Raw genomic sequence first — 56,595 nt, 5'->3', positions numbered from 1 at the left:
AGGTGATCACGTCACCGGCGCTGAATGTCACCGCAAAGGACCGCATCACCGTGAACGGCCAGCCGCTGGCCGAACGCGAACCGGCCCGGCTCTGGCTGTATTACAAGCCCGACGGGCTGGTCACCACCAATGCCGATGAAAAGGGCCGCGACACGATCTTTGATCATCTGCCGGAAGACCTGCCCCGGGTGATGACGATCGGGCGGCTTGACCTCAATTCCGAAGGCCTGTTGCTGCTGACCAACGACGGCGCGCTGAAGCGGCGGCTGGAACTGCCCTCGACCGGCTGGCTGCGCAAGTACCGCGTGCGCATCCATGGCAACCCGACCGACCCGGATTTCGAACCGCTGCGCCGCGGGATCGAGGTGGATGGCGAAAGGTTCCAGCCCATGCAGGTGGTGCTGGACCGGATTCAGGGGTCGAATGCCTGGGCCACGGTCGGCCTGCGCGAAGGCAAGAACCGCGAAATCCGCCGGGCCATGTCGGCCATCGGGCTGATCGTGAACCGGCTGATCCGGGTGTCTTATGGCCCCTTCCGGCTGAACGATCTGGAACCGGGCGAGGTGGTCGAGGTGAAGGGCCGCATCCTGCGCGATCAGCTTGGATTTGATCCAGACAGCGACGAAGTGCCCGCCCCGCGCAGCGAGGCCAAACCCACCCGCAGCCGAGCGCCGCGCACGCCCAAGACCGGCAGCGCCAGTGCGGGTGCCGCCCTTGCCCGCTCGGCCGACCGGTTTCTGGAAAGCATCGAAAAGGGGCGCCCGGCGCGCAAGGCCGATGCGGCAGACGGGGCCGAGCGTCCACGCAGCAAGACCGCCCCGCGCCCTGCGGCCCCCAAAGCCGATGCTGCGCGCAAGACGACACCGCGCCCCGCCGCTCCGGCAAGGGATGGGGAGGCCGCGCGCAGCGGCAAGACCTTTGGCACCGCGCGCCGCATCGCCTCGGCACGGGATGAAGATGCGGCCAAACCCGGCGGGCGCAGTGCAACATCTGCCCGCCGCAGCGCCCCCGCCCGCGACGAGGACGCACCGCGCAGCAGCAAACCCGCCAGCCCAACACGGCGCAGCGCGGCGCGCGATCCCGATGCGCCCCGCGCGCCCTCGCGGGCGGCAAAGCCCGCACCGCGCAAACCGGCCCCCGACAGCGCAGGCGGCCCGCGCCCGAAACCGCCCGCCAAGCCCGGCCCGCGCAAACGCTGATCTGGCCGCGACTGCGCACCCGCAAGGGGGGGAAGGCCCCATAGATTTTCCCCGCGGCAAGGCTGGCATGGCAGCCGGGCCTCGCCTATAGTCAAAAGGCTGGGCTTTTCAACTGCTCCAGCCTGACCTGACCGGAGGCCCGATGCCCGCATCCGCCCTGCCCATGATCGGCTTTGCCCTGCTGGCTGGCCTGATCCTTTATGTCACCTTCGGCGGCGGGGCCTGATCATGGCACAACGCTTTGGCGGCAAATATTCGCCCTCGGGTGCCGGATCGGACCCGCGCACTTCCCCGCCGCAGCCCCCGAACCTGTTTGACGGCAAGCGCCCGGCCTCGGGCGGCGCGCGCCTGAACCTGCTGTTCCTTCTGGCACTGTTGCCCGCGATCAAGGGGTTGACCGGCAATCCTGCCGGGCTGGCCTTCGGCATTGGCGGCACGGTTCTGCTTTTGGGGGGCAGTTGGCTGACCCGCGAAGGGCTGCAGGCGCAGGCCGCCTATGACCTGCGCAAAGTGGCCAAGCGCCCCGCCTTTCCGCGCAAGATCTTTGGTGCCGTGTTGACCGGGGCCGGCATTGCGCTGGCCGGGATGGCCAGCTTTGGCCAACCGCTGACCGCCGCTCTGCTGGGCCTGCTGGGCAGTGGCCTGCACCTGATGTCCTTTGGCCTTGATCCCTTGCGCGACAAGGGCGCCGAAGGGGTGGATGACTTTCAGGCCGACCGTGTGGCCCGCGCGGTGGACGAGGCCGAGGCCCATCTGGCCGCCATGCGCGACGCCATCCTGCGTGCCCGCGATCGCAGCCTGGAAGCCCGGGTGGACCGTTTCGCCGCAGCCGCGCGCGCGCTGTTCCGCCGGGTGGAAAGCGACCCTCGCGATCTGACCGCCGCACGCAAGTATCTGTCGGTCTATCTGATGGGGGCCCGCGATGCGACGATCAAGTTCGCCGACCTTTATGGCCAGACCCGCGATGCCCGGGCACGCGCCGATTACGAAACCCTGCTGACCGATCTGGAAACCACCTTCGCCGACCGGTCACAGGCGCTGTTGTCCAATGACAGCGCGGCACTTGATGTTGAAATTCAGGTGTTGCGCGACCGGCTGCAATTCGAAACCGCCCCCAGCAAGCCGGATTGAGAATTCCCGCACTGGCTGCTATTGCGCAGCGCAGTACCCGTTTCCCGCGCCCCGCCGCGCCAAACCGACGAGTGACGCCATGACCAACACCACCCGCGCCCAAGCCACCGCCGCCCTGGCCGAGGCAGAACAGATCACCGCCGTGATCCTGCCCGAACCGGGCAAGGAGATCGTTCCGCTGGAAGCCGCACCCGCGCCGCAGGCCGAAGAGATCCGTCGGCGCATGGCCGAACTGGACATGGGCAACACCCAGTCGATCATCTCGTTCGGCTCGGCCGCGCAGTCTGAACTGCAGGTCATCAGCCAGGCCATGCTGGCCGATGTGAAGAACAAGGATGTCGGCCCCGCGTCCGAGGGTCTGCGCAACATGGTGTCCACCCTGCGCGGCTTTTCGGTCTCGGAACTGGACGTGCGCCGGGAACGGTCCTGGTGGGAACGCCTGCTGGGCCGCGCAGCCCCCTTCGCCAAATTCGTCGCGAAATACGAAGAGGTGCAGGAACAGATCGACCGGGTGACCCAGAACCTGCTGGAGCATGAACACAAGCTGTTGAAAGACATCAAGTCGCTTGACCTGCTCTATGCCAAGACGCTGGATTTCTACAACGAACTGGCGCTTTACATCGCGGCGGGCGAAGCCAAGCTGGCCGAACTGGACGCCAAGGACATCCCGGCCAAAGAGGCCCAAGTCGCCGCAGCCCCCGAAAATGATCAGGTGATGAAGGCGCAGGAACTGCGTGACCTGCGTGCCGCCCGCGACGATCTGGAACGCCGGGTGCATGACCTGAAACTGACGCGGCAGGTGACGATGCAGTCGCTGCCCTCGATCCGGCTGGTGCAGGAAAACGACAAGTCGCTGGTGACCAAGATCAACTCGACGCTGGTGAACACCGTGCCACTGTGGGAAACCCAGCTGGCCCAGGCGGTGACGATCCAGCGGTCGCGCGAAGCGGCCACGTCGATCAAGTCGGCCAATGACCTGACGAATGAACTGCTGACCTCGAACGCCAAGAACCTGCAGGAAACCAACCGCATCGTGCGGACCGAGATGGAACGCGGTGTCTTCGACATCGAGGCGGTGAAGCAGGCCAATGCGACGCTGATCGCCACGATCAACGAAAGCCTGGCCATCGCCGATGAAGGCAAGGCCAAGCGCGCCGCAGCCGAAGCCGACCTGCAGAAGATGGAAATCGAACTGCGCGACACGCTGGCCTCGGCCAAGGCGCGGCGCGACGGTCTGGGAACGGCGACAGGAACGGCGGTGTGATGTGACGACAGGCCGGCGCAGCCTCGTTCTGCGGCGCGGTTGCGCTGCGCTGGCCCTTGGCGTGCTGTTCGGTTGCGCCGTGGCACCACCTCCACCTGCACCGGTGGCAGTGCCGCGGCCCGCCCCGGCCCCGGCCCTGCCCGAACCATCATCCGAAAGCCTGGCCCTGACGGCCTATTACGCACGGGTGCAGGCCGATCTTCTGTCACAGGGCCTGCTGCGCACTGATGGCCAGCCAAAGGATGCGCCCTTCACCGACACGATGCTGACCGAGAATTTCATCCGCATCGCATTGTTCGACGAATATCGCCGCACCTCGGGCGGGCTGCTGGCGCAGGAAACCGCCAGCCGGTTGCGCCGTTGGGCCGAACCTGTCCGGCTGCAGGTGCATTTCGGGGCCTCGGTTCCGCAATCCCGCCGCGCGACCGACCGCGCCCGCATCGGCAGTTATCTGGCCCGGCTGAGCCAGATCACCGGCCACCCCATAGCTTTGGCCGATCAGGGCGCCAACTTCCACCTGCATGTGGTGAACGAAGACGAACGCCGCGCGCTTGGCCCGGTGATCCGCAGCACCCTGCCCGATCTGTCAACGCCCGAGGTGGCCGGGCTGACCAACCTGCCCCGATCCACCTATTGCATCGTCTATGCGCTGTCAGAGGGGGTCTCATCGACCTATACCCGGGCCTTTGCCGTGGTACGGGCCGAACATCCCGATCTGCTGCGCCTGTCCTGCATGCATGAGGAAATCGCACAAGGCCTGGGTCTGGCCAATGACAGCCCGCTGGCCCGACCGTCGATTTTCAATGATGACGAAGAATTCGCGCTGCTGACGCGGCAGGACGAATTGATGCTGAAAATCCTGTATGACCCCGCACTTCAGCCCGGCATGACCGCGCAAGAAGCCCGGCCCGTGGTGCGCGCCATTGCGGCACGGCTGCTGGGCGGGGCAAGCTGAGCCGGTTTTTCCCCCTTCAAAGGGGCTTCAAACCGGCGCGGGCTTGGCTATGTTATTGCTGTCCCGGGCGCATCCCTGCGCCCTGCATCTGAAAGGCCTGCGCCATGGTTTTCGATTTCCTGAAGGGCGAATTCGTCGATGTCATCTCCTGGCTGGATGACACGCGCGACACGATGGTCTGGCGGTTCGAACGCCGTGGCCAGGCGATCAAATATGGCGCCAAGCTGACTGTGCGCGAAGGGCAGGCAGCGGTTTTCGTGCATGAAGGGCAGTTGGCCGATGTATTCGGCCCCGGCCTCTACATGCTGGAAACCAACAACATGCCGATCATGACCACCCTGCAACATTGGGATCATGGCTTCAATTCGCCCTTCAAATCCGAAGTCTATTTCGTCAACACCACCCGCTTCAACGATCTGAAATGGGGCACCAAGAACCCGATCATGTGCCGCGATCCTGAATTCGGCCCGGTGCGCCTGCGCGCCTTCGGGACCTATTCGATGCGCGTCTCCGATCCGGGCATGTTCCTCAAGGAAATCGTCGGCACGGATGGCGAGTTCACCGCCGATGAAATCTCCAACCAGATCCGCAATGTGATCACCCAGGAAATGAGCCGGGTGCTGGCCGGTTCCGGCATCCCGGTGCTGGACATGGCCGCCAATACCGCCGATCTGGCACGGCTGATCGCCACCGCCATCGCGCCGAAGATTGCCGAATACGGGCTGGTTCTGCCGGAATTCTACATTGAAAACATCAGCCTGCCCGAAGAGGTTGAAAAGGTTCTGGACAAGCGCACCTCGATGGGGATTGCAGGCGATCTGAACAAATACATGCAGTTCAACGCCGCCGAAGCCATGGGCCAGCCAGGCAATGGCATGGGCGCGATGATGGGGGCCGGGATGGCCGCGGGCATGGGTGCAGCCATGGGGCAGAACCTTGGCCCCTGGGGCGCGGCCCCGGCGGCACCTGCGGCTGCCGCGCCGATGGCCCCCCCGCCCCCGCCACCGCCGGCTGCAAAGCAGTGGCATGTGGCGGAAAACGGCGCGACCAAAGGGCCGTTTGGCGAAGCGGATCTGGCTACCATGGTGCAATCGGGCGGGCTGACCCGGGCCAGCATGGTCTGGTCAGCCGGGATGGAGGGCTGGAAACCCGCGGCTGACACCGAATTGTCGCGCCTGTTTGCCATGGTGCCCCCGCCGCCGCCGCCCGGCCTTTGATAGCTGGAATTCGGGCGGGGCGCCTACGCCCTGCCCTGTCTTGCGTGGTATTCCGGGCCGTTCGCCCTCAACTGTTTCAGGATGGCCCAAGTGACAGCCAGCGAACGCCATTTCCCCTGCGAAGCCTGTGGTGCCGATCTGCGCTTTGCCCCCGGCCAGACCCGGCTGCGCTGCGATCATTGCGGCCATGAACAGGCGATTGTGGAAGATGCCGCGCCCCTCAAGACGCGGGCCCTGGGCGAATTGCATTTGCATCACGCCCTGAAGGACAGCCTGCCCCCTGGCGCGATGGAAGAGGTGCGCACCACACGCTGCCCCGGCTGCGGATCGCTGGTCGAATTTCAGGGGGCCGACCACGCCACCGAATGCCCGTTCTGCGCCACGCCTGTGGTGGTGGGCACCGGCACCAATCGCCAGATCAAGCCGCAGGCCGTTCTGCCCTTCCAACTGGATGAACGCACGGCAAGGGCGGCGATGGTCTCATGGCTGGGTGGGTTGTGGTTCGCCCCGAACGGGCTGGTGGAATATGCCCGCAAGGGCCGGGCGCTGAACGGGCTCTATGTGCCTTACTGGACCTTCGACGCCCAGACCGACAGCCGGTATACCGGCCAACGCGGCGAGCATTATTACGAAACCCGCACTGTCACGGTTGATGGCAAGCAGCGGCAGGAACGCGTGCAGAAAACACGCTGGTATGCGGCAAGGGGCCGGGTGCGGCGCTTCTTCGACGATGTGCTGGTGCTGGCCAGCCAATCCCTGCCGCGCCAATATACCGATGCGCTGGCCCCCTGGGATCTGGGGCAACTGACCCCCTATCGCGAGGATTACCTGGCAGGCTTCACCGCCGAAGGCTACACGGTGGGGCTTGAGGAAGGCTGGGCGCGGGCGCAACAAGTGATGGCCGGTGTCATTCATCAGGACGTGCGGCGCGACATCGGCGGCGATGATCAGCGGGTGGACAGTGTCGATACCGATTATTCCGCCGAAACCTTCAAACACATCCTGCTGCCGATCTGGATGGCCGCCTACAAATATAACGGCAAAAGCTATCGCTTTGTGGTGAATGGCCAGACTGGCAAGGTGCAAGGCGAAAGGCCCTGGAGCGCGTGGAAGATCGCCTTTGCCATCGCGCTGGCGCTGGCGGCAGCAGCTGCGCTCGCATGGGCCAATCAGAAGGGCTATCTGGGCTGACCCTGGCACTTCCGCAGGCCGCGCGGTCAGGCTAGGGTCGGGCCATGTCAAACCCTGTCCGATTCATTCATCTGCGCACCCATACCGAATATTCGCTGCTGGAAGGCGCGGTTCCGGTGAAGAAGCTGGTCGGCCTGTGCAGCGCGCAATCCATGCCCGCCGTCGCGGTGACCGACACGAACAACATGTTCGCGGCGCTGGAATTTTCCACCATCGCCAGCGGGGCCGGTGTGCAGCCCATTCTGGGCTGCCAGATCAGCCTGACCTACGACCCCGCCGCGCCGGGCGAAAAGCCGCGTGCCCCTGCGCCGATCGTGCTGCTGGCCCAGTCAGAGGCCGGCTACATGAACCTGATGAAGCTGAATTCCTGTCTCTATCTCGACAGTGACGGGCAACTGCCACAGGTGACGGTCGAGGATCTTTCCACCCATGCCGAAGGGCTGATCTGCCTGACCGGCGGGGCCGAAGGCCCGGTGGGCAAATTCCTGCAGATGGGCAATCGCGCCAAGGCCGAGGCGTTGGTCGAACGGCTGGCGGGCATCTATCCGGGGCGGCTCTACATCGAATTGCAGCGCCATCCTGGCGAAGGTGGCCGCCTGATGGAGGCCGAGGCCCAAACCGAACGCGGATTCGTCGAAATCGCCTATGAAAAGGCGCTGCCGCTGGTCGCCACCAATGATGTCTATTTCCCGAAATCCGACATGTACGAGGCGCATGATGCGCTGATCTGCATTGCCGAAGGGGCCTATGTCGATCAGCCACAACCCCGCCGCCGCCTGTCCCCGCAGCACTATTTCAAATCCGAATCCGAAATGTGCGCGCTGTTCGCCGATCTGCCCGAGGCGCTGGAGAACACGGTCGAGATTGCGCGGCGCTGCGCCTACAAGGCCGCCAAGCGCGCGCCGATCCTGCCGCGTTTTGCCGATGACGAGGTGGAAGAACTGCGCCGTCAGGCCTGGGAAGGGCTGAAGCGCAGGCTTGACGTGATCCCGCATGCAGCCCCCGTGGCGGAATATGAATCCCGCCTGCAATTCGAACTCGACATCATCGAAAAGATGGGGTTCCCCGGCTATTTCCTGATCGTGGCCGATTTCATCAAATGGGCCAAGGCGCATGACATTCCGGTCGGGCCGGGCCGGGGGTCGGGTGCGGGCAGTCTGGTGGCCTATGCGCTGACCATCACCGACCTTGATCCGCTGCGCTATGCGCTGCTGTTCGAACGCTTCCTGAACCCGGAACGGGTGTCGATGCCCGACTTCGACATCGACTTCTGTATGGATCGCCGCGAAGAGGTGATCCGCTATGTGCAGATGCGCTATGGCCGCGAAAAGGTGGGGCAGATCATCACCTTCGGCGCGCTTTTGTCCAAGGCCGCCGTGCGCGATGTGGGGCGGGTTTTGCAATTGCCCTATGGGCAGGTGGACCGGCTGTCGAAGATGATCCCGGTCGAAGGGGTGAAGCCCGTCAGCATCGTGAAGGCCCTGGCCGACGAACCGCGCCTGCGCGAAGCCGCCAAGGCCGAAGAGGTGGTGGACCGCCTGCTGAATTACGGCATGCAGATCGAAGGCTTGTTGCGCAACGCCTCCACCCACGCGGCCGGGGTGGTGATCGGCGACCGCCCGCTGGATGCGCTGGTGCCGCTGTATCAGGACCCCCGGTCGGACATGCCCGCCACCCAGTTCAACATGAAATGGGTCGAAGCGGCGGGTCTGGTGAAGTTCGACTTTCTCGGTCTGAAAACCCTGACCGTGATCCAGAATGCCATTGATCTGATCCGCGGCACGGGCCGCCCGCTGCATATCGCCGCCGACGGCACCCGGCTCTATGACCCCAAGCCGGGGGCCGAAAATGACATCGGCCATATCCCGCTGGACGACAAGGCGACCTATGATCTTTACGCGCAGGCCAAGACGGTCGCGGTGTTTCAGGTGGAAAGTTCAGGGATGATGGATGCGCTGCGGCGCATGAAACCCACCTGTATCGAGGATATCGTGGCGCTGGTGGCGCTCTATCGTCCTGGCCCGATGGAGAATATCCCGGTCTATTGCGAGGTGAAGCACGGGCTGCGCCCGCTGGAATCGCTGCACCCGACCATCGACCCGATCCTGGCCGAAACCCAGGGCATCATCGTCTATCAGGAACAGGTGATGCAGATCGCGCAGGTCATGGCGGGCTATAGCCTTGGCGGTGCCGACCTTCTGCGCCGCGCGATGGGTAAGAAAATCGCCGAGGAAATGGCCAAGGAACGCCCGAAATTCATCGAAGGCGCCAAGGCCACCCACAACATCGACGCCAAGAAGGCGGGCGAAGTCTTTGACCTGCTGGAGAAATTCGCCAATTACGGTTTCAACAAATCCCACGCTGCCGCCTATGCCGTGGTCAGCTATCAGACCGGCTGGCTGAAGGCCAATCACCCGGTCGAATTCATGGCCGGTGTGATGAATTGCGATATTCATCTGACCGACAAGCTGGCCGTCTACAAACGCGAGCTGGACAAGCTGTCGATCCCCGTGGTGCCGCCCTGCGTGAACCGCAGCCTTGCCACCTTCAGCGTGGATCAGGGCCGGGTCGTCTATGCGCTTGGGGCGCTCAAGAATGTGGGCGTCGATGCCATGGGGCTGATTGTGGCGGCACGGGGGGCCAGGCCCTTTGCCACGCTGTTCGATTTCGCCCGCCGGGTGGATCTGAAACGGGTGGGCAAGCGCCCGCTGGAAATGCTGGCCCGCGCCGGCGCATTTGACCAGATCGACCCCAATCGCGCCCGGGTGTTCGAGGCGCTGGACGGGCTGGTGGCCTATTCCGCCGCCATCCACGAGGCGAAAAGCTCCAATCAGGTCAGCCTGTTTGGCGAGGCCGGGTCCGATATTCCCGAACCCCGGCTGGGCAGCCGCAATGACTGGTTGCCGGTGGAACGTCTGGCTCAGGAACATCAGGCGATCGGCTTTTACCTGTCGGGCCATCCGCTGGATGATTACATGGGGCCGCTGAAGCGCAAGAATGTGATCACGCTGGCCGATCTGACCTTGCAGGCCGAACGCGGGCCAGTGGTGGCGAAGCTGGCCGGTTCGGTCAGTTCGCGGCAGGAACGCAAATCGGCCAAGGGCAACCGCTTTGCATTTGTGCAACTTTCCGATCCCACTGGCCTGTATGAAGTCACGGTGTTTTCTGACACTTTGGAACAATGCCGCGATCATCTGGAACCGGGCAAGAATGTCGTGCTGATGGTCGAGGCCAATCTGGAAGGCGAAACGCTGAAGCTTCTGGCGCGTTCCGCCCAGCCCATCGACACCGTTGCGGCCGAAGCGGGCGGGGCCAACCTGCGCATCCATCTGGATCGGGCCGAGGCCGTCGCCGCCGTGGCCGCGCTGTTTGCCCGGGTCGAGGCCGGGCGCAGCAAGGGCCAGATCATCCTGACCATCGCCGATGACAAGGGCCGCGAAATCGATCTTGAATTGCCGGGTAACTGGCCGGTGACGCCGCAGATCAAGGGGGCGATCAAATCGCTGGGCGGGGTGGTGATGGTGGAGGAAATCTGATCCGCGCCTAGCGGACCGGCTCTTCCACCAGGGGGGCGGACATGCCCGCCTCCATCTGGCCGCGCTTGCGGCTGGTTTCGTTGACCGCCGCGCGCAGCGTGGCATCGCGCGACAACAGGTCCAGAAACCGCGCCTCATCCAGCCGCAACAGGGTGCAGTGGGTGATCGCCGTCACCTCGGCCCGGCGCGGGCGGCGGGTCAGGATGCCCAATTGGCCGAACATCTCGCCCCGGCCCAGCCGCTGCTTGTGCCCGGCGAATTCCACCTCAACCGCGCCCGAGGCGATGAAGAACACATGCCGGGCCGGATCGCCTTTCTGGATCAGCACATCGCCCGGCTGGGCGTATACCGTGGCCACCCGGCGCTGCACCATGCGCAGTTGCGCAGCATCCAGCCCGGCCAGCGCATGCATCTGCCGCAGCATTTCGCCCTTTTGCGCGGCAAGGTCCAGCCGGGGGCGGCGATCCAGACGGGCGCGTTCCTCGGCCTGGGTCTGCATCAGCGTCAGGTGCAGTTCGCGCCCGATCAACCCGTCTTTCAGCAACTGGTCATATTCGCGTTCCTCCAGCCGCAACGCCATGCGGCGGATGAAGCGGCGCTCCATTTCTTCGGCATAGCCGGGATATTGCAGACGCATGCCTTGCAGGGTCTGTTCCAGATCTTCGGCGCGTTGGGTCAGAACCTGATGCAGCAATTCGGCCAGACGGCGGCCATGGATGCGGCGGATCTTGCTGTCGATATAGCCATGCAGGTCGCGCAGGATCAGCCGCTGGTTCAACAGCACCTCGAACCGGTCGGCGGTGATCTGGGCCAGAAACCGCGACAGGCGTAGCCGGTTGTGCAACAGAACGGCCAGCCGGTGCCGCCGCCCATAGCCCAGCGACCGCCGCGCCGCCCGGCGATAGCCGGTGCGCCCGGCGGCCCGCGTGCCTTCGATCAGCCGATCCACCTCGTACAGCATCTGTTCGGCCCGGCCACTGGCTATCTGCTGGTCGTGAAACGCTTCCAGCACCATATCGCGTTCACGCCCCGCCAGTGCCAGCAGCCCCAGCGTCATGCGGTCACGCTGCTTGATGCCCGTGCCGCTTTCGGCCAGGGCCACAGCCTGATCCAGCCGTTTGCCAAACTGCTTGGCCTCGGACCGGATCACATCATGGTCCAGCCCGCGATCCTTGACCGCGACCGCCACGGCTTCGCGCACATTCTGCAGTGCGACGGCCAGCACCTGCCGCGACAGCGCCAGATCAAGCGGCGACAGTTTCGCCAGCCCCAGCCGCCGGATCAAATGCCTCAGGGTGGTGCCCTGCACGAACAGGGTGAACAGGGTATAGCCGGTTGCAAGGATGCCCACCTCGCGGCGGATATCGGCCGGCACGCGGAAGTTTTCGGCCACCGAAAGCGCCAGCGCCAGCGTCACCGCACCACGCAAGCCCCCCCACAGGATCGCCACGCGATAGGGTCGTTCCACCACCGGCGACAGGCGCAACCGGCTAAGCAGCGGCAACACGCCCCACAGCATGACCATCCGCGCAGCCGTGGCCGCAATGGCCACCACCAGCACCAACGCCAGATCGCTCCACCGCGCGCTGGCCAGCATGCGCGGGATCATCAGGCTGGCCATGACGAAGATCAGCGCCCCGGCCCAATGCGCCAGCAGGTCCCAGACCTCGCGCAGATTGGTCCATGCCGCAGGCGCCAGCCGACCCGGGCCGACCCAGTTCAGCGTCATCCCGGCCACAACCACCGCGACCACGCCTGAAACGCCCAGCACATGATCGGCCAGCACATAGGCCAGATAGGGCAGCGCCAGCGACAAGGTCAGTTGCGCCAAGGGCCAGGCCGCCAGCGCCAGCATGACCAACAGCGCCAGCCGCGCCAGAAACCAGCCAAGGCCAACCCCGCCCAGAATGGTCAGCGGCAGGCCGAAGAACGCATCCTGCAGCGTCGGGTTCGGAATGCCTGCCATGACGAAGGTCAGAAAGAACCCGAACAGCGCAATGGCCGCCGCATCATTCAGCAGGCTTTCGCCTTCGACGATCCGTGCCAGCCGCTGGGGCGCGGCAAGGCCGCGAAAGATGCTGACCACCGCCGAAGGATCGGTGGTCGAAACGATCGCCCCCAGCAGGAAACAGGCCAGCACACCCATATTGCTGAAGGGGATCAGCGCGCCGCCAACAAATACCGTGGCCACCAGAACCGCCAGTACCGCCATCACAAGGATCGGCACCCAGTCATCCAGCATGCGCCGCAGATCAAGCCCAAGTGCCACCTGAAACACCAGCGTGGGCAGAAAGACATACATGAAGACGCTGGACCGGATCGGCAGCGACAGCAGTTCAACCATCTCGGGCGACAGACTGTCGGCAAAGCTGGTGCGTAGCAGCACGGCCCCTGCCCCCAGCAGCGCCCCCACCACCGCAAGCGCCACCGAGTAAGGCAGGCGGGCACGTTCGGCCAGCGGTTCGGCCAGCGCGATGATGATCAGGAGCAGCGCAACAGCGGTGACAAGCAAAATGACATCCATATCCCACTCTAACCCCATGACCCTGACGGGAAAACCCGCGATCACGCGAAAATGTGCGGCGCAGATTGCAACATAAGTGATAAAATGCTACAAAGGTGAGTATGAAGGATCGCAGCCCCTATTCGGCCCGCCTGCCTGCGGATGCCAGCCGCGACCACCTGATGCTGCAGGTGGCGAAATCCTATTTCGAACTGGACCGGACGCAGGCCGAGATTGCCGCCGATCTGGGCCTGACCCGCTGGCAGGTTGCGCGGCTCTTGTCAGAGGCGCGGTCGGAAGGCGTGGTTCGCATCGAAATCACCCCACGCACCCGCCGCGATCCACGGGCCGAGGTCGCGCTGGCTGCGCGGTTCGGGCTGGAAGAGGCCATCGTTGTGCCGATGGGCGCGGCTGTGGATGACGCGACGCTGGCCGAAGGCGTGGCACAGGCCGCTGCCCAATGGCTGGCGGCGCTGACGCCCAAACCCGCGCTGATCGGGGTCAGCTGGGGGCGCAGCATGGCGGCGCTGGCCCGCGCCCTGCCGCAGGGATGGGCCCCGGGGCTGGAGGTGGTGCTGGTCAATGGCGCTGCGGCCTTGCAGGTGACCGATCCGCGCATTTCTTCGGTCGCCGAGGACATCGCAGCACGGGCGGGTGGTCAGGCCAGCCTGCTACCCGTGCCGGCCATTCTGGGCCAGCCCGCGACCCGTGCCGCGCTGGAAAGCGATCCGGTGATCGCCCGCGTACTGGCCCGCGCCGCTGCCGCGCCCTTGCTGGCCTTTGGTCTGGGGGCGATCGGCCATGGTTCAGTGCTGCACACGTCCGGCTATCTGTCGCGGGCGGAACTGGATACGCTGCAGGCACATGGCGCGGTGGGCGATCTGCTGGGCCGGTTCCTGACCGCCGATGGCCGCATCGCCGATCCCGCGCTGGATGCCCGCACCCTTGGCCTGCCGCTGGCCGCACTGCAGGGCAAACGGACGCTGTGCTTGGTGTCCGGCGCCGCCAAACATGCCATCACGGCCGCCGCGCTGCGCGCGGGTCTGATTTCGGTGCTGGTCACCGATGCCGCAACTGCCGATTTCCTTTTGGAGCGCCCGAATGTCTGAAAACCACACCTTTCCCCGGATGACCGGCACAAGCTTCACCCCTGCCTGGTTCGAAAACATCACGGTGAACACACCCGCCGCCGACCGCCGCACTGCCAGCCTGACCGCGCGCCGCACGGTGAAGAAAGACTGGCAGGCCGCATGGCTGGCCCGCGCCATCACCTGCATCGACCTGACGACCCTTGCGGGCGATGACACGGCCGGGCGGGTGCAACGGCTTTGTGCCAAGGCACGGCAACCTCTGCGCGCCGATCTGATGGCGGCGCTTGGGCTTGACCATCTGACGGTTGGCGCGGTCTGTGTCTACCCGACCATGGTGCCCCATGCGGTCAAGGCGCTGGAGGGCAGCGGCATTCCGGTCGCCTCGGTCGCCACCGGCTTTCCGGCCGGGCTGACGCCGCTGCCGCTGCGTCTGGCCGAAATCCGCTATGCGGTGGATCAGGGCGCGGCGGAAATCGACATCGTCATCACCCGTGAACTGGCGCTGACCGGGCAATGGCAGGCGCTGTATGACGAAATCGCCCAGATGCGCGAAGCCTGCGGTGCTGCGCATATGAAGGCCATTCTGGCCACGGGCGATCTGAAAACCCTGACCAATGTCTACAAGGCCAGCATGGTGGCCATGCAGGCGGGCAGCGATTTCATCAAGACCTCAACCGGCAAGGAAGAGGTCAACGCCACCCTGCCCGTATCCCTGACCATGCTGCGCGCCTTGCGTGATTTTCACGACCAGACCGGCCAATGGGTCGGTTTCAAACCCGCCGGAGGTTTGAAAACTGCAAAGGACGCGATGAACTGGCTGATCCTGATGAAAGAGGAACTGGGCACCCGCTGGATGATGCCCGATCTGTTCCGCATCGGTGCCTCGTCCATGCTGGGCGATATCGAACGCCAGTTGGAACACCATGTCACGGGCCGCTACTCGGCCGCCAACCGCCACGCGCTGGCCTGAGGAGACCCCCATGTCGATCAAGGAAATCATGCAGACCATGGATTACGGCCCCGCCCCCGAAAGCGCGACCGATGCCCAGACCTGGATCGCCGCCCATCCGGTGCTGGGTCATTTCATCAATGGCCGCTTCGTGGCCCCCGAAGGGGCAACGGTCGATGTCGTGAACCCGGCGACCGATGCGGTGCTGGCGCAGGTGGCCATCGGGACCGAAGCCGAAGTGGATGCCGCCGTGAAGGCCGCCCGCACCGCGCAGGCCAAATGGGCCGCGCTGCCGGGGCATGACCGGGCGCGCTATCTTTATGCCATGGCACGCCACCTGCAAAAGCGCGAGCGGCTGTTCGCGGTACTGGAGGTGCTGGACAATGGCAAGACCATCCGCGAAACCCGCGACATCGACGTGCCGCTGGCCGCACGGCATTTCTATCACCATGCGGGCTGGGCGGAACTGCTGGCCGATGAATTCCCGGGCCACACGCCTTTGGGGGTCTGCGGCCAGATCATCCCGTGGAACTTTCCGCTGCTGATGCTGGCCTGGAAGATCGCGCCCGCCCTGGCGGCGGGCAATACCGTGGTGCTGAAACCCGCCGATCTGACCCCGCTGACCGCCTATGCCTTTGCCCAACTTTGCGTCGAGATCGGCCTGCCGCCGGGCGTGGTGAACATCGTGAATGGCGATGGCAGCACCGGGGCCGCGCTGGCTGGGCACCCCGGCATTGCCAAGCTGGCCTTCACCGGATCGACCGAAGTGGGCCGCATCCTGCGCCGCCAGACCGCCGGATCGGGCAAGAAGCTGACGTTGGAACTGGGTGGCAAATCGCCCTTCATCGTGTTTGACGACGCCGATCTGGATGCGGCGGTGGAAGGTGTGGTCGATGCGATCTGGTTCAATCAGGGCGAAGTCTGCTGTGCCGGGTCGCGCATCCTGGTGCAGGAAAGCGTGGCAGAGCGTTTCCTGGCCAAGATGACCGCGCGCATGGCCAAGCTGCGGCTGGGCGATCCGCTGGACAAGACGATGGATATGGGCGCGGTGATTTCGCACCGTCAGCGCCAGAGGATCGAAGCGCTGCTCGCCGCGGGCGAGGCCGAAGGGGCCACGCTGCACCGCGCGCCCTGCCCCCTGCCTGCCAAGGGCAGCTATGTGGCCCCCGGCTTCTTCACCGGCACCGCCCCGGCCCAGACCGTCAGCCAGACAGAAATCTTTGGCCCCATCGCCACCACGCTGACCTTCCGCACCCCGGACGAGGCAGCACTTCTGGCCAATGACACCCGCTATGGTCTTGCAGCCTCGATCTGGTCGGAAAACCTGAACCGGGCCATTGATCTGGCCAACCGCGTGAAGGCCGGGGTGATCTGGATCAACGGCACAAATTTCTTCGACGCGGCGGCCCCCTTTGGCGGCATGCGCGAAAGCGGCTTTGGCCGCGAAGGCGGGCGTGCCGGGATGCTGGATTATGTGGCGCCCAAGGCCAAATCCGGCGCGCTGCGCGCTGCCCCCGCGCCGCTGGCCCCGGTCAGCCCCGCCTTGGGCAAGGCCGAGCGCAGCCCGATTGACGTGACCGCCAAGCTTTATATCGGTGGCAAGCAGGCCCGGGCCGATGGCGGGCAAAGCTACAGCGTGACGGGCAAGGCAGGTGTCATCGGACAGGCGGCCCTGGCCGGGCGCAAGGATGTGCGCAACGCAGTCGAGGCGGCAGGAAAGGCCACCGGCTGGGGTGGGGTCACAGCGCATAACCGCGCGCAGGTACTGTATTTTATGGCCGAAAATCTGGCGCAGCGCGAGACAGAGTTCACCGCTGCCCTGACGCAGGCTGGCACGCCCAAGCCCCAGGCCGAGGTGCAAGCCACGATCCGCCGCGCCTTCTGGTATGCCGCTTGGGCCGACAAGTTCGATGGCCGGGTCACCGCGACCAAATCCAGCCATGTGACGCTGACGGTGAATGAACCCTTCGGCACACTGGGTATCGTCGCGCCGGATGAGGCACCGCTGCTGGGCCTGATGTCGTTGATCCTGCCCGCGCTGGCGATGGGCAACCGGGTTGTTGCCGTGGCCAGCCAAAGCCAGCCCCTGATTGCCGCGCGGCTGTATCAGGTGTTCGAAACTTCGGACATTCCGGCAGGCGCTGTGAACCTGTTGACGGGCGACAGCGATTCGCTGGCGAAAACCCTGGCCGATCATGATGATGTGGCGGCGCTGTGGTATTTCGGCGCGGCAAATGGCGTGGCCGCCGTGGAAAGCGCCAGCGCAGGCAACCTGAAACCTGTCTGGGCCGAGGCCGGTTTGCGGGACTGGCTCGATCCGGCCCAGGGTCTGGGCATGGAATTTCTGACCCGCGCGACGCAGGTCAAGACCATCTGGATGCCCTACGGGGTATAAGGCGAAGCGCCGTGGTGCCATCGACCCGAGACTTCATCGGTCGCAAGCATCACCACGGCGCAGCAACCTTGAAGATTCGACGTCATTTCGCAGGTCTGCGGGCTGCGCCAGGTGGCGCGGTCCGGTTGTTTCAAGCCGCAGTGCTCCGGCGGTACTCCAGACTGGGGATCTGCCCCAGATTGAACTTGTCCACCGACAAGGACAGTTCTTCCGCCCATTGGGTCAGGGCTTCGGTATCAGAGGTGGTCGAGGCCACCATCGCGGCATTCTGCTGCGTTGTGTTGTCCAGTTCACTGACAGCATGAGAAATCTCTGACAGACCTGTCGATTGCTCGCGCATCGCCGTGGCAATATCTGCCGCAAGCGCGCTGATATTCGCGACAGATTGTCCGATCTCTTCGATGGTGCTGGCGGCAATGTCGATGAGTTTTGACCCCGAGGCGACCTGTTCACCCGAATTTCTGATAAGTTGGCCGATAGATGCCGTTGCCTCGGTGGCCCGCATCGACAAGGCGCTGACTTCGGATGCAACAACCGCAAACCCACGACCTGCTTCACCGGCGCGCGCGGCCTCGACCCGTGCATTCAGCGCAAGCAGATTGGTCTGGAAGGCAATGGAGTCGATCAGATCGACAATCTGGTTGACCTCGCTGGAAGACTGCGAAATTCCCGCCATTGCCTTTGTCACGTCATTCATGATGGTCAGGCCACGATCCGCCGTCTGGCGAGCCTTTTCAACAATTCCATCCGCCTTGAGAGCCCGATCGCTCGCTTTCCCGGCGGAATCCGTCAGCCCGGCCAATGAGGCTGCGGTTTGTTCAATCGCAGCGGCAGACCCTTCGGTTCTTGTCTGGAGTTTCTGAATTGCGCTTGCCAATGTATGGATACGGTCCGACAGGCTGCGGGTTGTCTGGCGCGTCTGATGAATGATGCTGGAAAGATTTGCCCGGGCTTGTTCCGCATTTGCCAGAACTTCTGAATACTTCCCGGGAAGCACATTCCTGTCCAGGGACTGCGACAGATCACCAGCCGCAAAGGCAGACATCGCCCTGACGATGATCTCGAATGCCTTTTCAAGCGAATCCATCATCTTGTTCAGGCCATTCGCGATATCGCGCAGCTCTTGCTTGTCGCTGTCAAGCGCGAGCCGGTGACTGAAGATCCCGTTTGTCGTCGCATGGACCAGTTCTGATACTTCTGCCACCATTTTCATATTGGCCTGATTGGCGGCCAGAGCCACAGATATCTGCCGCGCCATCATGCCGAATTCATCATCATTTTCAATGTGAGGCACGACGGTCAACCGTTCACCATGCTCAACCCGCTGCATGGTTTCCGTGAGATTTGCAATCGGTGTGAGGACCAGCTTGCTGATGCCGCGCGTCAGATAGGTCATTGCAGCCGCCAACAGCACAACAAGGACATACAGGACAATCTTTGCAATCGTGGCCAGCAGTTCCAGCCCGGCGATCCGGCTGTCAAACCGGCTTTCCATTTTGGCAAGGAACTGATCCACAGGCTCCATGATATCCGCCTTGAACCCATGATATTCCGGGGAATGCAGCAGCTTTGCAGCCAATGCCATATCTGGATTTCCTTTGACCGTGTAATTCCCTGCAGCATCGGCAAACAGGCCTTTCACAGCATTCATTGCCCGAACTTCAAGGTTCACAAGACCATCGGAATTGGCTTGCGCTTTGGACAGAAGCGCGAATTCCTCTTCGGTAAAGCCTGCATCCTGCATCAACTCATGCAAGGGTTTCTGCAATCCGCTGCCAGCAGAAGCTGGCCGTCCTGCAGCAACAAAATCCCAGTAGATCCGGTTGTAGTTGGCGGGACGTTCCTGTTTGCCATCCCGGATCGCCAGAATGGCCATGTATTGTTCCTCGTATGCGGGATCAGCGGTCAGCACATAGGTGCGCGCCAACCGGGTCAGATCATCGCTCGACTGACGAAGTTCATCTGCCAGAAGATAGGAGTGGTATCGTTCCGCCCAGGCATCTCTGACAAGGCTGCCGATATGGCCCAGGGCTACCGCCGCCGCGCCAGCAAGCAGGGCGGCAACAACCGACATTGCCAACATCATCCGGGTCGCCTGGCCGATCTTGTGGTGTGCCTTCGCAAACAGCGCCTGAAACATCACGGTCTTCCCCATTTGGTTCTTTTTGGGGATAGCGTCAGAAATCTTGATATTCGTTTAATTGGTTGTGTTTGGCTTGGAACGCACATTCCCGCCCCAATACCCCCGATCCTGACGCCGAACTGATCTGATCGCCGAAGGTCAGTCGACATGCGGCGGGGCCGCGCGAACAGGGTCGCACGTCACTTCCACATCCTTGGGTCTACATACCCCTGTCCGCCACAACCCCGCTGCGAGGCCGTGCGATTTTGCGCGCTTTCACAGGTAAATGCGGCATCGCAGCACAAACAATGTTCGTTATGTTCTTTTTCGCAGCAAAACGAAAATAGTCCTTGACCTACTGCCGCTCTGGCGACAGGGTTCGTGCAATCACGGGGGGAGGGCATCGGCGTGGGAGTTGACGCTGGGCTGCAGACGGTCGATCTGTTCATCATTGGTGGCGGCATCAATGGCTGCGGCATTGCCCGCGATGCCACCGGCCGTGGCCTGTCAGTCACCCTTGCCGAACAGGGGGATCTGGCGCAGGGCACCTCATCGGCATCGACAAAATTGTTCCATGGCGGGTTGCGTTATCTCGAATACTTCGAATTTCGCCTGGTCCGCGAGGCGCTGGAGGAACGCGAAACCCTTCTGGTGGCCATGCCGCATATCAGCTGGCCCATGCGCTTTGTGCTGCCCTACTCGCCCGACATGCGCTTTGACAGCGATACCCCGACCTCGCGCCTTCTGGGGCTGGTCATGCCCTGGATGAAGGGGCGGCGCCCGGGTTGGCTGATTCGGCTGGGGCTGTTCCTGTATGATACCCTGGGTGGACGGAAGATCCTGCCCGCCACCCGCACCATCGATCTGACCCGCGATCCGGCAGGCAAGCCGCTGCGACCGCATTTCCGCAAGGCCTGGGAATACAGCGATTGCTGGGTGGAGGATTCGCGTCTGGTCGCCCTGAATGCCCGCGATGCTGCCGACCGGGGTGCCACGATCCTGACCCGGACCCGCGTTGTCAGCGCAGAACGCGCCGATGGCTTGTGGCGCGTTGTCACCGACGGCCCTGATGGTCAGGTCATCCACAGCGCCCGCGCCCTGGTGAATGCGGGTGGGCCGTGGGTCGAGGATGTGATCCGCAATGTCGCGCGGATCAATTCCAGCGAAGGCGTGCGGCTGGTGCGCGGCAGCCATATCGTGACCCGCAAACTCTATGACGACGACCGGTGCTATTTCTTTCAGGGCGAAGATGGCCGGATCATCTTTGCCATTCCCTACGAGCAGGATTTCACCCTGATCGGCACCACCGACAAGGATCACCAGGACGCCCCGGCCGCCGCCCGTTGCACGGATGAGGAACGCGATTATCTCTGCGCCTTCGCGTCCAAGTACTTTGCCCGCCCCGTGACCGCAGCCGATGTGGTCTGGACCTATTCGGGCGTGCGCCCGCTCTATAATGACGGGGCGAAATCGGCCACGGCGGCCACGCGGGACTATGTGCTGAGCGTGGATGCCAATGGTGCGCCGCTGCTGAACGTGTTCGGCGGCAAGATCACCACCTATCGCCGTCTGGCCGAAAGCGCGATGGACCGTCTGGCCCCGCATTTCCCTGGGCTGAAAGACAAATGGACGGCGCGGGTGCCGCTGCCGGGTGGCAATTTCCCGCATGACGGAGTGGCGGCGCTGACCGACCGGATCAAGGCCCGCTACGGCTTCCTGACCGATTTCTGGGCCGCGCGGCTGGTCCGGGCCTATGGGGCGCAGGTGCCCGAACTGCTGGGCGACGCCAAAAGCGCGGCCGATCTGGGCGAGGATTTCGGCGCGACATTGACCGCGCGCGAGGTAGACTGGCTGCGGGCGCGCGAATTCGCGCGCGGGGCCGATGACGTGATCTGGCGCCGCAGCAAGCTGGGCCTGCGGCTGAACGCCGATCAGGTGGCGCGGCTGGCGGCATATATGGCGGCGGCAGAGGCGGTGAAAACCGCCCCAGCCGCCGAGTGAGGGGAAAGGCATGACACTGGAACTGAGGGGGGTGTCGCGCAGCGTCGGGGGGAAGGTTCATATCCACCCCACTGACCTGACGCTGCAGAAGGGCACGATGAACGTGCTTCTGGGCCCCACATTGGCGGGGAAAACCTCGCTCATGCGGCTGATGGCGGGGCTGGATGCGCCGACAACCGGGCGCATTTTCTGGGACGGGCAGGATGTCACCGGAATGCGCGTTCAGGATCGCCGCGTGGCCATGGTCTATCAGCAATTCATCAACTATCCCGCAATGAGCGTGTTCGACAACATCGCCTCGCCGCTGCGGCTGATGGGCAAATCCGCCGCCGAAATCGACCGTGCCGTGCGCGAAACCGCCGACATGCTGAAACTGACGCCGATGCTGTCGCGCAAACCGCTGGAGCTTTCGGGCGGCCAACAGCAGCGCTGCGCACTGGCGCGGGCGCTGGTCAAGGGTGCAGGGCTGGTGCTGCTGGATGAACCGCTGGCCAATCTGGACTACAAGCTGCGCGAGGAATTGCGGATCGAAATTCCCCGCATTTTCGAAGCCTCGGGCGCGATCTTCGTCTATGCCACCACCGAACCCGAAGAGGCACTGCTTCTGGGCGGGCATACGGCCTGCCTGTGGGAAGGCCGGGTGACCCAGTTCGGCCCGACCCCGACCGTCTATCGCCAACCGGCAGATGCCACGACCGCGCGGGTGTTCAGCGATCCGCCGATGAACTTCCTGTCCTGTTTCAAGCAGGGCCATCGGATCAATTTCGGCGATACGGCCAACGCGCCCGCCGAAGGCCCGTTTGCCGCACTGGCCGATGGCCGCTATCTGGCCGGTTTCCGCGCCAACCATCTGGAATTGAACCGCCATTCCGGGCAGGCAGTCGAATTGCGCTGCACGCTTGGCGTGACCGAGATCACCGGATCGGAAACCTTTGTCCACCTGACCCATGGCGCAGACAAATGGGTCGGTCTGGTGCATGGCGTGCATGATCTGGCGCCCGGATCGCAGATTTCGGTCTGGCTTGATCCGGCGCATGTCTATCTGTTCGACGGGGCCGGGCATCTGGTTGCTCCCGCCGCCTATGCGCTTGCGGCCTGAGGGGGGAACCATGGCACAGATCACCCTGAAGAACCTCGCGCACAGCTACTATCCCAATCCGCAATCCGACAAGGATTACGCACTGAAGGAAATGGATCACGTCTGGCAGGATGGCGGGGCCTATGCGCTGCTGGGATCATCCGGTTGTGGCAAGACCACCCTTCTGAACATCATCTCGGGCCTGCTGCGCCCCAGCCATGGCCGGGTGCTGTTTGGCGACCGTGATGTGACCGATGCCGAAACGGCGGCGCGTAACATTGCGCAGGTGTTCCAGTTTCCGGTCGTGTATGACACGATGACGGTGCGCGACAATCTGGCCTTCCCGCTGCGCAATCGCGGCATGGCTGCCGACTATATCAAGGCGCGCGTGGATCAGATCGCCGCCATGATCGGCATGGAAGAGATGCTGAACCGCAAGGCGCGCGGCCTGACGGCAGACGCCAAGCAGAAGATCAGCCTTGGCCGCGGCATGGTGCGCGAGGATGTGAACGCGATCCTGTTCGATGAACCGCTGACGGTGATCGACCCGCATATGAAATGGGAATTGCGGACGCAGTTGAAGCAGCTGCACCGCGAATTCGGCCATACCATGATCTATGTCACGCATGACCAGACCGAGGCGCTGACCTTCGCCGACAAGGTGGTGGTGATGTATGACGGTCGCGTGGTGCAGATGGGCACGCCGGAAGAGCTGTTCGAGGCCCCCGCCCATACCTTTGTCGGCTATTTCATCGGCTCGCCCGGGATGAATTTCCTCGACGCGAAGATCGAAGGCACCCGCGCCCTTGTGCAAGGGGGCGCGGTCGTCGAACTGGGTGCGGCCTATGGGCCAATGACGGGCCGCACCCAGATCGGCATCCGCCCCGAACATGCCCTGCTGACCGATGAGGCGGGCCTGCCGCTGACCATTCGCCGGGTCGAGGATGTGGGCCGCCACCGGATCATCCGGGCCGACCTGTTCGGCGCGGCCTTCAACCTGATCGCGCCCGAAGGCATGGCGATCACCCCCGACATGACCCGCGTCACCTTCGCGCCGGGCAAGGTGGGTGTCTATGCCGATGACTGGCGCGTCGCGCCCCGCCTGGCCGAAGGGAGGGCCGCCTGATGGACAAGACGATCAACAACAAGGCCTGGTTCCTTGTGCTGCCGGTTCTGGTTCTGGTGGCCTTTTCGGCGGTCATCCCGCTGATGACGGTGGTGAACTATTCGCTGAACGACACCTTCGGGAACAACCAATTCTTCTGGGCCGGCCTTGAATGGTTCGAGGAAATGGTGACCTCGTCGCGCCTGCACGAGGCCTTGGGCCGTCAGGTGCTGTTTTCGGGGATCATTCTGGCGATCGAAGTGCCGCTGGGCATCTATATCGCGCTGAACATGCCGAAAAAGGGTTTCTGGGCCAGCGTGGTGCTGGTTCTGATGGCGCTGCCGCTGCTGATCCCGTTCAACGTGGTGGGCACGATCTGGCAGATCTTTGGTCGGGTGGATATCGGCCTTCTTGGCCATACGCTGGCGGCCATCGGGATCGACTACAACTATACCAATGATCCGCTGGATGCCTGGGTCACGGTGATCGTGATGGATGTCTGGCACTGGACATCGCTTGTCGCGCTGCTGTGCTATGCCGGGCTGCAATCCATCCCGCAGGCCTATTATCAGGCCGCGAAGATCGATCAGGCCAGCCGCTGGGCCGTGTTCCGCTATATCGAACTGCCCAAGATGCAGGGCGTGCTGCTGATTGCCGTGCTGCTGCGCTTCATGGACAGTTTCATGATCTACACCGAACCCTTCGTGGTGACAGGCGGCGGCCCCGGCAATTCGACCACCTTCCTGTCGATCGACCTGGTCAAGATGGCCATCGGTCAGTTCGACCTGGGCCCGGCGGCGGCCTTCTCGATCATGTATTTCCTTGTGATCCTGCTGGTAAGCTGGGTGTTCTATACCGTGATGACCAATCTCGACAAGGCGGAGGGCCAGTGATGCGTGTGAAACCTTCCGCCATCGTGATGACGGTTTACCTGCTGTTCCTGCTGGTGCCGATCTATTGGCTGGCCAACATGAGCTTCAAGACCAATACCGAAATCACCTCGGCCTTCACCTTGTTCCCGCATGATTTCACCTTGCGCAACTATGCGGTGATCCTGACCGATCCCAGCTGGTACATGGGCTATGTGAACAGCCTGATCTATGTGGCGATGAACACCGTGATTTCGATCACCGTCGCCCTGCCCGCAGCCTATGCCTTTTCGCGCTACAGCTTCATGGGCGACAAGCATCTGTTCTTCTGGCTGCTGACCAACCGCATGGCACCGCCTGCCGTCTTTGCCCTGCCCTTCTTCCAGCTTTATTCCAGCGTGGGCCTGTTCGACACCCATATCGCCGTTGCCCTGGCGCATTGCCTGTTCAACGTGCCGCTGGCAGTCTGGATCCTGGAAGGTTTCATGCGCGGCGTGCCGAAGGAAATCGACGAGACGGCCTATATCGACGGCTACAGCTTTGGCCGCTTCTTCGTGAAGATCTTCATGCCGCTGATCGCAAGCGGGATCGGGGTGGCCGCCTTCTTCTGCTTCATGTTCTCCTGGGTGGAACTGCTGCTGTCGCGCACGCTGACCTCGGTAAATGCCAAGCCCATCGCCGCCACCATGACCCGGACCGTTTCGGCCAGCGGCATGGATTGGGGCGTGCTGGCGGCGGCAGGGGTGCTGACCATCATCCCGGGCGCGCTGGTGATCTACTTTGTCCGCAACTACATCGCCAAGGGCTTCGCCCTGGGGAGGGTGTGATGTCCGCAACCCCTGTAACCCGAGTGAACTGGGGCCTGATCTATGCCGTGGCCGGGGGGATCTGGCTGGCCGCCCTGGCAGGGCTGATGGCCGCTGCCCCGCGCCGCGACGGTGCCATCGACTGGACCGGGCAGATCATCCCCGGTGGCTGGATGGCATGGAGCCTGCCAGTCGCCCTGTTCTTCATGACCATTGCGGGCCTGCTGATCCTGTTCACCCTTCTGGCCATCCGCTTCCCCGAAACGCCGCGTCTGGGCGTGTTGCGGATCGAAACCACAAGGGGCGACCGGCTGTTCATTTCCCTGCTGGGGTCGGGCTTCATCTGCCTGATCTGGCTGTTCTTCTTCGGCGGCCCGCTCTGGTGGGCGCTGGCGATCTGCCTGGGTTATGCCGCAGCGGTGTTCCGCTGGGTGTGACCCGGGCCTGATACGACCCGCATCGGGGCGGCCCGCCCGGCCTGGTGCAGACTGAGAAATCAACGACATCTCAATAACATCTGGGAGGATTACATGAGATTGCGTCAAACCACCACCGCCATGGCGCTTGCGCTGATGGCCATGGGTGCGGCCCCGGCATGGGCCGATATGGAGGCCGCCAAGGTCTTCCTCGATGCCGAAGTCGGCGAGCTGTCCACCCTGTCCCGCGCCGATCAGGAAGCGGAAATGCAGTGGTTCGTGGATGCTGCGAAACCTTTCGCCGGCATGGAAATCAAGGTGGTTTCGGAAACCATCACCACCCACGAATACGAGGCCAAGGTTCTGGCCCCGGCCTTCACCGCCATTACCGGCATCAAGGTCACCCATGACCTGATCGGCGAAGGCGATGTGGTTGAAAAGCTGCAGACGCAGATGCAGTCGGGCGAGAACATCTATGACGCCTATATCAACGACAGCGACCTGATCGGCACCCATTGGCGCTATCAGCAGGCCCGTATCCTGTCGGACTGGATGGAAGGCGAAGGCAAGGCCGTCACCAACCCCAATCTGGACGTGGCCGATTTCATCGGGGCCAAGTTCGTCACCGCGCCGGACGGCAAGCTGTATCAGCTGCCCGACCAGCAATTCGCCAACCTTTACTGGTTCCGCTACGACTGGTTCAACGATCAGAAGACCAAGGACGACTTCAAGGCCAAGTATGGCTATGATCTGGGCGTTCCGGTGAACTGGTCGGCCTATGAGGATATCGCGGAATTCTTCACCGGCCGCGACATGTCCTATGCGGGCGGCCCGGCTTCCGGCGTCTATGGCAACATGGATTACGGCAAGAAGGACCCCTCGCTGGGCTGGCGCTATACCGATGCCTGGATGTCGATGGCCGGCATGGGCGATGTGGGCGAACCGAACGGTCTGCCGGTCGATGAATGGGGCATCCGCGTGGACGAAAACAGCCGTCCCGTCGGCTCCTGCGTGGCGCGCGGTGGCGCGACCAACGATGCGGCCGCCGTCTATGCCGTGACCAAGGCGATCGAATGGCTGCAGAAATACAGCCCGCCGGAAGCCCAGGGCATGACCTTCGGCGAAGCCGGCCCGGTGCCTGCACAGGGCAATATCGCCCAGCAGATGTTCTGGTACACCGCCTTCACCGCCGACATGGTCAAGCCGGGCCCGGTGATGAACGAGGACGGCACGCCGAAATGGCGGATGGCCCCCAGCCCGCATGGCGCCTATTGGCAGAATGGCCAGAAGGTCGGCTATCAGGATGCCGGGTCGTGGACACTGATGAAATCCACCCCGGTGGATCGGGCGCAGGCTGCATGGCTCTATGCCCAGTTCGTCACCTCCAAGACCGTGGACGTGAAGAAAAGCCACGTTGGCCTGACCTTCATCCGCGAATCCACCATCCAGCACCAGTCGTTCACCGATCGTGCGCCGCAGCTTGGCGGTCTGGTGGAATTCTACCGCAGCCCCGCCCGCGTGCAGTGGTCGCCCACCGGCACCAACGTGCCTGACTATCCGAAGCTGGCACAGCTGTGGTGGCAGAACATCGGCGACGCCATGTCGGGCGCTAAATCGCCGCAGGAAGCCCTGGATGCGCTCTGCGAAGAGCAGGAAAAGGTGCTGGAACGTCTGGAACGCGCAGGCGTGCAGGGGGATATCGGCCCGAAGATGAACGAGCCGAAGGATGCCCAGGAATGGCTTGATGCCCCCGGTGCGCCGGTGGCAAAGCTGGAAAACGAAAAGCCCGCGGGCGAAACGATTTCCTATGACGAGCTGATCAAGTCCTGGCAGAACTGATCTGCGGTGCGGGCGGGGGGTTCCCCGCCCGCACACCAACCGCGCCAAACCGGCCCTTTGTAGCAATTCGTAAACCCATCGTGTTCTGACCGAAGCAATTCCGGGCTTTGGTTGACAGGATCGGTCCGGGATGCCGTCATGATCCCCGATATCCATCCTCATGCGAAGGACTGACACTATGGCCACCCGTATCTCGGCTGACGCTTTTGGCACCCTCCCGGCAATCAATGCACAAACGCTTGGTTTTCTGTTTGTCGCGGGGTTTTTCGCCAGCAATGCCTTTGATCTCTGGGGGCAGGTCATCAGCCCGGCGCTTGGGTTTGCCAATTTGTCGCCCCATGGCCTGGCGCGCAGCCTGCTTGCGGCCCTTGGCCTGCCGAACGGTGATTTTGCCGGCTATTTCGTGCATTTCTATCTGGTGGGGCTGATCGGCTATCCGGTGGGCTGGAGCTTCATCTTCGCGCCGATCTGGCGCCGCGTGATCGGACCGACCCATTGGCTGCTGCCCGCCACGATCTATGGGTTCGGCCTGTGGGTCTTTGCCATCGGTGGCATCACGGCGATCGCAGGCCTGCCGCTGTTTCTGAATTTCACCGGGATCACCTGGGTCGCGCTGGTGGGCCATGTCCTGTACGGCATCGTTCTGGTGGCCGTGATGCAGGCCATCCGCAAGACCTGATCCCGACGCACCATCCGGCGCCGGTCCATTGCCGGCGCTGTAGCTGCCCCGGGCCGGACCCGCGTCCTGCCCCGGCCCGACCGACGAAAAGGCTCTCCATGACCCATATCCTTGCCATTGATCAGGGCACCACATCCAGCCGCGCCATCCTGTTCGACGCCGACCGCCATGTGGTAGCTGTCGCGCAAGAAGAGTTTCCGCAGCACTATCCCCGGCCCGGCTGGGTGGAGCACGATCCGGCTGATCTGTGGTCCACCGTGGCGGGTACCGCGCGGGCGGTGATCGAAAAGGCCGGGGTGGATGTGGCAATGATTGCGGCCATCGGCATCACCAATCAGCGCGAAACCACGCTGATCTGGGATCGGGCGACGGGCCAGCCCATCCATAATGCGATTGTCTGGCAGGATCGCCGCACCGCCGATACCTGCACCGCGCTGCGCGATGCCGGGCACGAAGCCATGGTCACCGCACGCACCGGCCTGTTGCTGGACCCCTATTTCAGCGGCACCAAGGTGAAATGGCTGCTGGATCACATTCCCGGTGCGCGTGACCGGGCCGAAGCGGGCGAGCTGGCCTTTGGCACTGTCGATTGCTTTCTGATCTGGAAGCTGACCGGCGGACGGGTTCATGCGACCGATGCCACCAATGCCTCGCGCACCATGTTGTACAATATCGCCGAAGGGCGGTGGGATGCCGAGCTTTGCGCGCTTCTGGGCGTGCCCATGGCGATCTTGCCCGAGGTGAAGGATTGCGCGGCGGATTACGGCACGACCCGGGCCGATCTGTTCGGACGGGAAATTCCGATTGCCGGCGTCGCGGGCGATCAGCAGGCCGCCACGGTGGGCCAGGCCTGTTTCGCGCCGGGCATGATGAAATCCACCTATGGCACGGGCTGTTTTGCGCTGCTGAATACCGGGGCAGACCGCGTGCCGTCAAAGAACCGCCTGCTGACCACCATCGCCTATCAGTTGAACGGCCAACCGACCTATGCGCTGGAGGGTTCGATCTTCATCGCGGGTGCTGTGGTGCAATGGCTGCGTGACGGCTTGAAGATCATCCGCGAAGCAAAGGAAACCCAGCCCTTGGCCGAAGCGGCCGATCCTGCGCAAGAGGTGGTGCTGGTGCCCGCCTTCACCGGCCTTGGCGCGCCCTATTGGCGGCCCGATTGCCGTGGTGCCGTCTATGGGCTGACGCGCAATTCCGGCCCGGCGGAACTGGCCCGGGCTGCGCTGGAAAGCGTGGGCTATCAGACCCGCGATCTGCTGGAGGCGATGCGCGCCGATTGGGGCGCGGCGGCGGATGGGGTCTTGCGGGTGGATGGCGGCATGGTGGCCAGCGATTGGGCCATGCAGTTCCTGGCCGATATTCTGGGAGCGCCGGTGGATCGCCCGGTGGTGACCGAAACCACCGCGCTTGGGGCCGCCTATCTGGCGGGGCTGCAAGCCGGTGTCTATCCGCCCCCGGCCGAGTTTTCCAAGGGCTGGGCGCTGCAACGGCGCTTTGACCCGGCCATGGCCGAAGAGGTGCGCGCGGCCAAGTATGCCCGCTGGGGGCGCGCTGTGGCCGCGACGATGGCGGTATGACCCGCTTTGCGATTGCGATGCCCGCCCGTATCCTGTTCGGGCGGGGTGAGGCGGCCAAGGCACCTGCGCTGATCGCGGGATTTGGAGCGCGGGTCTTGCTGGTTCACGGGGCCAATGCCGCACGGGCCGAATGGCTGCTGCAGGGCTTGCGCGGGCAGGGCTGCGAAACCCGAACGCTGGCCTGCGCCGGTGAACCCGATCTCCCGCAGCTGGAAACGGCGCTGCAGCAGACACGGGGCTTTGCGCCGCAGGTCGTGGTGGGGTTGGGCGGCGGCGCAGTGCTGGACATGGCAAAGGCGCTGGCCGCGCTGATCCCCGCCCCCGGCGGACCGATGGATCATCTGGAAGTGGTGGGCCGTGGCCTGCCGCTGACCGTGCCCCCCCTGCCCTTTGTGGCCCTGCCCAGCACGGCAGGAACCGGGGCCGAAGCCACCAAGAACGCGGTGATCGGCGTGCCCGATCATGGCCGCAAGGTCAGCTTGCGGGATGACCGGATGCTGGCGCGGCTGGCCATTGTCGATCCGGCGCTGACCGATCATTGCCCGCGCGCCACCACGCTGGCATCGGGGTTGGATGCGGTGACGCAGGTGATCGAACCCTATCTGTCCTGCAAGGCCAATCCTTTCACCGATGCGCTGACAGAACCGGCGATTGCCAAGGGATTGCAGGCGCTGGCCCGGTTGATGCAGGGCGAAGATCCGGCAGCCCGCGACGCCCTGGCCCATGTATCGCTGACGGGCGGGATTGCGCTGGCCAATGCGGGGCTGGGCGCGGTGCATGGGCTGGCGGGGGTGATCGGCGGGCTGACGGGTGCTGCCCATGGTGCGATTTGCGGCACGCTTCTGGGGCCTGTGCTGGCGATGAACCGTGCCCGTGCGCCTTCAGACCGGATCGACAGGGTCTGCGCCACCATTGCGCAGCTGTTCGGTGGCGAACAGGCAGAGGCACCGCAAACGCTCACCCTCTGGGCGCGACAGCAGGGTCTGCCGGGGATCACCGCTCTTGGTCTGGCCCCTACCGATTTTCGGGCGGTGGCCGAGGCTTCGGCGGTTTCCTCCTCCATGAAGGGCAATCCGGTGCCCCTGTCGCCCGACGATCTGGTGGCGGTGCTGCAGGCGGCGGTCTGAGCGCCCCTGCCTGCCCCCTGCGAAACAACCCGTCGGTTGGAGGTTGCGCGGGCAGATCAGCCGCGCGCCGCCTTTTCCTCCAGACCGGACGTGCCAGCGCGGCGGGCAAGCTCGGCCTCCACCTCGGCCAGTGTCACATCACGCGCGGTCAGCATGACGAGCAGGTGATAAATCACATCGGCGGCCTCGGAGACCAGTTTGGCGCGGTCGCCCTTCACGGCCTCGATGATGGCCTCGATGGCCTCTTCGCCGAATTTCTCGGCGCATTTCTCGGGCCCTTTGGCGAAAAGCTTGGCCGTCCAGCTGCTGTCGGGGTCCGCCCCCTTGCGCGATTGGATCGTGGCGGCCAGATCGTGAATTTCGCTCATTGCAGCCTCATCGGAATACCGGCGGCGGCCATATGCGCCTTGGCTTCGCCGATGGTATAGGTGCCGAAGTGGAAGATCGAGGCGGCCAGCACAGCGGAGGCATGGCCTTCGATCACGCCCTCGACAAGGTGGTCGAGCGTGCCGACGCCGCCGGAGGCGATGACGGGGATCGAGACGGCATCGGCGATGGCGCGGGTGAGGGGCAGGTTGTAGCCGCCCTTGGTGCCATCGCGGTCCATCGAGGTGAGGAGAATTTCGCCCGCGCCCTTGGTGGCGACGGTGCGGGCAAAGTCCACGGCGTCGATGCCGGTGGGTTTGCGGCCGCCATGGGTGAAGATCTCCCATTTGCCGGGGGCCACGGTTTTGGCGTCGATGGCCACCACGATGCATTGGCTGCCGAAGCGGTCGGCGCTGCGGGCGACCACATCGGGATCGGCCACGGCGGCGGAGTTGAACGAAACCTTGTCGGCGCCCGCGAGCAGCAGGGCGCGCACATCTTCGGGCGTGCGGACGCCGCCGCCCACGGTGAGCGGCATGAAGCACTGTTCGGCGGTGCGGGTAACCAGATCGAACATGGTGCCGCGGTTTTCATGGGTGGCGTGGATGTCGAGGAAGGTGAGCTCATCGGCGCCGGCGGCATCATAGGCCTTGGCGGCCTCGACCGGGTCGCCCGCATCGATCAGGTTCACGAAATTCACGCCCTTGACCACGCGGCCATCTGCGACATCAAGGCAAGGGATGATGCGGGTTTTCAGCATGGCTCAGCTGCGTCCTCTGGCTCTCAGGGTGCGGATCAGGTCGTAAAGCGCGAAGGCCAGAAGAACAATGCCCAAGATGCCCGCGACGGGCAGGGTGAGCAGCATGAACCAGCCCGAGACGAAGGCGGTGTAGAGCGTTTCGCCCCAATCCGCGCCATCGACGAGGCAGGGGTTGATGCCGCCTTCATGCAGGTCGCAGCCATGGCGCGCGGCGAAGTTCACAGCCCAGATCACGGCCAGAAGCGGGCTGAAGCAGAGGATCAGCCCGAGGATCAGGATGCCGTAAACCCATTTGCGCATGGCTCAGGCCCGGAGTGTGGTCAGCGCCTGGGTCAGGTCAATCGCGCCATCATAAAGCGCGCGGCCCGAGATGGCTCCGGCGATCACGCCGGTGTCGCGCAGCGCGATCAGGTCTTCCATGCGCGACACACCGCCCGAGGCGATGACCGGGATGGAGACGGCGCGGGCGAGGGCCTCGGTCGCCTCGATATTCGGGCCCTGCATGGCGCCGTCGCGGTCGATATCGGTGTAGATGATGGCGGCGACGCCTGCATCCTCGAAGCTGCGCGCGAGGTCGGTTGCCTGCACGGTGGTTTCCTCGGCCCAGCCTTTGGTGGCGACAAAGCCCTTGCGGGCGTCAATGCCCACAGCCACCTTGCCGGGGAAGGCGCGGGCGGCTTCGCGTACCAGCGCAGGGTTTTCCACGGCGACGGTGCCGAGGATGACGCGGGCGAGGCCCTTGGAAAGCCACATCTCGATGGTGGCCATGTCGCGGATGCCGCCGCCCAGCTGGGCGGGGACGGTGCAGCGCGCGAGGATCGCCTCGACCGCCGCGCCATTCACCGGCTGGCCTGCGAAGGCGCCGTTGAGATCGACAAGGTGGAGCCATTCGCAACCCGCCGCCTCGAACTTGGCGGCCTGGGCGGCGGGGTCATCGCCAAAGACGGTGGCGGCGGACATTTCACCGCGCAACAGGCGCACGCATTGGCCGTCTTTCAGGTCGATGGCGGGGTAGAGGATCATGGCGGGCTCCGCTCTGGCTGGACGGGGGCGGTTTCGCATGGTGCCGACGTGACGGCAAGGCCCAAGCATAGCGCAGGGGCCGCAACGTCATGCTTGCGGGAATCTGCAACCCATGCGGATCATGCTGCCATAACAGGGGAGGAGGAACCCATGCGGAAATTTCTGATCGCGGCGGCGCTGTCACTGGTGGCCGGGGCGGCGATGGCCGATCCGATCGAAGGGGTTTGGCAGACACAGGAAGATGAAGGGGCCTATGCCCATGTCACCATCAAGCCCTGCGGCGCGGCCTTTTGCGGCAAGATCACCCAGGCCTTCAAGGATGGTGCCGATTATGCGTCGCCCAATGTCGGCAAGCAGATCGTGATCGACATGGCCCCGGTGGGGGATGGCAATTACGAAGGCAAGGTCTGGCGGCCCGCGAATGACAAGATCTATAACGGCAAGGCCGAAGTGTCGGGCAAGACCATGAAACTGGCCGGTTGCGTGGCGGGCGGGCTGATCTGCAAGTCGCAGACCTGGAAAAAGGTCAAGTAACGACCTTCATCGACGACAGGAAAGCACCGGTTTCGCGCGCGAAACCGGTGCTTTTGATTCAAATGCCATCGAACGGGGCACCGCCTCTTGCGCAGCTTTCGGGTCGCAGCCGGGCCGGGAATGGGGCAGGACTGTCGCAGGTGTCAAATCGGGGGGCAGGCGATGGGTCTGGCGGATTGGGGGCGGCTGATCGGGCTGTCGCTGTTATGGGGCGGATCGTTCTTCTTTGTCGAAATCGCGCTGACCGGCCTGCCTGCGCTGAGCGTGGTCTTTGGCCGGGTGGCGCTTGGCGCGCTGTGCCTGGCGGTGATGCTGGGCGGGCGGCTGCCGCGCGGCGCGGCAGTGTGGCGCGCGCTGGCGGTGATGGGGTTGCTGAACAATGTCATACCGTTCACGCTGTTCGCCTTTGCCCAGGGTGAAATCAGCGGTGCCCTTGCCGCGATCCTGAATGCGACAACGCCCTTGTGGACCGTGGTGGTGGCCCATCTTGCCGGGGCCGAGGCACTGACGGCGCGGCGCGTTGCGGGGATCGGCTTTGGATTTGCAGGCGTGGTGGTGATGGCGGGCGGCGGTGTCGGGACGGTTCCGGCATTCCTGGCCTGCCTTGCGGCAGCGCTGAGCTATGCGGTGGCCAGCATCTGGGGGCGGCGGCTGGCGGGCATGGGGCTGCAGCCCCTGCAGGCAGGGTTCGGGCAGGTGGCATCCTCGGCCATCCTGATCGCGCCGCTCTGGCTGGTGGTGGATCAGCCCTGGGTCTTGCCGATGCCGGGGCTGCCGGTCTGGGGCGCGCTGGCGGGGATTGCGCTTTTGTCCACTGCCTTGGCCTATGCGCTCTATTTCCGGCTGCTGGCCAGCGCGGGCGTGGTCAATCTGGCGCTGGTCACCTTTCTGATCCCGGTCTCCGCCGCCGCTTTGGGCGCGGTTTTTCTGGGCACGCGGCTGGGCCTGCCGCATGTTGCGGGTTTTGCGCTGATTGCGGTGGGGCTTTGGGCGGTGGTGCGGCGGTCAGCCAAAAACTGACCAACCCGTCGCCCGCGCGAGGCGTTCGACGGCGAGGGTGCCGAGTTGCGAATTGCCCTGCGCGTTCAGCCCCGGCGACCAGACGGCGATGGAGGCGCGGCCCGGTGCGATGACGAGGATGCCGCCGCCCACGCCGGATTTGCCGGGCAGGCCCACGCGATAGGCAAATTCGCCCGAACCGTCATAATGGCCGCAGGTCATCATCAGCGCATTGATGCGGCGGGTGCGGGCAGGCGCCACAAGGCGCGGCATGCCGGGCGCATTCATCAGAAAGCGTCCGGCACGGGCCAGTTGCCGCGCGCTCATCTCGATGGCGCATTGGTGGAAATAGGTGCCGCAGGTCGCCTCGGGCGGGCAGCGCAGATTGCCATGGGCGGCCATGAAATGCGCCAGCGCTAGGTTGCGGTGGCCATGCGCCAGTTCTGACGCGGCGACGGCCTTGTTGATGTGAATGTCATCCTCGCCCGCGGCCTCGCGCAGGAAGCGCAGGATTTCGCCCAACACCTCGCGCGGCTGGTGGCCTTGCAGGATGGCGTCGGTGACGACAAGGGCGCCCGCATTGATGAAGGGATTGCGGGGGATGCCCTTTTCGGATTCGAGCTGCACGACCGAGTTGAAGGCCAGCCCCGACGGTTCGCGCCCCACCCGCGACCAGAGCTGATCGCCCAGGCGGCCAAGGGCAAGCGCAAGGGTGAAGACCTTGCTGACCGACTGGATCGAGAAGGGCATCTCGGCCGCGCCGGTGGTGAAGGTTTGCCCATCGGCGGTGCAGACGGCCATGGCGAAATGATCGGTCGAGACGCGGGCCAGTTCGGGGATGTAATCGGCCACGCGCCCCCGGTCGGGGGCGGCCTGCATCTCGGCCCCGATCCGGTCGAGGATCGGTTGCAGGTCCATCAGGGCTTCCAGCGCAGGAAATTGGCAATGATGCGCAGGCCGGTGGCTTGCGATTTCTCGGGGTGGAACTGGGTGCCCACGATATTGCCCGCGCCGATGATGGCGGTCACATCGCCCGCGTAATCAACATGGGCGAGGCGTTCCGCCGGGTTGGCCACACGGACGGCATAGCTGTGCACGAAATAGGCGTGATCGCCGGTTTGCACGCCGTCGAGCAGCGGGTGCGGGTGGTCGATCACCAGATCGTTCCAGCCCATATGCGGCACTTTCAGCGTGGGGTCGGCGGGCGTGATGCGCGTCACCTCACCGCTGATCCAGTCGAAACCGGGGGTGTCTTCATATTCGCGGCCCCAGGTCGCCAGCATCTGCATGCCGACGCAGATGCCCATGAAGGGGCGGCCCTTGCTGCGGACGGCATCCGAGATCGCCTCGAACAGCCCGCCATATTCGCCAAGCGCGCGGCGGCAAGCCGGGAAGGCACCATCGCCGGGCAGCACGATTCGGTCGGCGCGGGCGACATCCTCGGGGCGGGATGTCACCAGAATATCGCCGGCGCCCACCTCCAGCGCCATGCGCTGAAAGGCTTTTTCGGCGGAATGCAGGTTGCCGCTGTCGTAATCAACCAGAACTGTCAGCATGGTTACAGCGCGCCCTTGGTGGAGGGGATGGCATCGGCCTTGCGCGGATCGGTTTCGACCGCCTGGCGCAAGGCGCGGGCCACGGCCTTGAAGGCGGCCTCGGCGATGTGGTGGCTGTTCACGCCATGCACCATGTCGATATGCAGGGTGATGCCGCCATGGGTGGAGAAGGCCTGAAAGAATTCGCGCACCAGCTCGGTATCGAAGGTGCCGATCTTCTGGGTCGGGAAGGGGACATTCCAGATCAGGAAGGGCCGGGCCGAAAGATCGAGCGCGCAGCGCACCTGCGCGTCATCCATCGGCAGGGTGCATTCGCCATAGCGGCGGATGCCCTTCTTGTCGCCCAGGGCCTGCGCCAGCGCCTGACCCAGCGCGATGCCCACATCTTCGACCGTGTGATGATCGTCGATATGCAGATCGCCCTTGCAGCGCACGGTCATGTCGATCAGCGAATGACGCGACAGCTGGTCGAGCATGTGATCAAAAAAGCCCACGCCCGTCGCCATGTCATAGGCGCCGCTGCCATCAAGGTTGATTGCAACCGCGATTTCGGTTTCGGCGGTGGTGCGGCGGATTTCGGCGCGGCGCATGGCATTCCCCGGATGGCTGCTGTCGCGCGCCTTATAGGCCGCTGTGCCGGGGGGGGCAACCGTCCTGCCGGAATGCAAAAGGCGGCCCCGCAGGACCGCCCTTTCTGCAATCTGGAGCGGGCGATGAGATTCGAACTCACGACCCTAACCTTGGCAAGGTTATGCTCTACCCCTGAGCTACGCCCGCGCTGCCAGATTTTCACCGAATTGGAGCGGGCGATGAGATTCGAACTCACGACCCTAACCTTGGCAAGGTTATGCTCTACCCCTGAGCTACGCCCGCCCCGTTTCGGTGAGCGGGGATTTAGGCGATGGTGCGCGTGGCCGCAAGCGGAAAAACACCCAAGGCTGCGAAAAAGTTGTCAGAAGGCGAAGGGTTGGCCCATGCTGCCGATCAGACCGCCCCCTGCCCCCGCCGAGCAACAAAGCTTCACCCCTGAGGATATGCCGGGAAAGGAGGCCTGACGCCGCGACACGGGCGGTTCTTGTGCTCAAAGTGAGAAAAGTGATACCCACAATCAACCCAAAGGAGTTAACGCCATGCCCCGCAGCGTCAGCCTTGCCGTGCTGCTCAGCCTGTTTTCCATGATTCCGGTTCAGGCAGGCGCCGTTACCGGCGAAACGGCTTGTCAGAACATGGTGTCAGACGGGCGCGACAATGGACTCGGCCTTGAAGGCTGCCATTGTGTTATGAAAGTGGCCGAAGCAACGCTTGACCCCGATGTATTGGCACTCCTGCTCGACTCCTGGTCCAACGGCACCAACAACCTGGCCGCATTGGAAACACTGCCAGACCCGGGACGGGTCGCTCTGCAATTTGCCAAGATGAAGAAAGCGTTGAAAGCAGATTGCCCGGCCATCAAGGGCTGATCAATGCACGCCGCTGCCCAGCCCGAGCCGCGGAATTTCGATCGCCGGGCACCGATTCTGCACAACCTGAATGCCGCGTGCTTCGGCCATCGCCGCCGCGCCCGCATGTTCGATGCCCAACTGCATCCAGACGGTTTTCAACCCCGGCAATGCAGCCAGCGCCTCTTCCACCACGGCCGGAACCTCTTCGCTGCGGCGGAAGATATCCACCATGTCCACAGCTTCGTCGATCTCTGACAGGCTGGCGCGCACGGTTTCGCCAAGGGCCTGCTGTCCGGCCTGCCCGGGGTTGACCGGGATCACCCGATAGCCTTGCGACTTCAGAAAGGCCGCAACACGATGGCTGGGCCGGTCAGCCTTGGGTGACCAGCCGACAAGGGCGATCACGCGGGTTTCCCCAAGAATGCGGCGCAGGTCGTCATCGGTCATTTGCGGCTCCGGTCACAAAAAAGCGCCCGGGCCAAAAGACCGGGCGCAAGGTGTGGAACGAGGGACAGTAAGAGAAAAGGACAGGAGTTCCGGGCCAGTCCTTGCCAGTTTGATATGGGGCGCGTTGAAAAAGCGTTAAAGTCATGGTCGCGGACTTGTGAACTCAGCGCTGGCTGACCGCGTAAAGCGCGACGGCAGCGGCATTGGAGACATTGAGCGAACCGAAATTCCCGGCATAGGGAATGCGCACCAGATGGTCGCAGGTTTCGCGGGTCTTTTCGCGCAGGCCCGGCCCTTCGGCCCCCATCACCAAGGCCAGTGGCCGGGTGCCCGCCTGCGCCACGGCCTGCGCAACCGTCAGTTCCGATTCGCCATCCAGCCCGATCAGGATATAGCCCATCTCGCGCAGTTCGATCATCGCATCGGCCAGATTGGCCACCCGCAGATAGGGCTGGCGTTCCAGCGCCCCGCTGGCCGTCTTGGCCAGCGCGCCGGTTTCGGGGGCCGAATGGTGACGCGGCGCGATCACGGCGCGGGCCCCGAACACCTCGGCCGACCGCAGCACCGCCCCCACATTATGCGGATCGGTAACCCGGTCCAGCAGCACGACCAGCGGTGCCCCGGCCCCGGAAATCGCCACATCGGCAAGCTTGCCCCAATCCAGCGGCTTGGCCTCCAGCGCGGCGCCTTGATGAACCGATCCTTCATCAATCGGCACGCTGAACTTGCGCGGATCGACAATTTCGGGCTCCATCCCCGCCTCGGCCACCGCATCGGCCAGCTTGTCGTAGGCGTTCTTGGTCAGCACCAGCCGCAGCTTGCGCCGACGCGGATTGAGCAGGGCATCGCGCACCGCATGCAGGCCGAACAGCCAGACAGTTTCCTTTTCCGCCGCCCGTTTGGCGCGTTCCTTGTCGATCACCCAGGCCGGTTTCTTGCCGTCGCCGCTCATCTTGGCACCCTCTCAGATATCGGCGGACAATGCGCCGGGCGGCGCGCAGGGTGCAAGCGAAAATCCTTCACTTTCCGCCTTGACGCCCCCGCCGCCCCCGGTTACATCCGCCGCCAGTGGGCGACGTGCTGCAAGGTGCGGCAGCGGACTGTAACTCCGCCGAGGCGACTCGTGCCTGGTTCGATTCCAGGGTCGCCCACCATCCTCATATTTTCTCCAAGAAAATCAATGCCCTGCGGGGCTGTTTTGTAAACCTATGGCGCTGGTTTTACAGTTTTTGTTCGCGCTTCTTGCTGCTCCAGAGCCGCGACCGCCCGTTCGGCAAGGTAGACGCGGTTCGCCGCTACGGTGTAACGGGTGACTTCGGCGAGCGTTTGGTAACCGCTGATAGCCATGATCTCATGCGCGCTGCACCCGGCTTCCGCGAGTCGGCGGCACGTCGCCTTGCGCAGCCCATGCGGCGAAAGCCCATCCGGCAACAGCCGCTTGCCGTCATCGTCGACCACGGCTTCCACAATCTTGCGGAACCAGTTGGTGAACCCTTCGGGAGTCATCGGCTTGCCGCGTTCCGACATGATGAAAGTCAGGTTGTCCTTGGGCAGAGCGTCCAGAGCCGCGCGAAGGTGCGGGTGAACGGGAATGCTGACTTCCTGCCCCGTTTTCTGTTGCACGATGGACAGGACGCCCGCCCGCACATGCTGACGCCCCATGCGCACCACGTCGCCGCGCCGCGGGCCCGTGTGGAGCAAGAGCGAAAACGCCAGATGCGCCCGGCTGCCCGCGCCATGATGCGCAAGAAAGGCGTCAATGTGTTCTTCTTCCCATGTGGTGAAACCTTCGGTGCGGTGGCGCAGTTTCTTGACGCTCGCAGTCGGATCATCGCGCCGCCAGCCCAGATCAATAGCATGGGCGATGAGGGTTCGCAGAAGGCGCAGAAGCCGGTTCGCTGCGTCGGGCGTTGTAGCCTTCCCTGCCATGATCTTCTGAATGTGCCGCTTTTCCAGATGCGCGACTCGCTTGTCCCCGTGTTCGGCGCGGAACCGTTCGAGGATGTTCCGAACCGCGCGCTTGGTGGAGTCGGCCATGCCGCTGTATTCCGCGCTGCGATAGTAGCTGGCAATCAAGGCTGCGATGCTGCCCTGCAGGGTCTGTTTCTTGCCGATCTCTGCCTTGTCGCCTTCCATCGCAGCCGCATATTCGGCCATGAATTGCGGGGACCAGGGCAGGCCCGGAAGGGCGCGGCGCGGGAAGCCGGGACGGCGGAAATACCATCGCGGCTTGCCGTGGAGGTCTATCATGCCCTGGCAATATTTCGGTGGTCGTCGGAGTTGTTGCATACAGTAAATCCCAATCGTTCGCGTCTGCGTCGACGCAGTCGGGATTGTCGGTCGACAAACGGTCGAATGCCAAGTCGACTTCGAACCGATCCCAGACGTTTCGAACGCCGATCCGCTTGGGGCGGGGCATCTGCCCCGCTTCAGCCATCTTGTCGAAAAGGGTTGTGCCAATGCCGATGTAGCCCGCAGCCTCACTGCGAGAGAGGCCACGCTTCGCGAGCATCTGCGTCATGGGGGAACGGGCTACGTCGGTCATCGGCTGCACCTCAGAAGCCCGAAAGCCGCACCTTAACGGTTCCGGTAGACGCCGCCGCAGCTTCCACTGCCACGCCTATTTTCGTGTTACCGGAAGCAGTGATGGTGGCAAGGTTGGAGCCGCTGGCCCAATAGATCGGCGCGCCAAGGGTCATGTTGTCAGCCGCCACCTTGGGCAGCGCCCATACCCCGGAAGTTTTCACGTCAACCGATGCGCCGGAAGCCGCGTCACCTTGAACAACGCCGATGATTGCGCCCGCGATGACCACACCACCAAAGGTTACCGCCGCGGGACTCGGGATGCCTGCGTTTCAGTGCAGGCATCGGCCCGAACCACCTACTCGCGAAGATCGCTGGGAAGCTCGAAAAGCCGAACGGGTTTCAGTGGCTATTTGCTGACAACATGCACGATCGCATTGCACATCTTGCCTTGGACGATTTGCCGGGCATATCGAGCGCGATGCGTGAGCGGCTACTACGCGCTGGCGTGCGGGATGTGACCGCGCTCTGCCAATTGGCCCGCGCGATATGGCGCAGCGTCGAGGGCGAGCGGTTCGTGCGGGCGCTGCAGTGCATGGACATACCACTGGTGCAGACCAAGCGCGGCGGCTACGGCAATTCGAAGGTGCTGGCCCCCGCCTTTCGACGGCCAACCGAGGCTTATCTGGTTTCGCGCTGGCTGATCGAGAAATCATCTGCCCGCCTGCGGCGTGATGACAGGGTGGCGGCCAATTTCTCCCTGTTTATCTCACCCATAGGGTGCCGCAGCTGGGGCCGATCCGTGAAATGTACCCCCAGCCAGGACACGGCCACTTTCCTGCGGATCAACCGCGCACTCTGGCGCGAGGCTTGGCCATCTGACGCCGGTGCGCCAGTCCGACGATCATTATGCGCTGACCGCCACCCTGCCCGATGGCTCTGGCCTCTCGGCCTGCATCAACGATCAGCACCAGCTGGTGGTTGTGCATGTGGCCGCACCCAAACCGATCTGTTCCAGGACCGGCAGGTCTTGCTCGATCCCGATATTCTGGATGCCTGCTTTGCTGAAAAGCTGGAACGGGATCGGCTGGCCAAACTGGCCGAAGGCTGGAAAGCCGTGGTCGCATTCACGGAATCCTATCCAAATCACAACGCGATCGATGATGCAGGCCGACCCATTAAACGCGAGACCATCGAACTGCCCGAGGCGGACCAGCAGGACCTCGATCGCCTTCGCGCGCTGGATGAACTGACTGATGAAGAACAGGAACGGCTTGACGATCTGGAAGCCCGCCGCATCGGCGACTACACCGATGAAGATAGAGCGCAGGCCACCGCGTTCATCTATGTCGATCGCGAAGGCGCACTGATCTTCTACGATGCCCGGGCGCCGCGCGAAAAGCCGCAAGGCGGTGATGATACTGGCAGCACCGTCGCCAATGCCGAAACCATCCCGTCCAGCCTGCGCGAAGACCTGCGCACCATTGCCACGCTGGCCCTGCAAACCGCGCTGCTGGACAAGCCGGAACTGGTGCTGGATCTGCTGGCCATGTGCTTTGACCCCGATCTGCCAGCGTGGGGCAGACCGCTGGCCTTGGACCCGGCCTATCAAAACATCACCCCGCAGAAGCCGGACGAAACCCGGATCGATGCCAGGTTGCAATCGGTCGAAGGCACGGGCCGGGGTGAACTGACGATCGATTTGCTGACCGACCTGCAGGCCGGATCGAAGAAAGACCGCAACGCCCGCATCACCGCCGCGCTGACCCGCACCTTTACCGTTGCCAATTCTGACTTTGGCCGCGCGCTGGCCAACATGCTGCAGGTCAACCCGCGCAAGGTCTGGAATCCGAGCGCTGAAAACTACTTCAAGCGCCTGCCCACCGGGCATCTGGATGGCATCTGGCAAGACCTTTGCCCGATGGAGGCAGCAGACCGCAACCGCTTCGCCGGGCTGAAGAAGGGCGAAAAGGCCAAGCTGCTGGAACAGCTTTTCCACGACACCGACTATCGGGAACGCCTTGGCCTGTCGCGCGAGGAAAACGCGCGCATTGACGCATGGCTGCCGCCCGAACTGGCCCAGGGCAAGGGGGCATCGGCATGACGATGACCAACGCAAGCTCCACACCGCGCCTGCCCAGCACCGCGACACCGATCAGGATCAGGGGCACAGTCTATCCGTCAATGGGCGCCGCAGCCCGCAGCCTCCGCGTCCACCTGACCACCGTCGCCCGCGCGCTCGATGCCGGGCGGCTGGAAAATGTCGGCCTCTATCGCAAGGCAGGCAAGGCCAGATCCTGCGTCGTGAACGGTATCGAATACCCGTCCATGATCAAGGCCGCCGAGGCCGTGGGGATGGACGCCGAAGTCTTCCGCCGCCGCTACCGCGAACAGGTCTTCAGCGGCGCATCGATCACCCACCCGACAAAGTGACCCCCAAGCGCGCCGGGGCAATGGCGCGCACCTCCCTGACCTGCCCCCGGCTGCGGCCGGGGGGCTTTTCCCCCGGAGCAACCGCATGACGCTTCACCGCCTGCCATCGCTACCCCGCGCCGCGATGCCTCCAGAGGCGCGCGAAACGCTGGATGCCATGACGACAGACCTGCTGATCGCCCTTGCGCGAGAGCAGGCATGGGCCGATCATCTGGCCGCAATGACACCAAGGAAGCAACCGTGACCCGCCGCGCCGCCGGATACAGCCGCTACAGCACAGACCTGCAGAACGAACGCTCGATCGAGGATCAGGAAGCCCTGATCCGTCGCTTTGCCGCGCTCAATGGTTTGACTCTGGGCACGCTCTATTCTGATGCGGCACAATCGGGGGCCTCGATCATCGGACGCGACGGCCTGTTGCGAATGCTGGCCGATGCTCAGGCGGGCAAGTTCGAGGTGCTGGTGGTCGAGGAGCTGGACCGCCTGTCGCGCGACATGGAAGATCTTGCCGGCATCCATAAACGGCTGACTTTTGCCGGGGTTGAAATCATCGCCGTGCATGAAGGCGTGGCATCCACCGTGACCGTGGGGCTGCGCGGGCTGGTTGGTCAGCTCTACCGCGAAGACAATGCCCGCAAGGTGCGGCGCGGCTTGGCGGGCAAGGTTGCACAGGGCCTGTCAGCCGGGGGCCGTGCCTATGGCTATCGGGCCGACCCTGCAAATCCCGGCCGACTTATCATCCAGGACGATGAGGCCACAGTGATCCGGCGCATCTTCGCGGAATTCGTCGGGGGAGCATCGCCGACTCAGATCGCAGCTGGGCTGAATGCAGATGGAATCCCGGCGCCACGATCCAGCAAATGGGCAGCCAGCACGATCTATGGCTGGGAACAGCGCCGATCCGGCATCCTGCGCAATGACCTCTACAGTGGCCGGATCGTCTGGAACAAGGCGCGCCTGATCAAGGACCCAGAAACCGGGCGCAGGGTGCAGCGTACCAATGACACATCCGAACATCGGATCAGCACCGCGCTTGACCTGCAGATCGTGCCGGAAGACCTATGGAAGCACGCACAGGAACGCATCGCACCCCGACCCGTCACACACCAAGAGCGTGCCCGCATGCGCCGCCAGGTGCGCCCCCTGTCTGGCCTGCTGCGGTGCGGTGCCTGCGGTTCCGGCATGTCGGCAAAGGGCAAAGACAAAAGCGGCCGCGTACGCATCGAATGCACCTGCCACTCCACCAGCCGCAGTTGCCCCGACCCGCACACGTTCTACCTCGATCGGATCGAGGCCATGGTGCTGCACCTTCTGGAACAGGAGCTGGCCCAGCCCCGCGCGCTGGAAATCTACGTCAACGCCTATAACGAAGCCCGGCGCGAATACTATGCCGGCGAAGCCAAGCGCAGGGCCGATCTGGAACGGAAGGTGGCGCGACTGGACGCAGAGGTCGGGCGCCTGTTGTCATTCATTGCACGGGGCATGGGGGATGTGGATCGAATCGCGGCTGAGTATGACCAGCGCTGCCGCGATCTGGCTGAGGCCAGGGCGGCCTTGGCGCTGGCCCCGCCGCCGCTGGATCTGGTTGCCCTGCACCCGCAAGCCGTGGCCGGATACCGCCGCGCCATTGCTGACCTGGCACCGATCATGGCCAGTGATGAATCGGCGTCACGCCTGCGCATTGCCGACCTACTGCGGCGCGTGATCAACACTGTGACCGTGCGCAGGGGCACCGGGCCCGGGCAAATCTCGATCGAGATTGACGGGACCTTGGCACACCTCATCAAGGTGCCCAGCACATCCGCATCTATGGTGGGGGGAACAGTGGTGGCGAGGGGGGGATTTGAACCCCCGACCCCGCGATTATGAGTCGCGTGCTCTAACCAACTGAGCTACCTAGCCACTGGCGCGGTAACTAAGCGCAGGCGTTGGAAGCGTCAAGCCGAAATCAGCAATTTTCTTCGCGCGGATGTGCGACACGCGGCCGGCCGGCGGCCGTGACCGTGACGCGTGCTTCGATGAACATGCGGCGGCCTTCGATCTCGGCTTCGCGCAGATCGCAACTGGCTTGCAAGGTTGTCTCTGCCGCGCCCGCACGCAGGGCACGGGCCTGCACTTCTGCGCCCAGGGCCGCTTCCAACGCGGCCAACGCCTGATCGCGATCCGCAAAAAGCTGATTGCCTTCGGGAAGATGCGCGACGAACCGGCCCTCGCCCGGGCTGGTCACCAGGCCGGACAGGCTTTGGCGCACCTGCCCGACTACGGCACCGATGGCATTGGCCACCCCGGCATGTTCCGGCAGGATCATCCGCGCCCCGATCGCCTGCCCCACCGCGCCATAATAAGAAGGGGCCGATGCGCCAAGCCCGATCACCGGCACCCCCAGCGTGATGCGGGCCTGAACGATGCCCCGATGATCGCGCAACCCTGCGCGCGTCAGAATGTGGCGGGCTAGCGCATCGGGGGCCTCGGCTGCAAAGGCCGGCTCTTCGCCAAAGGCCGCCTCCATCAGACAATCCACCGTCTGTGCCGTCAGCTGATCGACAATCATCTGCGCCAGTGCGGCGGGATCATTGGAAAACCGCTCGCCCCGCCCGGTGCGGCGACGGCCGAGCAGGCGCAGCGCCTTTTCGGCGGCCTCGCCATCCCAATCGGCCAGACGGCCCAGCACATGGCTGGCATCCGACGGCGTCACCCCGGCCAGCATCACCAGCCCGCGTGCCACCAGCCGATCCATCGCCGCCACTTCCAGCCGCGAGGTGATGGGCCGTGCCAATGGCATGGGTTCGGTGATGCGGGCCAGCAGCGCCGCTTCGCGTGCTGTCAGCCCGCCGGTCGAGCCCCCCATCGGCACCACGAAACGCCCGTCAAAATCACCCGCCACTTCGGTAGACAGCGCGCGATCCAGCGCGGCATGCACCATCTCGCGGTGATCCACCGCCAGAAGGGAAACCGGGATCATCCGCCTTGGCCCCAGACGCAGACCGCCTTCCAGCCCGGTCTGGATCAGATGCACCTCAGAGTCGCCACCCAGCCCGGTGGTGCGCATTGCCACCGCCTCGACCATGGTGCGAAAGCCCCCGACGCGCGCCCCTTCAGGGTCGATTTCGGGCAGGCCATCCTTCAACAGTGCCACATCGGTCGTGGTGCCCCCGATATCAGACACCAGCGCATCGGTTTCGCCGGTCAGCCAGCGCGCGCCCACGATGCTGGCGGCGGGGCCAGACAGGATCGTTTCGATCGGGCGTTCGCGCACCATGGCAGCCGAAATCAGCGCCCCGTCGCCCCGCACCACCATGAGCGGCGCATCAATCCCGACTGCCGCCAGATGGCGTTCGCATGCCGCCACCAGCCGGTCGATCATGCCGATCAGCCGCGCGTTCAACACCGCCGTCAGCGCCCGTTTCGGCCCGTTCAGATTGGCCGAAAGCTCGTGCGAACAGGTCACCGGCCGCCCGGTCACCCGCCGGATCGCCGCCCGTGCCGCCACTTCATGCGCCGGATTGCGGGTGGCAAAGCGTGCAGCCACCGCAAAGCCCATGACATCCGGGCCCAGCAGCGCCGCCTGCGACTCGAGCGCCGCCAGGTCCAGCGGCGCGGTTTCAGCGCCCGAATGTTCATGCCCGCCCGCCAACCGGATCACCGGATCGCCGCCCAAGGCCTCGGTCAGGCCGCCGCGTTCCAGATCGCTGTCATCAAAGCCGATGAAGACCAGCGCGACCCGCCCGCCCTGCCCTTCGACCAGCGCATTGGTGGCCAGCGTGGTGGACAGTGACACCATGGTCACCGCGGCGGGGGCCACGCCCGCCCCGGCCAGTGCGGCATCCACCGCCCGTCCGATGCCAAGCGCCAGATCGCCGCGCGTGGTCAGCGATTTGGCCTTGCCGATCACCTGTGCCGCCGCCTCGTCCACGATCACCGCATCGGTGTAGGTGCCGCCGGTATCGACCCCCAGAAAATAGCCCATGATCCGCCTTCCTGTTTCCTTCTGCCCCAGATAGGCCGGATCAGCGCCAAGATCAGCCCCCGCTGCGACCCGATCTGTCGCAGTCGCGCCCCCTCGCGCTTGCCGCCCATGCAGATTATGGTGCCCGCCAAACCGGGGGTTACCATGCAAAGCTTGCCACAGACACGCGATCTGGTGCTGATCGGCGGCGGTCATGCCCATGCGCTGGTGCTGCGCATGTGGGGCATGAACCCGCTGCCCGGTGCACGGCTGACCGTCATCAACCCAGGCCCGGTGGCCCCCTACACGGGCATGTTGCCGGGGCTGATTGCAGGCCATTACCGGCGCGACGAAATCATGATCGATCTTGTGGCGCTGGCCCGTTTCGCGGGCGCACGGGTCGTGCTGGATCGCGCCATCGGGATCGACCGTACGGCGGGGCGGGTGATCCTGCAGGATCGCGCCCCGATCCGCTATGACATTGCCTCGGTCGATATCGGCATCTCCTCCGATCTGCCGATGCTGCCGGGCTACGCCGAACATGGGGTGGCCGCCAAACCGCTCGGCGCCTATGCCGAGGCCTGGGCGGGTTTCGTCGCCCGCGCCCTGCCCGCGCCCCGGGTGGTGGTGATCGGCGCCGGAATCGGCGGGGTGGAACTGGCGCTGGCCTCGCAGTACCGGCTGGCCCAGACCGGCGCGGCCCCGCAGATCACGCTGATCGACCGGGGCACCGCGCTGCCGAATATCGGGCGCGGCGCGCAACAGGGGCTGCGGGCCGAACTCGCCCGGGCCGGGATCACGCTGATCGAAGGGGCCGAGGTGGCTGGCCTGACATCCGATGCCGTGCATCTGGCCGATGGGCGTGTGATCGGATCGGATTTCACCCTGTCCGTCGCCGGATCGCGTCCGCAGGGATGGTTGGCCGAGACGGGCCTGCATCTGACCGACGGGTTCCTGACCGTCTCGCCCCAATTGCAGACCAGCGATCCGGCAATCTTTGCCGCAGGCGATTGCGCCCATCTGGCCCATGCCCCGCGTCCCAAGGCCGGGGTCTTTGCCGTGCGCGAGGCCCCGGTGCTGCTGCACAATCTGCGCGTTGCTCTGGCCGAAAGTGGCCAGATGCGCGCCTATCAGCCGCAGCGTGATTACCTGAAACTGGTTTCGACCGGGCGGCGCAGTGCGCTGGCCGACAAGTTCGGGCTGCGGCTGTCCGCCCCGATCCTGTGGCGCTGGAAAGACCGGATAGATCGCAGTTTCATGGCCAAATTCCACCATTTGCCCCGGATGGTTGCGCCTGCGCTGCCCATGCCCGCCGCCGCAGGTCTGGCCGAGGCAGTGGGGCCAAAACCGCTTTGCGGCGGCTGTGGCGCCAAGGTGGGTTCAGGCGATCTGGCGCGCGCCTTGGCCAACCTGCCTGCCCCGCGCAACCCCGCCGTGCTGACCGGGCCGGGCGATGATGCCGCCGTGATCCGCCACGCCGACGGGTTTCAGGTGCTGACCACCGATCATCTGCGCAGCCTGACGCTGGATTGGGCGCTGATGGCGCGGATCGCGGCGCTGCATGCGCTTGGGGATGTCTGGGCCATGGGGGCCGATCCTGAAACCGCGCTGGCCCAGATCACCCTGCCACGCCTGTCGGCCCGCCTGCAGGCCGAAACCCTGCGCGACATCATGGAGGCCGCCGGCACCGCCTTTGCCGCCGCCGGGGCCGACATCGTCGGTGGCCATACCGCCATCGGCCCTGAACTGTCGATCGGCTTTACCGTCACCGGCACCGCCACACATATCCTGACCAAAGGCGGCGCGCGCCCGGGTGACCGGCTGATCCTGACCAAACCGCTGGGCACCGGCACCATCATGGCTGCCGAAATGGCCCGGATCGCGCCAGAGGGCCTGATGCTGGGCGAGGCGGTGGCCGCCTGCCTGACCAGCATGCTGCAAGACCCCGGTCCCGCCGCGCGCCTTCTGCGCGATCAGGCGACGGCGCTGACCGATATCACCGGTTTCGGTCTGGCAGGCCATCTGTGGGAAATCTGCGCAGCCTCCGGCACCGCCGCACGCCTGTCTCTGGCGGCGCTGCCGCTTTTGCCCGGGGCAGCCAGCCTTGCCGCGCGCGGTGTGGCCTCCAGCATCGCACCCGCCAATCGCGCCGCACTGATCGGCCATTTGCACAGCGCCGACAGCCCGGCCAGCGCGCTGCTGTTTGACCCCCAGACCTGCGGCGGGTTTCTGGCTTGCGTGCCCGCAGCACAATCCGACCACACGCTGACCGCGCTTCAAGCCCTGGGCGGTCCCGCCGCGATCATCGGTGAAATGACCGAAGGCCCGCCCCGCATCACCGCCGGTTGATCCTTTATCTTGGCAAACAGATCCCCGCCGAAGGCACCTGCCGCTTCAGCCGCGCAACTGCCCGGCAATCTCGCGCGCCAGTGCCGCCACACCCGTCGTTGACAGGTCTTGCGTCTCGATCCGGGTGACCGGGACTTCCATCCGCGCCCGGTGCTTGGCATAGCGCGGGTCATAGTGATGCGCCATCAAGCTGTCGGCCAGCGTGGCAAAGGCCCCCGCCCACGCCATGGCCTGCCATTCCGCAATCCGCTCGGCCGGGTGCAAGGGGCGCAGCAGGCCAACCACCGCCGCCAATCGCGCCGGATCAGCCAGAAGATCGGCATAGGCGCGGGTCAGATAGGCCGCCCGCTCCGGCCTTGGGGCCGCGATTTCAATCCGGGGCGCAGCGACCATCGCCCGCCACAGCCGCGGCGGCAGGCGGCAATTCCCGACCTTGGAACTTTCGGCCTCCACCACCACGGGCCGCGCCGGGTCCAGCCGGGCCAGCGCCAGCGCCAGCGCCCCTTCAAAGGCCTTTTGCGACGGCTGCCCGCCTTCGACAGCCCCGAACAGCGATCCGCGATGCCGGGCCAATCCTTCCAGATCGATCACCTGCATGCCAAGGGCCGCCAGTTCCGCCAGAACGGCCGTCTTGGCCGAACCGGTATTGCCATCCAGCACCACCAGCGGGCTGGGCACCGGCAGATCATAGACCTGCGTCACCACAAGCCGCCGCCAAGTCTTGTAGCCGCCCTCGACCACATCGGCGCGCCAGCCCACACTTTTCAGGATGGTGGCGAATGACCCCGACCGCATGCCGCCGCGCCAGCAATAGACCAGCGGCATCCAGCCCCCGTCCATCGCGGCCAAAGGGCCTTCCAGATGGGCAGCAGCATTGCGGGCCACCAGCGCGCCCCCCACCTTGCGCGCCTTGAACGGGCTTTCCTGCTTGTAGATCGTGCCGACGCGTGCGCGTTCCTCATTGTCCAGCACCGGAAGGCTGATCGCGCCCGGCATATGGTCCTCTGCCCATTCGGCGGGAGAGCGCACGTCGATGATGGTGTCGAAGCCGAGGCTGTCGAATTGGCGGAGCGAGGAGAGTGTGATGGCCATGCCGGCACCCTATCGCTGCCTGCACCGGGATTCAAACCCTTCGCGCCGGTCACATCAACCCGCGCGCCTTCAGCACGATCAGGACCAGCGCGGCCAGCACCACAAGACCAAAGGCCACCTGTGCCACGAAGGCCGCCAGCATCCCCTTGCGCCGCGCCGCAGCCCCAAGCGGGGACAGATGCCGCACGCAGATGTCGTAATCCTCGGCCACGGCGCCTTCGTCGATCTGCAGCAACAGCTTGGGATTTTGCGACCGATGCGCGGCATCGGCCAGCCGTTCTGCGGCAGCGCGCACCTTCCGGGGCAGTTTGCCGCCCCCCCGGCGCAGTTTTTCGGCAAGACCCGTGCCACGGATGCGCAGCCGGTCTTCCATCAGACCCGCCACACGGTCGGCCATCTGCTGAATCGTGATCGCGCCCATTGCCCTGCCCTGAACTGCTCGGTTCTGCCTTGTGCTGCACACAGCGGTGCAGCCGGTCTTTCGGCGCAGCTTACGCGCGGGCAAGGCGCGGGGCAACATCCATTGCCTAGCGCTGTTCCGTGCCGCGCAGCCGGCGTTCCAGCTGTCGCAGTGCCAGCGACAGGCCGACCGTCAGCGTCAGATAGATCAGGGCGGCACTGTTATAGGTTTCGAAATAGCGGAAATTGCCGGCCGATGTGACCTTGGCCAACTGGGTTACATCCGCAACCCCCAGCACCGATACCAGCGAGCTGTCCTTCACCATGGCCACGAAATCATTGCCCAAGGGCGGCAGGATGGTGCGGAAGGCCTGCGGAAAGACAATCAGCCGGAACCGTTGCCAGGGTGACAGGCCAAGCGCCATGGCCGCCTCGATCTGGCCGCGATCGACCGAGGCCAGACCGGCGCGGAACACTTCGGCCAGAAAGGCCGAATAGGCGATGGTCAGCGCGATCACGGCCCGCCACAGCAAGGAAACATCGCGCGCCTTCACCTCGGGCAGGCCCGCGCTGTTCCACAGCCAGACGGCCGCAGGGGTAGCCGCAAAGGCGACATAGAGCAGCAACACGATGATCGGAACGCCGCGCACCACCTCGACATAAAGCCGGACCGCCTGCCGGATCAGCAGATGGCGCGACCCCGCCGCGACCGCCAGCACAAGCCCAAGGCTGGCAGCGGCAACAAAGGCCACCGCGGTCACCATCAGCGTGATGCCGATGCCCTTCGACAGCTTTCCCATGATCTGGGCATAGACCGGGCTGGCCCAGACTTCGTAAAACAGCCAAAGGCCCGCCGCGCAAAGCACGACGAGCCACCATGGGAAATCCTTGTCCGGCGGGCCGGAAGTCATAAGCAGGCCAATCCGGTATCTTTCTGTCGGTTACTGGCCCAGCTTGGTGTCAAGAAACCACTTCTTGTCCAGCGCGGCCAGGGTGCCATCGGCCTTCAGCGCAGCGATGGCAGCATTGATCGGCGCCACCAGATCAGAGCCTTTCGGGAAGATGAACCCGAAATCCTCGGTGCCCAGCTTGTCGCCCACGATCTTCAGCCCGCCTTCGGATGCGGCGACATAGCCCGCGCCGCTGGTGCCATCGGTCAGCACCAGATCGACATCGCCGGACCGCAGCGCCTCGACCCCGGCCCCGAAGGTTTCGAACATCTTGATGCGCGGATTGGCCTCGTTGCCATCCAGCACCTCATAGACCCCGACATAGAAAGGGGTGGTGCCCGGTTGAGCTGCCATCAGCAGATCGGGATTGGCCCCGAAAGATTTGGCATCGGTGAACCGGGTTTCATCGCCGCGCACCATCATCACCATTTCCGACCGCATATAGGCATCCGAGAAATCCACCTGTTCCTTGCGGTCGTCGCGGATGGTGATGCCGGTCATGCCCATGTCATACTGCCCGCCCGAAACGGCGGGGATCATGGCATCCCAGCTGGTGTTTTCATAGGTGACGGTGGCGTTCAGGCGCTTGGCGATTTCGGCCATCGCATCATATTCCCAGCCGACAGCCGCGCCGGAGGCATCGATGAACTGCAGCGGCGGATAGGCGTTTTCGGTCACCACCACGATTTCGCGGCCCTGCAGATCGGGCAGGGCTTCGGCCTGGGCAAAGGATGTGGTGGCCGCCAGCGCGAGGCCGGCAAGGGCGGCAGTCAGCTTCATCATGGGCTCCCCGTCTTGTTTGGCATCTTGTTTGTGGCGCCGACTATGCCGCCCTGACGGGCCAGAGGCAAGCTGCACCGGTGCTTTAGCCATGGCGACCGGCGCAAACCGGGCAATCCGGGCGGGGCTTCACGGTGATGGTCCGGGTTTCGGCATAAAGCGCGTCATGGATCATCAACCGCCCGCGCAGGCCGGGGCCCGCCCCGGTCAGATGTTTGATCGCCTCCATCGCCATGAGCGACCCAAGTATTCCGGGCAGGGCCGCCACAACCCCGGCTTCGGCGCAGGCGGGCACCATGCCGGGGGCCGGGCGTTCGGGAAAGACACATTCATAGCACGGGCCACCCGCAGCGGGGTGATAGAGCGAAATCTGCCCTTCCCATTGCGTCATGGCCGCCGAAATCAGCGGCTTGCGCTGTTCTACGCAGATGCGGTTCACCAGATAGCGGGTGTCGAAATTGTCCGTGCCATCCAGCACGAGATCCTGTTCGGCAATCAGAGCGGCGGCATTTTCGGCATCCAGCCTGCGCTGATAGGGCCGCACTTCGATGAACGGGTTCAGCGCGCGCAGGGCCACCGCCGCAGAATGGACCTTGGGCATCCCGATCCTGTCATCGGTGTGAATGATCTGGCGCTGCAGGTTCGATCCCTCCACCTGATCGGGGTCGATCACCGAAATCTGCCCCACCCCGGCAGCCGCCAGATAGAGCAGCGCCGGGCTGCCCAGGCCACCCGCTCCGATCACCAGAACCCGTGCCTGTTTCAGCCGCGCCTGCCCAGGCCCGCCAATGTCGCGCAGCAGGATATGGCGGGAATAGCGCTCCAGCTCGGCAGGGCGGAACATCGGGGCCTCGGTCTGCACGGGCGGTGCGGCCCGGTGGCGCAACGCGGCAATCGCGGCGCGATAGGCCAGCCCCAAGGCCACCACCACGCCCAGCGCGAGCCAGCCCCGCACATCCCCGCCCAGCGCCTGCCGCAAAGGCCCCTCGGGCAAGACCAGTAGGGACAGCACAACCAGCGCCCAGATCGCGGCGATCATGCCCAGCCGCAGCCGCATGGGCACCTGCATCGCCCAGCCGATGACCAGCACCACCCCAACTGCGCAGACCACCAGCAGCATCTTATTGCCCGGTCGAACCGAAACCGCCCAGACCCCGGGCAGTTTCGCGGCTGAATTGATCCACCACCGTGAAGGCGGGGCGCAGCACCGGCACAAAGATCATCTGCGCGATCCGCTCGCCCGGTTCGATCATGATCTCAGCCCCATCCGGGTTGCGGTTCCAGACTGAAATCTGCACCTCGGCCATGTAATCGGCATCGATCAACCCGACCGAATTGCCCATGACAAGCCCTTTCTTGTGACCAAGGCCCGACCGGGGCAAGATCATCGCGGCCATATGTGGATCGCCCATCAAGAGCGCCAGCCCCGACGGCACCAGCAAGGCAGGGGCCTGTGGGGCCACCGCAAGCGGGGCATCGATGCAGGCAAACAGGTCAACTGCCGCCGCCATGTCGGTCTGATGGCGCGGCAGGCCCCAGTCCAGCAGCCGCAGGTCCAGCACCCTGATTTCGACCTGCGGTGTCCATGATCCCAGCATCGCGCGCCCCCTTGACCTGCGCGCAAAGCTTAGCGTGTTGAACGGCAGGGGAAAGGGGGCTTGACCGGCGCGCGCGCCACGCCGACCTTGCGCAAAACCTGACGGAGATCTGCCTTGGCCCGCCGCCCGCCCCGCCTGCCCGCCCCGTTTCTGCGCCGCGTGGCCTTTCTGCCTGATGCAGGGATGGATCGGTCGACCTATCCCTTTACCCTGCCTTTCCTGCGCGATCCCGATTGGGAAATGACATTTGACCAGCCGGTCACCATCATCGTGGGGGAAAACGGCACCGGAAAATCGACCCTGATCGAAGGGCTGGCCGAGCTGGCCGGCTATGATCAAGCCGGAGGCGGCAAAGGCTACAGGCCGGTGCGGCATGACCGGGCCCTTGAAAACTCGGGTGCCGATCTGGCGTCGGTCTGGCGGGCCAGTTGGTTGCCCAAGGTAACCGATGGCTGGTTCTTCCGCGCCGAAAGCTTTTTTTCTGTCGCCCGCTATCTGGATGAGACGGCGCAGGACGGCGGCGGAGCCCCGCCCGACTTTCTGTCCCATTCGCATGGCGAGGGGTTCCTGCGGGTCTTTGCCGAACGCTGCAGCCGCCCGGGGCTGTACCTGATGGACGAACCCGAAAGCGCGCTGTCACCGCAGCGGCAGCTTGATCTGCTGGCGATCCTGGCCCGGGTGCAGCAAAGCGCCACGGCGCAGGTGATCCTTGCGACCCATTCGCCGATCCTGATGGCCCTGCCGGGCGCGCGCCTTCTGCAATTGACGCGCTTCGGGCTTGATCCGGTCGATCTGCGCCAGACCCGGCATTTCCTCACCCTTGCCGCCTTCTGCCGCGATCCCGAAGGCTTCGTGGCTGAAGCCTTGGCCGATCGCGCGCAAGACCCGGCAATGGATTGACCGCCGCGCCGAGCCCACCACCCTTGCGCAGATCAAGACCCGGGTGCTAGACGATGAAAAACACCTGCGGGGGGGACAGAACGCCGATGACGGCCTATCCGACAAGCTTCACCAAGGAAGATCTGCTGAAATGCGCGCGGGGCGAATTGTTCGGCCCCGGTAATGCGCAGCTTCCCGCCCCCCCGATGCTGATGATGGACCGCATCACCGAGATTTCGGGCGATGGCGGCCTGCATGGCAAGGGTCATGTCGTGGCCGAATTCGACATCACCCCCGATCTGTGGTTCTTCGACTGCCACTTCCCCGGCAATCCGATCATGCCCGGCTGTCTGGGTCTGGATGGGCTGTGGCAGCTGACCGGCTTCAACCTGGGCTGGCGCGGCTGGCCGGGGCGCGGCTATGCGCTGGGCGTGGGCGAGGTGAAGCTGACAGGCATGGTGCGGCCTGACCGCAAGATGCTGACCTACAAGGTCGATTTCACCAAGGCCATCCAGACCCGCCGCCTGACCATGGGTGTCGCCAATGGCATCGTCGAGGCGGACGGCGAGGTGATCTATCAGGTGACCGACATGAAAGTCGCGCTCAGCGAAAGCTGAGCGACGGAGCGATATCCATGAAAGCTGCGCGACTGACATTCCTGCTGGCTTGCACTTTGTCGGCACCCGCTGGCGCTGCGCCGGATGTATCGAAGACCTATTCCTATTCGGACCCGGTCTTCGCCGCGCAGGACGAAGCCTGCATTGCTGCAGCCCTGCGCGAGCTTGCCCAGGCCTTCGATGGGCTTCAACATATCTCCCTTGTGCGCAATGATGTGTTTGACATCCGCAATGGCTTTCTTGCTGTCTACCCCGGCGTGAAGTTCCGCGGCAAGCATGGCAAGGCCGAAGGCACGATGACCTGTGTTTTCGGTCGCAATGGCCGGTCGGTTACCGATGTCACCTTCACCTTTGAAGGGCGGGGGCTTGCCGGCTTTCTTTCTGCGACCGAGCGCATGGAAAAAAATCCGCGCAGGATCACAGTCACCTCCTACGGCTCCTCTGTCATAGACAATTGATGGCCCGGCCAGCGGGCATCGCTTCGGCGCTGCCCCCTTCCCGCTTGCCCCCCGCGCCACGCTGCCCTAAACAGGCCAGAGATTTTGAGGGAGGCCCCCATGCGTCGTGTCGTCATCACCGGGATCGGCATCGTATCCCCCATCGGCAACACTGCGGCCGAAGTCGATGCCGCGCTGCGGGCGGGAAAATCCGGCATCGTCTTTGCGCCCGAATATGCCGAACGCGGTTTCCGCAGCCAGGTGCATGGCCAGCCCAACATCGTGTTCGAAGACCATATCGACAAGCGCGACCTGCGCTTCATGGGCGATGGCGCGGCCTATAACTTCATCGCGATGCAGCAGGCGGTGGCCGATTCCGGCCTGACGCCAGCCGAGGTGTCGAACGAGC

The 56,595-nt window shown here is 64.4% G+C and carries 52 protein-coding genes and 4 tRNA genes (2 of these 56 cut by a window edge); 33 read left to right on the top strand and 23 right to left on the bottom strand.

What is annotated here, in order from left to right; translation table 11 throughout:
* The 7 genes from V6590_RS10010 to dnaE form a co-directional block, all read left to right on the top strand.
* On the top strand, positions 1-1,199 hold the 3' portion of the coding sequence (locus V6590_RS10010) for a pseudouridine synthase (protein ID WP_335422458.1). It extends 145 nt beyond the left edge of the window; 1,199 of the gene's 1,344 nt are visible here — the last part of the coding sequence; the start codon falls outside the window, past its left edge; the stop codon is at positions 1,197-1,199.
* A 228-nt stretch (positions 1,200-1,427) separates the two neighbouring features.
* Positions 1,428-2,330, top strand: a complete 903-nt coding sequence (locus V6590_RS10005) for a 5-bromo-4-chloroindolyl phosphate hydrolysis family protein (RefSeq protein WP_335422456.1) — start codon at positions 1,428-1,430, stop codon at positions 2,328-2,330.
* A 79-nt stretch (positions 2,331-2,409) separates the two neighbouring features.
* The gene (locus V6590_RS10000) at positions 2,410-3,594 is read left to right on the top strand and encodes a toxic anion resistance protein (protein WP_335422454.1); all 1,185 of its coding nucleotides are present in this window, start codon (positions 2,410-2,412) and stop codon (positions 3,592-3,594) included.
* Between the two features lies 1 nt (position 3,595).
* The gene (locus V6590_RS09995; RefSeq protein ID WP_335422453.1) at positions 3,596-4,549 is read left to right on the top strand and encodes a DUF2927 domain-containing protein; all 954 of its coding nucleotides are present in this window, start codon (positions 3,596-3,598) and stop codon (positions 4,547-4,549) included.
* A gap of 104 nt (positions 4,550-4,653) precedes the next feature.
* A complete protein-coding gene (locus tag V6590_RS09990; RefSeq protein ID WP_335422451.1) occupies positions 4,654-5,766 on the top strand; it encodes an SPFH domain-containing protein in 1,113 nt (370 codons plus the stop codon).
* Between the two features lie 81 nt (positions 5,767-5,847).
* Positions 5,848-6,957: a TFIIB-type zinc ribbon-containing protein gene (locus V6590_RS09985; protein WP_335422449.1), complete on the top strand. Its 1,110-nt coding sequence runs from the start codon at positions 5,848-5,850 to the stop codon at positions 6,955-6,957.
* Between the two features lie 44 nt (positions 6,958-7,001).
* Entirely contained in the window at positions 7,002-10,493 is a 3,492-nt protein-coding gene (gene dnaE, locus V6590_RS09980; protein ID WP_335422447.1) for a DNA polymerase III subunit alpha, read from the top strand.
* 7 nt (positions 10,494-10,500) lie between these two features.
* Here the strand turns inward: dnaE and V6590_RS09975 are convergent, their stop codons facing one another.
* The gene (locus tag V6590_RS09975; RefSeq protein ID WP_335422446.1) at positions 10,501-13,017 is read right to left on the bottom strand and encodes a cation:proton antiporter; all 2,517 of its coding nucleotides are present in this window, start codon (positions 13,015-13,017) and stop codon (positions 10,501-10,503) included.
* A 101-nt stretch (positions 13,018-13,118) separates the two neighbouring features.
* Here V6590_RS09975 and V6590_RS09970 point away from each other — a divergent pair, with 101 nt between their 5' ends.
* From V6590_RS09970 to V6590_RS09960, 3 genes are read left to right on the top strand one after another with little or no spacing between them, the layout of a single operon-like run.
* Positions 13,119-14,105 (top strand): sugar-binding transcriptional regulator, encoded by a 987-nt coding sequence (locus tag V6590_RS09970; RefSeq protein ID WP_335422444.1) that lies wholly within the window; start codon positions 13,119-13,121, stop codon positions 14,103-14,105.
* A complete protein-coding gene (gene deoC, locus V6590_RS09965; RefSeq protein WP_335422442.1) occupies positions 14,098-15,057 on the top strand; it encodes a deoxyribose-phosphate aldolase in 960 nt (319 codons plus the stop codon). Before V6590_RS09970 ends, deoC begins: the two co-directional genes overlap by 8 nt.
* A 10-nt stretch (positions 15,058-15,067) precedes the next feature.
* Entirely contained in the window at positions 15,068-17,431 is a 2,364-nt protein-coding gene (locus tag V6590_RS09960; RefSeq protein ID WP_335422440.1) for an aldehyde dehydrogenase family protein, read from the top strand.
* A gap of 130 nt (positions 17,432-17,561) precedes the next feature.
* Here V6590_RS09960 and V6590_RS09955 read toward each other — a convergent pair whose 3' ends face one another.
* The gene (locus V6590_RS09955) at positions 17,562-19,586 is read right to left on the bottom strand and encodes a methyl-accepting chemotaxis protein (RefSeq protein WP_335422438.1); all 2,025 of its coding nucleotides are present in this window, start codon (positions 19,584-19,586) and stop codon (positions 17,562-17,564) included.
* Positions 19,587-19,961: 375 nt separating this feature from the next.
* On the opposite strand from V6590_RS09955, the gene glpD reads away from it, so the two are divergent.
* The 10 genes from glpD (at position 19,962) to V6590_RS09905 (ending at position 31,056) form a co-directional block, all read left to right on the top strand.
* Positions 19,962-21,554 carry a glycerol-3-phosphate dehydrogenase gene (gene glpD, locus V6590_RS09950; protein ID WP_335422436.1) on the top strand — a complete coding sequence of 531 codons (1,593 nt, stop codon included), beginning with the start codon at positions 19,962-19,964 and terminating at the stop codon, positions 21,552-21,554.
* A gap of 10 nt (positions 21,555-21,564) precedes the next feature.
* Positions 21,565-22,653 (top strand): ABC transporter ATP-binding protein, encoded by a 1,089-nt coding sequence (locus tag V6590_RS09945; protein WP_335422434.1) that lies wholly within the window; start codon positions 21,565-21,567, stop codon positions 22,651-22,653.
* Positions 22,654-22,663: 10 nt separating this feature from the next.
* Positions 22,664-23,758 carry an ABC transporter ATP-binding protein gene (locus V6590_RS09940; RefSeq protein WP_335422432.1) on the top strand — a complete coding sequence of 365 codons (1,095 nt, stop codon included), beginning with the start codon at positions 22,664-22,666 and terminating at the stop codon, positions 23,756-23,758.
* Positions 23,758-24,630 (top strand): carbohydrate ABC transporter permease, encoded by an 873-nt coding sequence (locus tag V6590_RS09935; protein WP_335422430.1) that lies wholly within the window; start codon positions 23,758-23,760, stop codon positions 24,628-24,630. The genes V6590_RS09940 and V6590_RS09935 overlap by 1 nt, the downstream gene beginning before the upstream one ends.
* Positions 24,630-25,433, top strand: coding sequence for a carbohydrate ABC transporter permease (locus tag V6590_RS09930; protein WP_335422428.1), 804 nt, complete (start codon positions 24,630-24,632; stop codon positions 25,431-25,433). The genes V6590_RS09935 and V6590_RS09930 overlap by 1 nt, the downstream gene beginning before the upstream one ends.
* A gap of 152 nt (positions 25,434-25,585) precedes the next feature.
* Positions 25,586-25,849: a DUF2160 domain-containing protein gene (locus V6590_RS09925; protein WP_335422525.1), complete on the top strand. Its 264-nt coding sequence runs from the start codon at positions 25,586-25,588 to the stop codon at positions 25,847-25,849.
* Positions 25,850-25,942: 93 nt separating this feature from the next.
* Positions 25,943-27,667, top strand: coding sequence for an ABC transporter substrate-binding protein (locus V6590_RS09920; protein ID WP_335422427.1), 1,725 nt, complete (start codon positions 25,943-25,945; stop codon positions 27,665-27,667).
* Positions 27,668-27,845: 178 nt separating this feature from the next.
* A complete protein-coding gene (locus tag V6590_RS09915) occupies positions 27,846-28,346 on the top strand; it encodes a hypothetical protein (protein WP_335422424.1) in 501 nt (166 codons plus the stop codon).
* Positions 28,347-28,444: 98 nt separating this feature from the next.
* Positions 28,445-29,929 carry a glycerol kinase GlpK gene (glpK, locus tag V6590_RS09910; RefSeq protein ID WP_335422422.1) on the top strand — a complete coding sequence of 495 codons (1,485 nt, stop codon included), beginning with the start codon at positions 28,445-28,447 and terminating at the stop codon, positions 29,927-29,929.
* Positions 29,926-31,056, top strand: coding sequence for an iron-containing alcohol dehydrogenase (locus V6590_RS09905; RefSeq protein WP_335422420.1), 1,131 nt, complete (start codon positions 29,926-29,928; stop codon positions 31,054-31,056). The genes glpK and V6590_RS09905 overlap by 4 nt, the downstream gene beginning before the upstream one ends.
* A gap of 56 nt (positions 31,057-31,112) precedes the next feature.
* Here the strand turns inward: V6590_RS09905 and V6590_RS09900 are convergent, their stop codons facing one another.
* Genes V6590_RS09900 through hisA form a run of 4 tightly spaced genes read right to left on the bottom strand, consistent with a single transcriptional unit; the run spans position 31,113 to position 33,205 of the window.
* Positions 31,113-31,424, bottom strand: a complete 312-nt coding sequence (locus V6590_RS09900; RefSeq protein ID WP_335422419.1) for a phosphoribosyl-ATP diphosphatase — start codon at positions 31,422-31,424, stop codon at positions 31,113-31,115.
* Entirely contained in the window at positions 31,421-32,182 is a 762-nt protein-coding gene (hisF, locus tag V6590_RS09895) for an imidazole glycerol phosphate synthase subunit HisF (RefSeq protein ID WP_335422418.1), read from the bottom strand. The genes V6590_RS09900 and hisF overlap by 4 nt, the downstream gene beginning before the upstream one ends.
* Positions 32,183-32,185: 3 nt before the next feature.
* On the bottom strand, positions 32,186-32,482 hold the full coding sequence (locus V6590_RS09890; protein WP_335422415.1) for a hypothetical protein: 297 nt from the start codon (positions 32,480-32,482) through the stop codon (positions 32,186-32,188).
* Between the two features lie 3 nt (positions 32,483-32,485).
* Positions 32,486-33,205, bottom strand: coding sequence for a 1-(5-phosphoribosyl)-5-[(5-phosphoribosylamino)methylideneamino]imidazole-4-carboxamide isomerase (gene hisA / locus V6590_RS09885; protein ID WP_335422413.1), 720 nt, complete (start codon positions 33,203-33,205; stop codon positions 32,486-32,488).
* 150 nt (positions 33,206-33,355) lie between these two features.
* On the opposite strand from hisA, the gene V6590_RS09880 reads away from it, so the two are divergent.
* Both V6590_RS09880 and V6590_RS09875 read left to right on the top strand, forming a co-directional pair.
* Positions 33,356-33,739 (top strand): DUF2147 domain-containing protein, encoded by a 384-nt coding sequence (locus V6590_RS09880; RefSeq protein WP_335422411.1) that lies wholly within the window; start codon positions 33,356-33,358, stop codon positions 33,737-33,739.
* Between the two features lie 162 nt (positions 33,740-33,901).
* Entirely contained in the window at positions 33,902-34,759 is an 858-nt protein-coding gene (locus tag V6590_RS09875; RefSeq protein ID WP_335422409.1) for a DMT family transporter, read from the top strand.
* Here V6590_RS09875 and V6590_RS09870 read toward each other — a convergent pair.
* The 5 genes from V6590_RS09870 to V6590_RS09850 form a co-directional block, all read right to left on the bottom strand.
* Positions 34,745-35,656 carry a glutaminase gene (locus V6590_RS09870; RefSeq protein ID WP_335422407.1) on the bottom strand — a complete coding sequence of 304 codons (912 nt, stop codon included), beginning with the start codon at positions 35,654-35,656 and terminating at the stop codon, positions 34,745-34,747. The genes V6590_RS09875 and V6590_RS09870 overlap by 15 nt on opposite strands.
* Complete coding sequence (gene hisH / locus V6590_RS09865) at positions 35,656-36,294, bottom strand: imidazole glycerol phosphate synthase subunit HisH (RefSeq protein ID WP_335422405.1); 639 nt, start codon at positions 36,292-36,294, stop codon at positions 35,656-35,658. Before hisH ends, V6590_RS09870 begins: the two co-directional genes overlap by 1 nt.
* Before the next feature lie 2 nt (positions 36,295-36,296).
* Positions 36,297-36,884 carry an imidazoleglycerol-phosphate dehydratase HisB gene (gene hisB / locus V6590_RS09860; protein ID WP_335422403.1) on the bottom strand — a complete coding sequence of 196 codons (588 nt, stop codon included), beginning with the start codon at positions 36,882-36,884 and terminating at the stop codon, positions 36,297-36,299.
* Between the two features lie 112 nt (positions 36,885-36,996).
* Positions 36,997-37,071: transfer RNA gene (locus V6590_RS09855), tRNA-Gly, on the bottom strand.
* 21 nt (positions 37,072-37,092) lie between these two features.
* A tRNA-Gly gene (locus V6590_RS09850) sits at positions 37,093-37,167 on the bottom strand.
* A 257-nt stretch (positions 37,168-37,424) separates the two neighbouring features.
* On the opposite strand from V6590_RS09850, the gene V6590_RS09845 reads away from it, so the two are divergent.
* On the top strand, positions 37,425-37,754 hold the full coding sequence (locus V6590_RS09845) for a hypothetical protein (protein ID WP_335422401.1): 330 nt from the start codon (positions 37,425-37,427) through the stop codon (positions 37,752-37,754).
* On the opposite strand, the gene V6590_RS09840 is transcribed toward V6590_RS09845, so the two are convergent.
* Together V6590_RS09840 and rlmB are read right to left on the bottom strand one after the other, a co-directional pair.
* Complete coding sequence (locus tag V6590_RS09840; RefSeq protein WP_335422399.1) at positions 37,755-38,183, bottom strand: CoA-binding protein; 429 nt, start codon at positions 38,181-38,183, stop codon at positions 37,755-37,757.
* 163 nt (positions 38,184-38,346) lie between these two features.
* Positions 38,347-39,135: a 23S rRNA (guanosine(2251)-2'-O)-methyltransferase RlmB gene (gene rlmB / locus V6590_RS09835; protein ID WP_335422397.1), complete on the bottom strand. Its 789-nt coding sequence runs from the start codon at positions 39,133-39,135 to the stop codon at positions 38,347-38,349.
* Positions 39,136-39,253: 118 nt separating this feature from the next.
* Here rlmB and V6590_RS09830 point away from each other — a divergent pair.
* Positions 39,254-39,337 (top strand) — tRNA-Tyr (locus V6590_RS09830).
* A 52-nt stretch (positions 39,338-39,389) separates the two neighbouring features.
* On the opposite strand, the gene V6590_RS09825 is transcribed toward V6590_RS09830, so the two are convergent.
* Positions 39,390-40,433: a tyrosine-type recombinase/integrase gene (locus V6590_RS09825; protein ID WP_335422395.1), complete on the bottom strand. Its 1,044-nt coding sequence runs from the start codon at positions 40,431-40,433 to the stop codon at positions 39,390-39,392.
* A gap of 305 nt (positions 40,434-40,738) precedes the next feature.
* A complete protein-coding gene (locus V6590_RS09820) occupies positions 40,739-41,029 on the bottom strand; it encodes a DUF2190 family protein (RefSeq protein WP_335422523.1) in 291 nt (96 codons plus the stop codon).
* Between the two features lie 158 nt (positions 41,030-41,187).
* Here V6590_RS09820 and V6590_RS09815 point away from each other — a divergent pair, with 158 nt between their 5' ends.
* From V6590_RS09815 to V6590_RS20880, 4 genes are all read left to right on the top strand, one after another.
* Positions 41,188-42,810, top strand: a complete 1,623-nt coding sequence (locus tag V6590_RS09815) for a DinB/UmuC family translesion DNA polymerase (protein ID WP_335422393.1) — start codon at positions 41,188-41,190, stop codon at positions 42,808-42,810.
* Positions 42,807-43,139, top strand: a complete 333-nt coding sequence (locus V6590_RS09810) for a hypothetical protein (RefSeq protein ID WP_335422391.1) — start codon at positions 42,807-42,809, stop codon at positions 43,137-43,139. Before V6590_RS09815 ends, V6590_RS09810 begins: the two co-directional genes overlap by 4 nt.
* A gap of 85 nt (positions 43,140-43,224) precedes the next feature.
* On the top strand, positions 43,225-43,383 hold the full coding sequence (locus V6590_RS09805; protein WP_335422389.1) for a hypothetical protein: 159 nt from the start codon (positions 43,225-43,227) through the stop codon (positions 43,381-43,383).
* Positions 43,338-45,008 carry a recombinase family protein gene (locus V6590_RS20880; RefSeq protein ID WP_350339894.1) on the top strand — a complete coding sequence of 557 codons (1,671 nt, stop codon included), beginning with the start codon at positions 43,338-43,340 and terminating at the stop codon, positions 45,006-45,008. The genes V6590_RS09805 and V6590_RS20880 overlap by 46 nt, the downstream gene beginning before the upstream one ends.
* Here V6590_RS20880 and V6590_RS09795 read toward each other — a convergent pair.
* A tRNA-Met gene (locus V6590_RS09795) sits at positions 44,965-45,041 on the bottom strand. The two genes, V6590_RS20880 and V6590_RS09795, sit on opposite strands and share 44 nt — an antisense overlap.
* Positions 45,042-45,087: 46 nt before the next feature.
* Positions 45,088-47,106: a hydantoinase/oxoprolinase N-terminal domain-containing protein gene (locus V6590_RS09790; RefSeq protein WP_335422385.1), complete on the bottom strand. Its 2,019-nt coding sequence runs from the start codon at positions 47,104-47,106 to the stop codon at positions 45,088-45,090.
* Between the two features lie 144 nt (positions 47,107-47,250).
* Here V6590_RS09790 and selD point away from each other — a divergent pair, with 144 nt between their 5' ends.
* Complete coding sequence (gene selD / locus V6590_RS09785) at positions 47,251-49,434, top strand: selenide, water dikinase SelD (RefSeq protein WP_335422383.1); 2,184 nt, start codon at positions 47,251-47,253, stop codon at positions 49,432-49,434.
* A gap of 45 nt (positions 49,435-49,479) precedes the next feature.
* On the opposite strand, the gene mnmH is transcribed toward selD, so the two are convergent.
* The 6 genes from mnmH to dut form a co-directional block, all read right to left on the bottom strand.
* Positions 49,480-50,526: a tRNA 2-selenouridine(34) synthase MnmH gene (mnmH, locus tag V6590_RS09780; RefSeq protein WP_335422381.1), complete on the bottom strand. Its 1,047-nt coding sequence runs from the start codon at positions 50,524-50,526 to the stop codon at positions 49,480-49,482.
* Positions 50,527-50,575: 49 nt separating this feature from the next.
* Entirely contained in the window at positions 50,576-50,947 is a 372-nt protein-coding gene (locus tag V6590_RS09775; protein WP_335422379.1) for a hypothetical protein, read from the bottom strand.
* A gap of 106 nt (positions 50,948-51,053) precedes the next feature.
* Positions 51,054-51,836, bottom strand: a complete 783-nt coding sequence (locus tag V6590_RS09770) for an amino acid ABC transporter permease (protein WP_335422377.1) — start codon at positions 51,834-51,836, stop codon at positions 51,054-51,056.
* A gap of 30 nt (positions 51,837-51,866) precedes the next feature.
* Positions 51,867-52,655, bottom strand: a complete 789-nt coding sequence (locus V6590_RS09765; protein WP_335422521.1) for a transporter substrate-binding domain-containing protein — start codon at positions 52,653-52,655, stop codon at positions 51,867-51,869.
* Positions 52,656-52,740: 85 nt separating this feature from the next.
* Positions 52,741-53,775 carry a HesA/MoeB/ThiF family protein gene (locus V6590_RS09760; protein WP_335422376.1) on the bottom strand — a complete coding sequence of 345 codons (1,035 nt, stop codon included), beginning with the start codon at positions 53,773-53,775 and terminating at the stop codon, positions 52,741-52,743.
* A 1-nt stretch (position 53,776) separates the two neighbouring features.
* Positions 53,777-54,253: a dUTP diphosphatase gene (gene dut / locus V6590_RS09755; protein ID WP_335422374.1), complete on the bottom strand. Its 477-nt coding sequence runs from the start codon at positions 54,251-54,253 to the stop codon at positions 53,777-53,779.
* A 114-nt stretch (positions 54,254-54,367) separates the two neighbouring features.
* On the opposite strand from dut, the gene V6590_RS09750 reads away from it, so the two are divergent.
* From V6590_RS09750 to fabB, 4 genes are all read left to right on the top strand, one after another.
* A complete protein-coding gene (locus tag V6590_RS09750; RefSeq protein ID WP_335422372.1) occupies positions 54,368-55,153 on the top strand; it encodes an AAA family ATPase in 786 nt (261 codons plus the stop codon).
* Positions 55,154-55,239: 86 nt separating this feature from the next.
* On the top strand, positions 55,240-55,749 hold the full coding sequence (fabA, locus tag V6590_RS09745) for a bifunctional 3-hydroxydecanoyl-ACP dehydratase/trans-2-decenoyl-ACP isomerase (protein WP_335422371.1): 510 nt from the start codon (positions 55,240-55,242) through the stop codon (positions 55,747-55,749).
* Between the two features lie 17 nt (positions 55,750-55,766).
* Positions 55,767-56,207, top strand: a complete 441-nt coding sequence (locus tag V6590_RS09740) for a hypothetical protein (RefSeq protein ID WP_335422368.1) — start codon at positions 55,767-55,769, stop codon at positions 56,205-56,207.
* Between the two features lie 99 nt (positions 56,208-56,306).
* A protein-coding gene (fabB, locus tag V6590_RS09735; RefSeq protein WP_335422367.1) for a beta-ketoacyl-ACP synthase I crosses the window boundary here: on the top strand, positions 56,307-56,595 show its 5' portion. It continues 941 nt past the right edge of the window; 289 of the gene's 1,230 nt are visible here — the first part of the coding sequence; its start codon is at positions 56,307-56,309; the stop codon falls past the right edge of the window.

This window comes from Gemmobacter denitrificans (genome assembly GCF_036964905.1).
GTDB classification, from domain to species: domain Bacteria; phylum Pseudomonadota; class Alphaproteobacteria; order Rhodobacterales; family Rhodobacteraceae; genus Gemmobacter; species Gemmobacter denitrificans.
Note: the sequence above shows the minus strand (reverse complement) of the source record. Positions and strands in the feature narration are given on the sequence as shown.

Bases quoted from the DNA above. Each gene is read 5' to 3' on its own strand.
- V6590_RS10005 (WP_335422456.1), top strand. From the start codon at position 1,428: ATGGCACAACGCTTTGGCGGCAAATATTCGCCCTCGGGTGCCGGATCG.
- V6590_RS10000 (WP_335422454.1), top strand. From the start codon at position 2,410: ATGACCAACACCACCCGCGCCCAAGCCACCGCCGCCCTGGCCGAGGCA.
- V6590_RS09990 (WP_335422451.1), top strand. From the start codon at position 4,654: ATGGTTTTCGATTTCCTGAAGGGCGAATTCGTCGATGTCATCTCCTGG.
- V6590_RS09985 (WP_335422449.1), top strand. From the start codon at position 5,848: ATGGCCCAAGTGACAGCCAGCGAACGCCATTTCCCCTGCGAAGCCTGT.
- dnaE (WP_335422447.1), top strand. From the start codon at position 7,002: ATGTCAAACCCTGTCCGATTCATTCATCTGCGCACCCATACCGAATAT.
- V6590_RS09975 (WP_335422446.1), bottom strand. From the start codon at position 13,017: ATGGATGTCATTTTGCTTGTCACCGCTGTTGCGCTGCTCCTGATCATC.
- V6590_RS09970 (WP_335422444.1), top strand. From the start codon at position 13,119: ATGAAGGATCGCAGCCCCTATTCGGCCCGCCTGCCTGCGGATGCCAGC.
- deoC (WP_335422442.1), top strand. From the start codon at position 14,098: ATGTCTGAAAACCACACCTTTCCCCGGATGACCGGCACAAGCTTCACC.
- V6590_RS09960 (WP_335422440.1), top strand. From the start codon at position 15,068: ATGTCGATCAAGGAAATCATGCAGACCATGGATTACGGCCCCGCCCCC.
- V6590_RS09955 (WP_335422438.1), bottom strand. From the start codon at position 19,586: ATGGGGAAGACCGTGATGTTTCAGGCGCTGTTTGCGAAGGCACACCAC.
- V6590_RS09945 (WP_335422434.1), top strand. From the start codon at position 21,565: ATGACACTGGAACTGAGGGGGGTGTCGCGCAGCGTCGGGGGGAAGGTT.
- V6590_RS09940 (WP_335422432.1), top strand. From the start codon at position 22,664: ATGGCACAGATCACCCTGAAGAACCTCGCGCACAGCTACTATCCCAAT.
- V6590_RS09935 (WP_335422430.1), top strand. From the start codon at position 23,758: ATGGACAAGACGATCAACAACAAGGCCTGGTTCCTTGTGCTGCCGGTT.
- V6590_RS09930 (WP_335422428.1), top strand. From the start codon at position 24,630: ATGCGTGTGAAACCTTCCGCCATCGTGATGACGGTTTACCTGCTGTTC.
- V6590_RS09925 (WP_335422525.1), top strand. From the start codon at position 25,586: ATGGCATGGAGCCTGCCAGTCGCCCTGTTCTTCATGACCATTGCGGGC.
- V6590_RS09920 (WP_335422427.1), top strand. From the start codon at position 25,943: ATGAGATTGCGTCAAACCACCACCGCCATGGCGCTTGCGCTGATGGCC.
- V6590_RS09915 (WP_335422424.1), top strand. From the start codon at position 27,846: ATGGCCACCCGTATCTCGGCTGACGCTTTTGGCACCCTCCCGGCAATC.
- glpK (WP_335422422.1), top strand. From the start codon at position 28,445: ATGACCCATATCCTTGCCATTGATCAGGGCACCACATCCAGCCGCGCC.
- V6590_RS09905 (WP_335422420.1), top strand. From the start codon at position 29,926: ATGACCCGCTTTGCGATTGCGATGCCCGCCCGTATCCTGTTCGGGCGG.
- V6590_RS09900 (WP_335422419.1), bottom strand. From the start codon at position 31,424: ATGAGCGAAATTCACGATCTGGCCGCCACGATCCAATCGCGCAAGGGG.
- hisF (WP_335422418.1), bottom strand. From the start codon at position 32,182: ATGCTGAAAACCCGCATCATCCCTTGCCTTGATGTCGCAGATGGCCGC.
- V6590_RS09890 (WP_335422415.1), bottom strand. From the start codon at position 32,482: ATGCGCAAATGGGTTTACGGCATCCTGATCCTCGGGCTGATCCTCTGC.
- hisA (WP_335422413.1), bottom strand. From the start codon at position 33,205: ATGATCCTCTACCCCGCCATCGACCTGAAAGACGGCCAATGCGTGCGC.
- V6590_RS09880 (WP_335422411.1), top strand. From the start codon at position 33,356: ATGCGGAAATTTCTGATCGCGGCGGCGCTGTCACTGGTGGCCGGGGCG.
- V6590_RS09875 (WP_335422409.1), top strand. From the start codon at position 33,902: ATGGGTCTGGCGGATTGGGGGCGGCTGATCGGGCTGTCGCTGTTATGG.
- V6590_RS09870 (WP_335422407.1), bottom strand. From the start codon at position 35,656: ATGGACCTGCAACCGATCCTCGACCGGATCGGGGCCGAGATGCAGGCC.
- hisH (WP_335422405.1), bottom strand. From the start codon at position 36,294: ATGCTGACAGTTCTGGTTGATTACGACAGCGGCAACCTGCATTCCGCC.
- hisB (WP_335422403.1), bottom strand. From the start codon at position 36,884: ATGCGCCGCGCCGAAATCCGCCGCACCACCGCCGAAACCGAAATCGCG.
- V6590_RS09845 (WP_335422401.1), top strand. From the start codon at position 37,425: ATGCCCCGCAGCGTCAGCCTTGCCGTGCTGCTCAGCCTGTTTTCCATG.
- V6590_RS09840 (WP_335422399.1), bottom strand. From the start codon at position 38,183: ATGACCGATGACGACCTGCGCCGCATTCTTGGGGAAACCCGCGTGATC.
- rlmB (WP_335422397.1), bottom strand. From the start codon at position 39,135: ATGAGCGGCGACGGCAAGAAACCGGCCTGGGTGATCGACAAGGAACGC.
- V6590_RS09825 (WP_335422395.1), bottom strand. From the start codon at position 40,433: ATGATAGACCTCCACGGCAAGCCGCGATGGTATTTCCGCCGTCCCGGC.
- V6590_RS09815 (WP_335422393.1), top strand. From the start codon at position 41,188: ATGCGTGAGCGGCTACTACGCGCTGGCGTGCGGGATGTGACCGCGCTC.
- V6590_RS09810 (WP_335422391.1), top strand. From the start codon at position 42,807: ATGACGATGACCAACGCAAGCTCCACACCGCGCCTGCCCAGCACCGCG.
- V6590_RS09805 (WP_335422389.1), top strand. From the start codon at position 43,225: ATGACGCTTCACCGCCTGCCATCGCTACCCCGCGCCGCGATGCCTCCA.
- V6590_RS20880 (WP_350339894.1), top strand. From the start codon at position 43,338: ATGGGCCGATCATCTGGCCGCAATGACACCAAGGAAGCAACCGTGACC.
- V6590_RS09790 (WP_335422385.1), bottom strand. From the start codon at position 47,106: ATGGGCTATTTTCTGGGGGTCGATACCGGCGGCACCTACACCGATGCG.
- selD (WP_335422383.1), top strand. From the start codon at position 47,251: ATGCAAAGCTTGCCACAGACACGCGATCTGGTGCTGATCGGCGGCGGT.
- mnmH (WP_335422381.1), bottom strand. From the start codon at position 50,526: ATGGCCATCACACTCTCCTCGCTCCGCCAATTCGACAGCCTCGGCTTC.
- V6590_RS09775 (WP_335422379.1), bottom strand. From the start codon at position 50,947: ATGGGCGCGATCACGATTCAGCAGATGGCCGACCGTGTGGCGGGTCTG.
- V6590_RS09770 (WP_335422377.1), bottom strand. From the start codon at position 51,836: ATGACTTCCGGCCCGCCGGACAAGGATTTCCCATGGTGGCTCGTCGTG.
- V6590_RS09765 (WP_335422521.1), bottom strand. From the start codon at position 52,655: ATGAAGCTGACTGCCGCCCTTGCCGGCCTCGCGCTGGCGGCCACCACA.
- V6590_RS09760 (WP_335422376.1), bottom strand. From the start codon at position 53,775: ATGCTGCTGGTGGTCTGCGCAGTTGGGGTGGTGCTGGTCATCGGCTGG.
- dut (WP_335422374.1), bottom strand. From the start codon at position 54,253: ATGCTGGGATCATGGACACCGCAGGTCGAAATCAGGGTGCTGGACCTG.
- fabA (WP_335422371.1), top strand. From the start codon at position 55,240: ATGACGGCCTATCCGACAAGCTTCACCAAGGAAGATCTGCTGAAATGC.
- V6590_RS09740 (WP_335422368.1), top strand. From the start codon at position 55,767: ATGAAAGCTGCGCGACTGACATTCCTGCTGGCTTGCACTTTGTCGGCA.